This is a genomic window from Exiguobacterium aurantiacum (assembly GCF_001766415.1).
Lineage (GTDB): Bacteria > Bacillota > Bacilli > Exiguobacteriales > Exiguobacteriaceae > Exiguobacterium > Exiguobacterium aurantiacum_A.
The window spans coordinates 1032624-1090294 of the sequence record NZ_MKXO01000001.1 but is presented as its reverse complement, the minus strand read 5'-3'; the positions used below and the strand labels follow the sequence as shown (position 1 = coordinate 1090294).

At 52.8% G+C, this 57671-nt stretch carries 57 protein-coding genes and 1 pseudogene (2 of these 58 cut by a window edge); 40 read left to right on the top strand and 18 right to left on the bottom strand.

From position 1 onward, the window contains the following. Both BJU60_RS05530 and BJU60_RS05525 read left to right on the top strand, forming a co-directional pair. Window positions 1-109 carry the final stretch of a phytoene desaturase family protein gene (locus BJU60_RS05530; RefSeq protein WP_070327841.1) on the top strand. Its footprint begins 1370 nt before the window's first position, so the window shows 109 of its 1479 coding nt (coding positions 1371-1479); the start codon falls outside the window, past its left edge; the stop codon is at window positions 107-109. Continuing rightward, window positions 78-917, top strand: a complete 840-nt coding sequence (locus BJU60_RS05525) for a phytoene/squalene synthase family protein (RefSeq protein ID WP_070327840.1) — start codon at window positions 78-80, stop codon at window positions 915-917. Before BJU60_RS05530 ends, BJU60_RS05525 begins: the two co-directional genes overlap by 32 nt. A 470-nt stretch (window positions 918-1387) precedes the next feature. Here the strand turns inward: BJU60_RS05525 and BJU60_RS05520 are convergent, their stop codons facing one another. The 6 genes from BJU60_RS05520 to ybaK form a co-directional block, all read right to left on the bottom strand. Beyond that, window positions 1388-2854: a phytoene desaturase family protein gene (locus BJU60_RS05520; RefSeq protein WP_070327839.1), complete on the bottom strand. Its 1467-nt coding sequence runs from the start codon at window positions 2852-2854 to the stop codon at window positions 1388-1390. 24 nt (window positions 2855-2878) lie between these two features. Next, window positions 2879-3946, bottom strand: coding sequence for a glycosyltransferase (locus BJU60_RS05515; protein ID WP_070327838.1), 1068 nt, complete (start codon window positions 3944-3946; stop codon window positions 2879-2881). After that, window positions 3943-4641, bottom strand: a complete 699-nt coding sequence (locus BJU60_RS05510) for a lysophospholipid acyltransferase family protein (protein WP_070327837.1) — start codon at window positions 4639-4641, stop codon at window positions 3943-3945. The genes BJU60_RS05515 and BJU60_RS05510 overlap by 4 nt, the downstream gene beginning before the upstream one ends. After that, the gene (locus BJU60_RS05505) at window positions 4607-5356 is read right to left on the bottom strand and encodes a carotenoid biosynthesis protein (RefSeq protein WP_070327836.1); all 750 of its coding nucleotides are present in this window, start codon (window positions 5354-5356) and stop codon (window positions 4607-4609) included. The genes BJU60_RS05510 and BJU60_RS05505 overlap by 35 nt, the downstream gene beginning before the upstream one ends. Window positions 5357-5446: 90 nt before the next feature. After that, window positions 5447-6145 carry a CDP-diacylglycerol--serine O-phosphatidyltransferase gene (pssA, locus tag BJU60_RS05500; RefSeq protein WP_016508135.1) on the bottom strand — a complete coding sequence of 233 codons (699 nt, stop codon included), beginning with the start codon at window positions 6143-6145 and terminating at the stop codon, window positions 5447-5449. A 19-nt stretch (window positions 6146-6164) separates the two neighbouring features. Then, entirely contained in the window at window positions 6165-6629 is a 465-nt protein-coding gene (gene ybaK, locus BJU60_RS05495) for a Cys-tRNA(Pro) deacylase (protein ID WP_083273998.1), read from the bottom strand. A 153-nt stretch (window positions 6630-6782) separates the two neighbouring features. Here ybaK and BJU60_RS05490 point away from each other — a divergent pair, with 153 nt between their 5' ends. Continuing rightward, complete coding sequence (locus tag BJU60_RS05490; protein WP_070327834.1) at window positions 6783-7520, top strand: enoyl-CoA hydratase/isomerase family protein; 738 nt, start codon at window positions 6783-6785, stop codon at window positions 7518-7520. Window positions 7521-7555: 35 nt separating this feature from the next. Here the strand turns inward: BJU60_RS05490 and BJU60_RS05485 are convergent, their stop codons facing one another. Both BJU60_RS05485 and BJU60_RS05480 read right to left on the bottom strand, forming a co-directional pair. Beyond that, window positions 7556-8914, bottom strand: a complete 1359-nt coding sequence (locus BJU60_RS05485) for an MATE family efflux transporter (RefSeq protein WP_070327833.1) — start codon at window positions 8912-8914, stop codon at window positions 7556-7558. A 158-nt stretch (window positions 8915-9072) separates the two neighbouring features. Continuing rightward, complete coding sequence (locus BJU60_RS05480) at window positions 9073-10857, bottom strand: glycoside hydrolase family 13 protein (RefSeq protein WP_070327832.1); 1785 nt, start codon at window positions 10855-10857, stop codon at window positions 9073-9075. A gap of 373 nt (window positions 10858-11230) precedes the next feature. Here BJU60_RS05480 and BJU60_RS05475 point away from each other — a divergent pair, with 373 nt between their 5' ends. The 12 genes and pseudogenes from BJU60_RS05475 to BJU60_RS05420 all read left to right on the top strand — a co-directional run bounded on the left by BJU60_RS05475 (window position 11231) and on the right by BJU60_RS05420 (window position 25095). Beyond that, a complete protein-coding gene (locus BJU60_RS05475) occupies window positions 11231-12496 on the top strand; it encodes an extracellular solute-binding protein (RefSeq protein WP_083273997.1) in 1266 nt (421 codons plus the stop codon). Window positions 12497-12601: 105 nt separating this feature from the next. After that, entirely contained in the window at window positions 12602-13954 is a 1353-nt protein-coding gene (locus tag BJU60_RS05470; protein WP_070327831.1) for a carbohydrate ABC transporter permease, read from the top strand. Between the two features lies 1 nt (window position 13955). After that, window positions 13956-14789, top strand: coding sequence for a sugar ABC transporter permease (locus BJU60_RS05465; protein ID WP_070327830.1), 834 nt, complete (start codon window positions 13956-13958; stop codon window positions 14787-14789). A gap of 23 nt (window positions 14790-14812) precedes the next feature. Then, window positions 14813-16324: an alpha-amylase family glycosyl hydrolase gene (locus BJU60_RS05460; RefSeq protein ID WP_070327829.1), complete on the top strand. Its 1512-nt coding sequence runs from the start codon at window positions 14813-14815 to the stop codon at window positions 16322-16324. Window positions 16325-16373: 49 nt separating this feature from the next. Beyond that, on the top strand, window positions 16374-17417 hold the full coding sequence (locus tag BJU60_RS05455; protein ID WP_070327828.1) for a LacI family DNA-binding transcriptional regulator: 1044 nt from the start codon (window positions 16374-16376) through the stop codon (window positions 17415-17417). Window positions 17418-17651: 234 nt separating this feature from the next. After that, window positions 17652-18629, top strand: a complete 978-nt coding sequence (locus BJU60_RS05450) for a YsnF/AvaK domain-containing protein (RefSeq protein ID WP_070327827.1) — start codon at window positions 17652-17654, stop codon at window positions 18627-18629. Window positions 18630-18718: 89 nt separating this feature from the next. Beyond that, on the top strand, window positions 18719-19528 hold the full coding sequence (locus BJU60_RS05445) for a YsnF/AvaK domain-containing protein (protein ID WP_070327826.1): 810 nt from the start codon (window positions 18719-18721) through the stop codon (window positions 19526-19528). Then, a complete protein-coding gene (locus tag BJU60_RS05440) occupies window positions 19528-19935 on the top strand; it encodes a general stress protein (protein WP_233589621.1) in 408 nt (135 codons plus the stop codon). The genes BJU60_RS05445 and BJU60_RS05440 overlap by 1 nt, the downstream gene beginning before the upstream one ends. A 224-nt stretch (window positions 19936-20159) precedes the next feature. Then, window positions 20160-22457, top strand: coding sequence for a glycoside hydrolase family 65 protein (locus tag BJU60_RS05435; protein ID WP_070327824.1), 2298 nt, complete (start codon window positions 20160-20162; stop codon window positions 22455-22457). 145 nt (window positions 22458-22602) lie between these two features. Beyond that, window positions 22603-23451 carry a YitT family protein gene (locus tag BJU60_RS05430; protein WP_070327823.1) on the top strand — a complete coding sequence of 283 codons (849 nt, stop codon included), beginning with the start codon at window positions 22603-22605 and terminating at the stop codon, window positions 23449-23451. Between the two features lie 74 nt (window positions 23452-23525). Further along, window positions 23526-23795 (top strand): annotated as a pseudogene (locus BJU60_RS05425) (permease); the annotation flags it as partial. Between the two features lie 208 nt (window positions 23796-24003). Continuing rightward, a complete protein-coding gene (locus BJU60_RS05420) occupies window positions 24004-25095 on the top strand; it encodes an RNA-guided endonuclease TnpB family protein (RefSeq protein ID WP_070327822.1) in 1092 nt (363 codons plus the stop codon). 190 nt (window positions 25096-25285) lie between these two features. On the opposite strand, the gene BJU60_RS05415 is transcribed toward BJU60_RS05420, so the two are convergent. Next, complete coding sequence (locus BJU60_RS05415) at window positions 25286-26098, bottom strand: Cof-type HAD-IIB family hydrolase (RefSeq protein WP_070327821.1); 813 nt, start codon at window positions 26096-26098, stop codon at window positions 25286-25288. 164 nt (window positions 26099-26262) lie between these two features. Here BJU60_RS05415 and BJU60_RS05410 point away from each other — a divergent pair, with 164 nt between their 5' ends. The 11 genes from BJU60_RS05410 (at window position 26263) to BJU60_RS05360 (ending at window position 33019) form a co-directional block, all read left to right on the top strand. Next, entirely contained in the window at window positions 26263-26457 is a 195-nt protein-coding gene (locus tag BJU60_RS05410) for a YjzD family protein (RefSeq protein WP_070327820.1), read from the top strand. Between the two features lie 68 nt (window positions 26458-26525). Continuing rightward, the gene (locus BJU60_RS05405) at window positions 26526-26945 is read left to right on the top strand and encodes a thioredoxin family protein (protein WP_070327819.1); all 420 of its coding nucleotides are present in this window, start codon (window positions 26526-26528) and stop codon (window positions 26943-26945) included. Beyond that, window positions 26942-27727, top strand: a complete 786-nt coding sequence (locus BJU60_RS05400) for a phosphatidylserine decarboxylase (protein ID WP_083273994.1) — start codon at window positions 26942-26944, stop codon at window positions 27725-27727. The genes BJU60_RS05405 and BJU60_RS05400 overlap by 4 nt, the downstream gene beginning before the upstream one ends. Window positions 27728-27866: 139 nt before the next feature. Continuing rightward, a complete protein-coding gene (locus BJU60_RS05395) occupies window positions 27867-28493 on the top strand; it encodes a YqeG family HAD IIIA-type phosphatase (RefSeq protein ID WP_070327818.1) in 627 nt (208 codons plus the stop codon). A gap of 133 nt (window positions 28494-28626) precedes the next feature. Further along, on the top strand, window positions 28627-29739 hold the full coding sequence (gene yqeH, locus BJU60_RS05390) for a ribosome biogenesis GTPase YqeH (RefSeq protein ID WP_016508207.1): 1113 nt from the start codon (window positions 28627-28629) through the stop codon (window positions 29737-29739). Next, the gene (aroE, locus tag BJU60_RS05385) at window positions 29736-30521 is read left to right on the top strand and encodes a shikimate dehydrogenase (RefSeq protein ID WP_070327817.1); all 786 of its coding nucleotides are present in this window, start codon (window positions 29736-29738) and stop codon (window positions 30519-30521) included. Before yqeH ends, aroE begins: the two co-directional genes overlap by 4 nt. 5 nt (window positions 30522-30526) lie before the next feature. Continuing rightward, on the top strand, window positions 30527-30823 hold the full coding sequence (gene yhbY / locus BJU60_RS05380) for a ribosome assembly RNA-binding protein YhbY (RefSeq protein WP_016508126.1): 297 nt from the start codon (window positions 30527-30529) through the stop codon (window positions 30821-30823). Next, the gene (locus tag BJU60_RS05375) at window positions 30820-31389 is read left to right on the top strand and encodes a nicotinate-nucleotide adenylyltransferase (RefSeq protein WP_070327816.1); all 570 of its coding nucleotides are present in this window, start codon (window positions 30820-30822) and stop codon (window positions 31387-31389) included. The genes yhbY and BJU60_RS05375 overlap by 4 nt, the downstream gene beginning before the upstream one ends. Then, window positions 31379-31936, top strand: coding sequence for a bis(5'-nucleosyl)-tetraphosphatase (symmetrical) YqeK (gene yqeK / locus BJU60_RS05370; RefSeq protein WP_070327815.1), 558 nt, complete (start codon window positions 31379-31381; stop codon window positions 31934-31936). The genes BJU60_RS05375 and yqeK overlap by 11 nt, the downstream gene beginning before the upstream one ends. A gap of 10 nt (window positions 31937-31946) precedes the next feature. Next, window positions 31947-32294, top strand: a complete 348-nt coding sequence (gene rsfS, locus BJU60_RS05365; protein WP_070327814.1) for a ribosome silencing factor — start codon at window positions 31947-31949, stop codon at window positions 32292-32294. Beyond that, the gene (locus BJU60_RS05360) at window positions 32294-33019 is read left to right on the top strand and encodes a class I SAM-dependent DNA methyltransferase (protein ID WP_070327813.1); all 726 of its coding nucleotides are present in this window, start codon (window positions 32294-32296) and stop codon (window positions 33017-33019) included. Before rsfS ends, BJU60_RS05360 begins: the two co-directional genes overlap by 1 nt. A gap of 41 nt (window positions 33020-33060) precedes the next feature. On the opposite strand, the gene BJU60_RS05355 is transcribed toward BJU60_RS05360, so the two are convergent. Then, a complete protein-coding gene (locus BJU60_RS05355; protein WP_070327812.1) occupies window positions 33061-33474 on the bottom strand; it encodes a VOC family protein in 414 nt (137 codons plus the stop codon). A gap of 152 nt (window positions 33475-33626) precedes the next feature. Between BJU60_RS05355 and BJU60_RS05350 the strand changes: the two genes are divergently transcribed. The 4 genes from BJU60_RS05350 to BJU60_RS15460 all read left to right on the top strand — a co-directional run bounded on the left by BJU60_RS05350 (window position 33627) and on the right by BJU60_RS15460 (window position 37203). Next, complete coding sequence (locus tag BJU60_RS05350) at window positions 33627-34214, top strand: hypothetical protein (RefSeq protein WP_070327811.1); 588 nt, start codon at window positions 33627-33629, stop codon at window positions 34212-34214. 113 nt (window positions 34215-34327) lie between these two features. Continuing rightward, complete coding sequence (locus tag BJU60_RS05345) at window positions 34328-35797, top strand: catalase (protein WP_070327810.1); 1470 nt, start codon at window positions 34328-34330, stop codon at window positions 35795-35797. A 143-nt stretch (window positions 35798-35940) separates the two neighbouring features. After that, on the top strand, window positions 35941-36690 hold the full coding sequence (gene nfsA / locus BJU60_RS05340) for an oxygen-insensitive NADPH nitroreductase (RefSeq protein ID WP_070327809.1): 750 nt from the start codon (window positions 35941-35943) through the stop codon (window positions 36688-36690). A 63-nt stretch (window positions 36691-36753) separates the two neighbouring features. Beyond that, window positions 36754-37203, top strand: coding sequence for a YrvL family regulatory protein (locus BJU60_RS15460; RefSeq protein WP_083273993.1), 450 nt, complete (start codon window positions 36754-36756; stop codon window positions 37201-37203). 98 nt (window positions 37204-37301) lie between these two features. Here BJU60_RS15460 and BJU60_RS05330 read toward each other — a convergent pair whose 3' ends face one another. From BJU60_RS05330 to BJU60_RS05320, 3 genes are all read right to left on the bottom strand, one after another. Continuing rightward, on the bottom strand, window positions 37302-38426 hold the full coding sequence (locus tag BJU60_RS05330) for a TlpA family protein disulfide reductase (RefSeq protein WP_070327807.1): 1125 nt from the start codon (window positions 38424-38426) through the stop codon (window positions 37302-37304). Between the two features lie 63 nt (window positions 38427-38489). Then, entirely contained in the window at window positions 38490-39890 is a 1401-nt protein-coding gene (locus BJU60_RS05325; RefSeq protein ID WP_070327806.1) for an MBL fold metallo-hydrolase, read from the bottom strand. A 67-nt stretch (window positions 39891-39957) separates the two neighbouring features. Continuing rightward, the gene (locus BJU60_RS05320; RefSeq protein ID WP_070327805.1) at window positions 39958-40254 is read right to left on the bottom strand and encodes a rhodanese-like domain-containing protein; all 297 of its coding nucleotides are present in this window, start codon (window positions 40252-40254) and stop codon (window positions 39958-39960) included. 114 nt (window positions 40255-40368) lie between these two features. Here BJU60_RS05320 and BJU60_RS05315 point away from each other — a divergent pair, with 114 nt between their 5' ends. From BJU60_RS05315 to BJU60_RS05285, 7 genes are all read left to right on the top strand, one after another. Continuing rightward, window positions 40369-40740, top strand: a complete 372-nt coding sequence (locus BJU60_RS05315; RefSeq protein ID WP_254281645.1) for a rhodanese-like domain-containing protein — start codon at window positions 40369-40371, stop codon at window positions 40738-40740. Between the two features lie 41 nt (window positions 40741-40781). After that, on the top strand, window positions 40782-41561 hold the full coding sequence (locus tag BJU60_RS05310; RefSeq protein ID WP_070327804.1) for a sulfite exporter TauE/SafE family protein: 780 nt from the start codon (window positions 40782-40784) through the stop codon (window positions 41559-41561). Window positions 41562-41766: 205 nt separating this feature from the next. Beyond that, window positions 41767-43674, top strand: a complete 1908-nt coding sequence (locus BJU60_RS05305) for an LTA synthase family protein (protein ID WP_083273992.1) — start codon at window positions 41767-41769, stop codon at window positions 43672-43674. Between the two features lie 401 nt (window positions 43675-44075). Continuing rightward, on the top strand, window positions 44076-45557 hold the full coding sequence (locus BJU60_RS05300; RefSeq protein WP_141737219.1) for a SulP family inorganic anion transporter: 1482 nt from the start codon (window positions 44076-44078) through the stop codon (window positions 45555-45557). Window positions 45558-45572: 15 nt separating this feature from the next. After that, a complete protein-coding gene (locus BJU60_RS05295; RefSeq protein ID WP_070327803.1) occupies window positions 45573-45986 on the top strand; it encodes a universal stress protein in 414 nt (137 codons plus the stop codon). Between the two features lie 57 nt (window positions 45987-46043). After that, entirely contained in the window at window positions 46044-46658 is a 615-nt protein-coding gene (locus BJU60_RS05290; RefSeq protein WP_070327802.1) for a class I SAM-dependent methyltransferase, read from the top strand. Window positions 46659-46716: 58 nt separating this feature from the next. Further along, window positions 46717-47967 (top strand): MFS transporter, encoded by a 1251-nt coding sequence (locus BJU60_RS05285; protein ID WP_070327801.1) that lies wholly within the window; start codon window positions 46717-46719, stop codon window positions 47965-47967. On the opposite strand, the gene BJU60_RS05280 is transcribed toward BJU60_RS05285, so the two are convergent. Together BJU60_RS05280 and BJU60_RS05275 are read right to left on the bottom strand one after the other, a co-directional pair. Next, entirely contained in the window at window positions 47964-48866 is a 903-nt protein-coding gene (locus BJU60_RS05280; protein WP_083274029.1) for an arsenic resistance protein, read from the bottom strand. The two genes, BJU60_RS05285 and BJU60_RS05280, sit on opposite strands and share 4 nt — an antisense overlap. Before the next feature lie 104 nt (window positions 48867-48970). Then, a complete protein-coding gene (locus tag BJU60_RS05275; protein ID WP_254281644.1) occupies window positions 48971-49165 on the bottom strand; it encodes a hypothetical protein in 195 nt (64 codons plus the stop codon). Window positions 49166-49395: 230 nt separating this feature from the next. On the opposite strand from BJU60_RS05275, the gene BJU60_RS05270 reads away from it, so the two are divergent. Then, window positions 49396-50487, top strand: coding sequence for an RNA-guided endonuclease TnpB family protein (locus BJU60_RS05270; RefSeq protein ID WP_070327798.1), 1092 nt, complete (start codon window positions 49396-49398; stop codon window positions 50485-50487). 227 nt (window positions 50488-50714) lie between these two features. Here BJU60_RS05270 and BJU60_RS05265 read toward each other — a convergent pair whose 3' ends face one another. Continuing rightward, complete coding sequence (locus BJU60_RS05265) at window positions 50715-51452, bottom strand: ABC transporter permease subunit (RefSeq protein WP_070327797.1); 738 nt, start codon at window positions 51450-51452, stop codon at window positions 50715-50717. After that, window positions 51430-52362: an ABC transporter ATP-binding protein gene (locus BJU60_RS05260; protein WP_070327796.1), complete on the bottom strand. Its 933-nt coding sequence runs from the start codon at window positions 52360-52362 to the stop codon at window positions 51430-51432. Before BJU60_RS05260 ends, BJU60_RS05265 begins: the two co-directional genes overlap by 23 nt. A 334-nt stretch (window positions 52363-52696) precedes the next feature. On the opposite strand from BJU60_RS05260, the gene BJU60_RS05255 reads away from it, so the two are divergent. Both BJU60_RS05255 and odhB read left to right on the top strand, forming a co-directional pair. Then, entirely contained in the window at window positions 52697-55543 is a 2847-nt protein-coding gene (locus tag BJU60_RS05255; RefSeq protein ID WP_070327795.1) for a 2-oxoglutarate dehydrogenase E1 component, read from the top strand. 18 nt (window positions 55544-55561) lie between these two features. Next, window positions 55562-56833, top strand: a complete 1272-nt coding sequence (gene odhB, locus BJU60_RS05250; RefSeq protein ID WP_070327794.1) for a 2-oxoglutarate dehydrogenase complex dihydrolipoyllysine-residue succinyltransferase — start codon at window positions 55562-55564, stop codon at window positions 56831-56833. A 261-nt stretch (window positions 56834-57094) separates the two neighbouring features. Here odhB and tnpB read toward each other — a convergent pair whose 3' ends face one another. Beyond that, window positions 57095-57671: the 3' portion of an IS200/IS605 family element RNA-guided endonuclease TnpB gene (gene tnpB, locus BJU60_RS05245; RefSeq protein ID WP_070327793.1), read on the bottom strand. 596 nt of this gene lie beyond the right edge of the window; only the last 577 of its 1173 coding nucleotides appear in the window; its start codon lies beyond the right edge, outside the window; its stop codon occupies window positions 57095-57097.

Sequence of the window (57671 nt, the reverse complement as noted above, 5' to 3'; positions counted from 1 at the left end):
CGGTGGTGTCCCGATCGTGATGATCGGCTCACAGTTGTTAGTGAAAAGAATGGAAGAAGAAATGGGGGCATTGTACCATGACGAGGCAAGAAGCGTATCGTCAATGTGAAGAAGTGATGAAGAAAGGCTCGCTCACGTTTTATCGAGCCTTCTCCCTGCTGTCAAAACCGGACCGCCAGGCTGTCGCCGCGGTCTATACGTTTTGCCGGACGTTAGACGATGCTGTCGACGAGTCAGCGTATCCTGAGGAAAGTTTGACCGCATTTCTGGCGGAGTTCGACCGCTTTTTAGCCGGCAACGACCCAGACGGCGCTCTTTGGATTGCTTTACGCGACGTTTGGCAGCGCTATGACATGGACGTCGAACCGTTCTTTGAGTTAGCGGAAGGCATGAAGTGGGATTTACATAAGACACGTTACACGACACTTGAAGAGACGGAACAGTACGGTTATTATGCGGCCAGCACCGTCGGTTTGATGTTGTTACCAATCCTTGTCCCGGACGCGAATATGGAAGCGCGGCACCAACTGAAGCAAGGCGCGATCGACCTCGGTATCGCCATGCAGTTGACGAACATCCTTCGCGACGTCGGTGAGGACTTGGACCGGGACCGGATTTATGTACCGCGCACGCTCTTAGCGCAACACGAGATGTCAGAGACCGATCTGTTCGAACGAAAAGTGACGCCTCAGTTCGTTGAAGTGTGGGAGACGCTGGCCACCCGAGCGGAGACGCTATACCGCAGTGCCCGTGAGACGCATCACTTGTATCCGGCGACGAGCCGAAAGCCGGTCCAAGCAGCGGCGCTCCTCTATGAAGGCATATTAGACGCGGCCCGAAGTAACGACCATGATGTCTTTACGAAGCGCGCTTACGTATCGACACTTCAAAAAGGAAAGCTGTTAGCGAGACTTTGAAAGAGACCCGATTGCGAGAGCAATCGGGTCTTTTGCTGAACATACTCGAGCCTGTAGACACCGTCTGCAGGCTTTTAGGATACAAAAAAACCACTTTTGGCGGGGGACCAAAAGTGGCGTAAGCGTTATGTGATCCGTTCATCGGGGAAACGAACGAATCGGACGTGATGAACCCTAAAGATGTGCCTCGTTTCATGGGGAATGAAACGATGGGGCATCTTCGCTGAAGTAGGATGCTTGATGGACTAAGGGGGAACATCAGATGCATGCTATTCCAGCAACGGGAAACGAGTGGGGAAACTCGCTCATCACTTTTTTCTCGGGTGTGACAAGTTCAAAACGCGATTGGCTCGGGGAAGCCATTCGATCGCTACAGGTGTAACAAACGTTACAATACTGCTTGAACTCGATATGATGTTATCACGTCTGTGACTTGTCGACAAGTGTCGAATCCTCTGTTCACAAAATGTTCAAATTGTCAGAGGTATGTCCTCCAACATCGAACGAGCAGCGAACTGTCCTGAAAGCGTCACCATTGGGCTGCCGCCTCCAGGGTGGGTCGATCCACCCGCAAACCAGATGTTCGAGACGTCTTCCGAGCGCGAGGCCGGACGGAAAAACGCACCTTTTTTCGAGTTTGCTGACGTTCCGTACAACGAGCCGTAATACGCATAAAAATCACGCGTCAAGTCAAGCGGGGTCACGCGGCGGTGGAACATGACGTCAGCGTCGTCCCAATCGACGCCGAATGTGCGCAGCCGTCGACGGATCAAATGTTCATACGTCTCGGCATCGATGTCGGTCAAGTGGGCCGGAGCGTTGACGAGGATGAACAGATTGTCCCCGGCCTCACCCATGGACGGGTCGGTGTAGGCCGAGTTCGAGATGTAGATCGTCGGTTCGTCGGCGTAGCGTTCTTCGTCGAACAAGGCACGGAACTCAGCCTCGTAATCGTCCGAGAAGTAGACGTTATGATGGGCGAGATTTAGACGTTTGTTCAGTCCGACCATCATGACGAAAGCAGAGACGGATGGCTCGACCGTATCCCGGGTCGGTACCGGGAACGATGGACGATGGACCGCATCGACGAGCCGAGGATATTGGGTCAACAGCTCCCCGTTCAAAAGGACGGCATCGCAAGACATGACTTCTTCATGGTCGATGACGACAGCATGCGCCTTACCGTTCATGACTTCAATCTTTGTGACTTCATGGCCGAGTCGGAACTCGACACCGAGCTCGCTCGCGCGTTTGGCGAAACCTTTGGCAATCGTCCAGTTCCCACCTTTGGCAAAATAGACGCCATCGTTCAGCTCGAGATGTGAGATCAAGGCGAACGTGCCGGGTGTGACGTAAGGGCTGCTGCCGATATACGTCGCGTAACGGTCGAGTGCTTGGATGATGCGCGGGTCTTTAAAATATTTTTTATGGAGCGCGTGCAAACTCTTAAGCGGATGGACCTTCATCATATCGGCCCAAAGACCGGTGTCGATTTTTGTGTCCATTCGAGTGAAGAAACGATTGTTGGCAATCTCAAATAGCTTTTCAGCCTCGTCCAAGTACGCCGCCAATTGATTTTTGTCGGCTTTGTCACCGGTCAAGCGCCGGACTTCAGCTTCCATCTGTTCCCGTTCGGAGTGGAACGTGAACGTCGACCCGTCGGAGAAGTGATTGACCGTATGCGAGTCGAGTTTGACGAGTTCGAAATAATCCTCTGGGTTGGCCCCGCTGTTCCGGATGACGGAACGGAACACGTCCGGCATCGTGATCGTGTTTGGCCCGAAGTCGAAGCGGTGACCGTCCGTGATGATCGGCATGAGCTTACCACCGACGTGTTCATTTTTTTCGATGACGGTCACATCGTACCCGCGAGCCGCTAGTGTGACGGCGGCGCTCAGACCTCCGAGACCGGCCCCGATAATAGCGATTTGTTTCATTGCAATGCGCCTCCTAACAATTTTCTAATGATACATCCGGCCTTTCCAAGTGATCGGTTTTCGTCTCCATTTTCGGACGACCGCGTTCGTGAGTAGGACGAGGTAGGCAACCAGACTGAACGGATGGAGCCAAAAATGGCGCCCGCCCGACTTCAAGTCGATGGCTAGCCGTGCGAACAAGACGAACAGGCTCGCTCCGAGCGATATCCAGTCTGGTCGGATGAGCAGGAAGATGAACGCCGATAACTGGACGCCGTAGTAAAGGGAAAAATAAAGGGCGATGCCCACTGCTTCATTCATTCCCTTGAATACGTTTTTTGAAAACCCGTTCCAGACTTCCTCGTTTGTCGCATACATATCGCACGTGATATAAGGCGAGACGTTGACGAGCGACGTCACTTTTTTACGGCGCTTAAATTCGCGGCATAAATCGATATCATCAATCAGGGAGTCGTGGATCGAGGCGTGACCGCCGACCTCCTCGTAACTAGTCCGTTCGACCAAGACGTTCATCCCGTTCGCGGCGGCGAAGGCGGGATGTCTCACTTTTCGCCAAAACAGCGGCAAGTGTTGGGCGATCAAGACGTGTTGCATCGGAATGAGCAGTTTACCGAGCCACGTCGGCGTCGGGAAACGGGGGAAGCCGGATAAAAAGACGGCGCCTTCCCGGACGAGCGTTCCGTGCATACGGCCGACGAAGCTCGGGTCGATGGTCACATCGGCGTCGAGAAACAATAAGTAAGGTTCACGTGTCTGTATCGCCAATTGATGACAGGCGTGTACTTTTCCGGACCAACCGTCGGTGAGCGGCACACCGCGCAAAATCGTGAACCGGTCGTCCGAGGCGATTTCCCGCACGAGCGCGTCGTATGTCCCGTCCTCAGAGCGATCCTCATATAAGTAGACGTGACAGCCGGCGGTGAGGGCCGGCTTTAAACTGTTGATCAATTTCGGGACGTTCCGCTCTTCGTTGCGGAGCGGAATGCAAAGCGCGGTCGGCGGCACCGGGATTGGGGCCGTGAGCGGACGAAGAAATGCCAAGTTGACCAGCGTGAAGAGAAACATGAGTCCAGTGAGCACGAATAGGATCATCGTTGCTTCCTCCCGATGTTGAGCAAGTGCTCCGTCCAGTCGGCGAGCCCGCGTCGTGGCGGGAACAACGACATGTACCGGTCCGACTGGGCGATCACATCGTAGCGCGTGTCATCATAGAGCCGTTCGAGCGCCGCGGCGAGCTCTTGCTTTTGCTCCCGGCGTGTCGTCGAGACAACGGTATGGGTCCGGAACCGGACGTAGACGACCGGAGACGCATGCGACGCGAACGCGTAGTAGATGGCACAAAGCCGGACCTCAGGTTTTGCGAGTAGCATCGTCGCACCCGTCCCGATCTCAAGCGGCCGGTGCTCTTGCGGGTATTCGCGGCCTTGCGGGAACACCCACACCGATTTCCCGACGGACAAAAGCTGATTGGCATAGTTGAGAGAAGCGCGAATGTCGGATAGCTTGCCTTTTTTGATTGAAAAGGCGCCTAAGTGACGGAAGAACGGAAAGCGTCGCAATCCGTCCTCATCCATCAGGACGTGAACGTCGTGCCGTAAATAATACTCGTTCAACATGAGCAAGATGAGTCCGTCCCACCACGAGCTGTGCGTGCTTAAAAAGAGGCCCGGCGTCGGAACGTCATCAGCCCGAACGTTGATCGTGTGAAAGAACGGTCGGATCTGGTGTTCTTTGACGAACGTTGAAAAGATGTTACTGAACCATTTCTTTTTGTTCGCTTCGATCATGACGCAACCTCCGTTCCAAATAGATGACGCTTGCCGTTACAATACTTAGCACACCGATCCCATAAAGACCGGCGTTGACCGCGGTGACGCCGAACAAGGCGTGAAGCATGACGAACAAGTAGCGTCCGTGCATAAGTAAAGTCAGCTCTGCTTCGACTTCGAAGCGGTCGAGTAACCATGAGAAGATGAGCGACAGTCCGAACCATCCGACGAAGTTTTGCGTCGGGATGTCATAATAGAGACCATCATTTGCCCATTCCCAGTAGCCTTTCACGTTGGCTGCGACCGGATCGATCGCCATGTCTAACCAGACCGCCAAAAACGGGACGAGCCAGAGCGTCCGTCGCTTGAACGCGAACAGGCGGGCGACAGCGAAACTTGCGCCGATGACGGCGAGCCAGGCCGCGCCAATCGTGACGGGTACGCCGAACACGGTCGGACCGAACGCTTCGGCATAAATGTACTCGCTGAACGGGAACCCGGTTTTGACACCGAGCGTCTCGACAGCGATCGAGCCGAAAAAGATGAACGGCACGATGAAACGGGCGTGACGGACCCCGTCGGCAATGACCCACCCTCCGATGAGGCCGGCGAGCCATAAGAAGACCGGGTTCGCCCATTCGAGCCAACTCGGCAGTAAATCAAAGCCGACGAGAACAACGCCGACGACGTACCAGACTAAAAATAATTTCCAAATCCATGGATACACTTTCATCAAATCACCTCACCTTCTATTCTAAAGAGGTTTTCGACATCCGTCTAATGAATGCATGCACAAAAAAAGAGCCCCTGCTAGAGGGACTCATCAATTCGCCATGCGCTTCCGTTTTTTCACAAATGAGAAAGCGATGAACAAGATGTAGAACGGGATGGCGATGAACCAAAATGTCGGCCATTCTTTCCACCGGGCGAACGTCATATACGTCAAATAGACGAGACTGAACGTGATGATGAACGAGTGACGCGGCAACGGCACGTCTTTAAAACTCGGAATACGAACCCGGCTCACCATGAGCAAGGCGAGACCGGTAAAGAAGATCGGGGTGAGCAGTTCGTTGACGCGGTCGCCAAACGTCGTCACGACGGCGAGCAATCCACCGGCTGCCGTGATCGGGACACCTGAGAAATAGCTGGCCGTGACGTTCGTCGCCGACAAGTTGAACCGGGCTAGGCGATAGGCGCCGAAGAGCGGGAATAGGGCGGCGAAGAAGAGCCCGTAGTTTCCGTAATCGATAAAGAACGTATAGTAAGCGAGCAGCGCCGGGGCGACGCCGAACGTGACGACGTCAGCGAGCGAATCAAGCTCTTTTCCGAAGTCACCGTCTACCCCGAGCATACGGGCGAGACGGCCGTCGAGGCTGTCGAGCATCATCGCGATGATGATCAGGAGTGTCGCATTCGAGAAATCGCCACGCGCGGCGTAGACGATGGCGAGGACGCCACAAAATAAGTTACCGAATGTAAATGAGTTAGGAACCCACGATCGGATTCGTTCTTTCCACATAGTATTGCCTCCATCTTTGTCATTGTGTGAACCAGCGGCCGTCCGTGAAGTGGATCAAGTCGTCCGGTGTTAATTCGATTTGATAGCCACGTTTTCCGGCCGAGATGATGATCTTGTCTTTTTGTTTCGCGCTGTCATGCAAGAAGACAGGGAAGCGCTTTTTCGCTCCGATCGGTGAGACGCCGCCGCGGATATAGCCGGTCAGCGCTTCAAGCTCTTTCATCGGGACGGGCGCCGCTTTCTTCGCGCCCCACGCTTTAGCGGCCGCCTTTAAATCAATATCTAAATCTCCTGAGATGAGGAAGAAGGCGTACTTCCGTTGCTCGTTCTCGAGGCAAATCGTCTTATACAGTTGGTCGAGCGGCTTATCGAGTGATGCGGCGACATGTTTTGCGGAGACATCGGACTCATCCACTACATAAGAAAGATAAGTGAACGGGATGTTCCGTTGTTTTAATTGTCTTGCGGCATTCGTCAGTTGCACCAGTCCCACCCTTTCGTTGAACGACTCCCCTAAGAATAGCAAATAGTGGTAGCGTCGGGCAATCGAACTTGAAAAGTTTTGGTGTCAGGAAGGAAACAGAATGACCGATAGAGAAATGAACAGTGATTCATTTTTTTAAAGGGGGATTATTTCATGGAAACAATTCAAGTGGAACGGCACAACGGGGTAGGCTGGCTCAAATGGAACCGTCCGGAAAAATTGAACGCGCTGAACGAGACGTTGTTGCGCGAAGCGAGACAGGCGCTCGAACAACTTGAAGCCGACGAATCGGTCCGGGTCATCGTGCTGATCGGGGAAGGGCGCGCCTTCTCGTCCGGTCAAGATTTGACGATCGAGAGTGACGCCGATTATGGCACGTATTTAGAAGACGTCTACCATCCGCTCGTCCGGGCACTCTCGGATTGCCAGAAGCCAATCATTGCCGGCATCCACGGTGTCGTCGCTGGGGCAGGACTCAGTCTGGCGCTTGCGGCCGACGTTCGCCTCGTCGCCCGTTCGACGAAGTTCAGCTCGGCGTTCATCAAGATCGGCCTCGTCGCCGACGCCGGTGGGCCATATCATTTGCGTCGTTTGATGCGCCAAGACGTCGCGCTCGATTGGATGTGGAGCGGCAGCACGATCGACGCCGAACGGGCTGAGGCGTTCGGTCTCGTCACTGAACTGATCGAGGATGAGGCGTATCTTGCCCGTCTCACGGCCTACGCCGAGACGCTCGCGGCAAAATCACCGACGGCCGTACAAGGGATGAAGGCGCTCCTTCGCGAGTCATCGTTTGAAGACGGGCTCGCGCAAGAGATCCACTGGCAACGGGAATGCGGCAAGACCGAGGTTCATCAACGGGCGATGCAAGCATTTTTAAGTAAAAAATAAGGGAAGCGGTCGTGTTGACCGCTTCCCTTATTCGTTCAAGAGGATGGTTTGGCTTCGAACTGGAAGCCTTTTTGTTGCCACTTGCCGTACTTCCACCGTCGGAAAGCGAAGAAGCCGCGGAACCACTCGTCGAGCGAGAACGCAAGCCAAATCCCGAGCACACCGAGTCCCATTTGAATCCCGAACAAGTAACTGAAGACGACGGCGACGCCCCACATCGAGGCGATCCCAATCATGACCGGGAAGCGGACGTCTCCGACCGACTTGAGTGACCCCATCAGAACGATGTTCATGGCACGACCCGGCTCAAGAATAAGCGTCGCCCATAGGATCGGGATACCGACGGCGATGATGTCCGGGTTCGACGTGAACAAGCCGAGCAAGGATTTCCCGAACACGGCGAGGCCGAGCGAGGCGACGAGCGAAGAGAACATGGCGATTTTCAACGTCCGGACTGCCCGGGTATACGCCTCCTTGAACCGCTTCCCGCCGACGTCGCGGGCAATCAATAGCTGTGTCCCTTGGGCGATGGCGACCGTGAACAAAAATGCGAGCATCGATAAGTTCATCACGTAGACGCGAGCGGCGAGGGAGGCGTCACCCATCGTCGCGATGAAGCCGGTGATGACAATTTGTGAAAACTGGTACGATAAGTTCTCTCCTGCCGAAGGAACACCGATTTGTAAGAGTGCTTGAATATCATCGCGTTTTGGACGGATCAACTCTTTGAGCGGGAACCGCATCATGAGGCGGCGTTTGACGATCCAAAACAACAGCACCATGGCCGACAAACGAGCGATAACGATGGCCCAGGCGACACCGGCGACACCCGTCACCGGGAGACCGAACCAGCCTGTCACGGCGAGCATGGCTCCTGCTGCCGTGATGACATCGATCAAAAGCGTCGCGAGCATGGCGTGTTTCGTCATGCCGTGGCTGCGTAACACCGCGCTGAGCGCCATGATGAGCGCTTCGGTGAAGAGCGATAAGCCGACGATCTGCAAGAACAACAAGCCGTAGTCGAACAGTTCATCCGACAGACCGAACAAGCGAAGGAACGTCTCGCCGAACAAGAAGACGACGACGACCATGACGACGCCGAGCCACATGTTCAAGCTGACGGCAGAGCGGGCAAAGTCCCGGCTCTTCTTCATCCGACCGGCACCGATCGCCTGACCGATCAAGATCGTCGCGCCGACGGAGGTGACGCTAAAGACGATTAAGAAGACGTTCAACAATTGGTTGGCGACGCCGACCGCGGAAGCGGCGGCATCGGAATACTGGGCGAGCATGAGCGTGGCGATGATCCCGGTCCCCATGTGGAGCGCGAGCTCGATGAAGATCGGCCACGAGATTTTAAATAGGCTGAGCTGTTCGGTGTCTTTGGTTGGCATGAATGTTCCCCTTTTGTTCAAAAATTCTTTATATGAAATATTTATCTTTTAAAAATTACAATGGTCATGTTACTCCTTTTGAAATGAAAAAGAAAGGGGGTTTACTAAATTATTTCCAACAAAAATAACCACCCAAGCAAATGGGTGGTCAAACGCCGTCATTTTAGTTTCAGAATGGAAGTGCCATACGGTGCAAGTTCGATTTCAAGTGAGTCTACGTCCCGGTCGTTCAGTAAATCGTGGGCACCACCTGTATGCCAGAGCGGGTTGAGCGTAGACACCGTATCTGAGTTATTGAAGTAGATCAAATACGTCTCGTCTTTCGAGCTCCGTTCGACGATGAGGGCGTTGTCTTCATCGTCGACGAGGTTGAACCGGTACGATCCGCCGTTCGCGAGCACCGGGTGATCTTTGCGGAGCTGAATCAATTTCTGGACGAAGCGGAACAAGTTACGGTCTTCCTCGGCCTCGTCCCACGGCATGCAGCGGCGGCAGCCCGGATCTTGCTCGCCTTCGAGCCCGATCTCATCACCATAGTAAATACATGGGCTACCCGTATACGTGAGCATCGAAGTCATGAGGAGTTTGAACTTCCCTTTATGCCCTTTTGCCCGAGTGAGGGCCCGTGGGGTGTCATGAGAGTCGATCAAGTTGAACGTCACTTCGTTCACGTTCATCGTGTTCATCATCTCGACACGCGTCAACTCGTCCCGGAACTGTGACGCCGTCGTCCGATCGAGCGCGAAGTAGTTTAAGCTCGCGTTCGTGAACGGATAGTTCATGACCGCATCGAACTGGTCGCCTTGAAGCCACGGTTGGGCATCGTGCCAAATCTCACCGAGGATGTACGCTTCGGGGTTCGCTTCTTTTACAGTGCGACGGAAGTCACGCCAGAACGCGTGGTCGACCTCGTTCGCGACGTCTAAGCGCCAACCGTCGATGCCGAACTCTTCGACCCAATAACGGGCCACATCTAATAGATAAGCTTTCAACGCCGGGTGTTCGGTGTTGATCTTCGGCATGTTCTTCTCGAAAGCGAACGTATCGTAGTTCGGCTTCGGTGCCGTCTCGATCGGGAAGTCGCGGAGATAGAACCAGTCGCGATACTCGGAATGAGGCCCGTTCTCGACGACGTCTAAGAACCAAGGATGGTTGTAGCCGACGTGATTGAACACCGCATCGAGCATGACTTTGATCCCGTTCTCATGAAGCAAGTCGACCAATTGTTTGAACTGCTCTTTCGTCCCGAACTGCGGGTCGATTTCCATATAATCGAGCGTGTCGTATTTATGGTTCGTCGTCGCTTTGAAGATCGGGCAGAAGTAAATGCCGGTGATTCCGAGTTCGACGATGTGGTCCATATGATCGATGATGCCTTGGAAGTCGCCACCGAAGAAGTTTGTGATCGTTGGCTCAGTGCTGTTCCAGGCGAGCGTCCCTTCAGGATCGAGTGACGCGTCTCCGTTCGCGAACCGGTCAGGGAAGATTTGATACCAGACCGTGTCTTTGACCCATGACGGGGCGTGGAAGATGTCGATCGGGTTGATGAACGGGACACAGAAGTAATAACCCGTATCGTCGAGCGGTTTATCTTCGAACCAGCCTTTTTCCGTATAGACGGCCGTCTCGTTGCCGTCATGGAGCCGGAACCCGTAACGGAGGCGACGGAACGGCGGCTTGATCGCGATGAACCAGTAGTCGTATTGGTCGTCGTGGCCGATTTGTTCCATTGGTGTCTCGAACGTGCGCCAGTAGCTCGGCTTGTCCGGGTCAAAGTTCCACATCGCCGGGTCTTCTGAATGCCAGTCGTATGGGTCATTCCAAATTAAGTCAACAGATTGGATATCATTTCTTTTCGTATGAAACCGAATATGGATCGTTTCCCGGTCGTATTTATAAACGAAAGGGGACATGGCGCGATGATAAATAGCTTCTTTGATCAAGTGAAATCGTTCCTTTCTCGATTGGGGTTGTAACCATTTTACACTGTCTGTTCAGAAAAGAAACAACCGTTGCGAAAACGTTTGCTCAAGCAAAGGGTAATAAAGCGGTTACATTTTGTCAATCACTGCTCACGACAATTATTGAACAATTGAACGCATAAACGTTGAAAAAGAGATAAATGGGATACCTACGAGAAAAAATTGAAAAAAAAAGTCTTGTAAAACGCTTACACAACTGTATAATAAAAATTGAGGTGAGGATGCAAACGTTTTCACTGAATGGCTGATTTCGTAGCGGAGTTGATTAAAATCAGTCGTTCAGTACGTGTGCGCAAATCTGACCATACTAATTTCCTTGGGGAGGTTTTTCATCATGAAGATGAAAAAAATGGTAGCAGGACTTTCAACGGCAGTATTAGCTTTCGGTGCACTTGCTGCATGTGGTGGCGGTACGGATAACGGTTCTACTAACGAAGGCGGTTCTACTAGCGAGAACAAGCCAGAAAAAATCGTAATTTGGGAAGATATTGAAAAGTCGGAAACGACGAAAGAAGTTGCGAAAGCGTTTGAAGAAGAACACGGCGTCGCAGTAGAAGTCGTCGAAGTTCAAATGACGGACCAAAAAGACAAGTTGGCGCTTGACGGCCCGGCTGGTAAAGGTCCAGATATCGTTCTCGTACCGCACGACCAAATCGGCACGATCGCTGACCAAGGTCACTTGAATCCGCTCGCTGACGAAGGCGCGCTCGAAGCGTTCACAGATGCTTCGAAATCGGCTGTCATGTTCGACGGACAAGCTTACGGCTATCCTAAATCAGTTGAGACACCAGTCCTCATGTACAACAAGGATTTGGTTTCAGAAGCTCCTGCTTCAATGGACGACCTTTACAAGCTGTCTACAGATCTTAAAGACAAAGGCGAGTACGGTTTCCTCGGTCTTTGGGATAACTTCTACTTCGCTCACGGTGTAGTTGCAGGCTTCGGCGGTTACGTCTTCAAAGAAGACGGCGGCGCGCTCGACCCAACCGACATCGGCTTGAACAATGAAGGCGCAGTCGAAGGATTCGACTACATCGGCAAATGGTACCAAGAAGGCCTCTTCCCTAAAGGGTTGATCGGCGAGTCTGGCGGCCAAGCGATGGACCAACTCTTCACTGAGAAGAAAGCACACACAGTTATGAACGGACCTTGGGCTGTTGCTGGTTACCAAGATGCTGGCGTCAACCTCGGAGCAGCGGCAATGCCAACACTTCCGAACGGTGAGCCAATCAAGACGTTCATGGGTGTGAAAACATATGCACTCTCTGCGTACACTGAGAACCAAGAGTGGGCTGAAATGTTCCTCGCAGAACTTACAAACGAAGAGAACGCATTGAAAATGTTTGAAGCATACAACGAGATCCCACCGGTAGCAGCACTCGAGTCGAATGAGACAATCACGGCGAACGAAGTTGCGAAAGCGGTATTCGATCAAGCGACAAATGCAATCCCAATGCCTAACATTCCTGAAATGGGACAAGTTTGGGAGCCAATGGCACAAGCGCTTCAGCTCGTAGCGACTGGCAAGCAAGATGCACAAAAATCAGCTGACGATGCTGTTAAAGTCATCGAGCAACAAATCCAAGCAAACAACCAATAAGGATGTGAAATGACGGGGTACGCCAAATGGCGTTCCCCCTCATTTTCTGAAATTGAGCAAACGCTTGCTCGATTGATTTGCTCAAATTGAAAGGAGAAATTGAGGATGGCTTCAATTCCGAACCCAAAAACACCGGAACAACGACCGGACAAACCGACCAATCATGCTCGGAACGCCGCATTACTCTCGATCATTCCGGGAGCTGGGCAGTTCTATAACAACCAACGTGCGAAGGCGATCGCATTCTTTATCGTCATCATGTCTTATTTTGCAGTAAACTACGATCTGTTTTTCAAAGGGGCGGGCGCCGGACCTGGTGACCGTGGTGGCCTTTGGGGATTGATCACGCTTGGCGAAGTAGCAGGACCTCGTAACGACCACTCCATCTTCTTGATGGTAGAAGGTATTGTCGCAATAATCTTACTGTTCTTCGGTATCGCGTTCTACATTTGGAACATTCGTGACGCTTACCGAGTCGGTCGCATTCGTGATCAGCACCTAAACGTGCCAACGTTCCAAGTGCAACTTCGCAACTTGCGCGACCATGGATTCCCATACTTGATGTTGATCCCGTCGCTTATCTTGCTCGTCTTCACAGTCGTGTTGCCGCTGATCTTTACGTTCTTGATCGCGTTCACGAACTATCGTTACAACAACGCGCCACCGGCAAAACTCGTCGAGTGGATCGGGTTCGAAAACTTTACGCGCATCTTTGAAATCGACATTTGGCGCGACACGTTCGTCGGCGTTCTCGGTTGGACGCTCGTCTGGACGGTAGCTTCAACGGTCGGTGTCATCGCGATCGGGATTTTCCTTGCCGTTCTGTTGAACCAAGAAGGACTTCGGTTCCGTCGCTTGTTCCGTTCAATCTTGATCTTGTCATGGGCCGTACCAGCGTTCATCACGATCTTGATTTTCCGCTCGATGTTCAACGAGTCGTTCGGTGTGTTCAATACGACAATCCTGCCGGCCTTCGGTCTCGATCCGATTAGCTGGATGACCGACCCGACAGCGACACGTAGTGCGCTCATCTTGATTCAATGGTGGCTCGGTTTCCCGTTCATCATGACGCTCATGACCGGTGTCTTGCAGTCGATCCCGGGTGACTTGTATGAAGCTGCGACGATTGACGGCGCGAACATCTTTGATAAGTTCCGTCTGATCACATTGCCGATGCTCTTGTTCGCAACAGCACCGATTCTCATCACGCAGTTCACGTTCAACTTTAACAACTTTAACATCATCTATCTCTTCAACGGTGGTGGGCCGGCTGTCCCAGGACAAACTGCCGGTGGTACCGACATCTTGATTTCATGGATTTACAAATTGTCGCTCGGGGCCAACCCGCAATACGGACTTGCGGCTGCGATCACGCTCATCTTGTCATTCTTCATCATGACACTAGCCGTCATCCAGTTCCGTCGGACAAAATCTTTCAAAGACGAGGATATGATCTGATATGAAAAAACAAAAACGAATCAATTTGGCGTTCTCTTATGTCATCTTGACGCTTGCGTCGATCATTATTCTCTATCCGATGCTTTGGGTAATGGGAACGTCATTTAACCCGGGTCGTACGATCACGTCGACGATCATCCCATCAAACCCGACGCTCATTCACTACAAAAACTTGTTTGATCTAACAATTTCGGATTATAGTTTATGGTATGTGAATACGTTGAAGATCGCTTTCATCACGATGGCGCTCGCTGTAATTTTAGTTACGATTACTGGTTATGTGTTCTCGCGTTACCGTTTCGTCGGACGGAAGAACTCGCTCATCTTGTTCCTCGTCTTGCAGATGGTCCCGCAATTCGTTGCCATCATCGCGATTTTTGTGTTACTCAACATGCTCGGCCTTCTCGATACGCATACAGCGCTGATCTTGCTGTACGCCGGTGGGGCGATTCCGATGAACACGTACCTGGCGAAAGGTTACTTCGATACGATTCCGAAAGAGCTCGATGAGGCTGCTCGGATGGATGGTGCCGGTCACCTTCGTATTTTTTGGCAAATCATTTTGCCGCTCGCGAAGCCAATTGTCGCAACGATCGCCTTGTTCAACTTTATGGGCCCGTTCAACGACTTTATCTTGGCATCGCTCGTCCTGCGTACACCTGAGAAGCAGACGCTAGCGGTTGGACTTTACAATATGATCTCGCGACAATTCGACAACAACTTTACGTTGTTCGCGGCAGGAGCCGTCCTTTCGGCCCTCCCGATCGTCCTCTTGTTCTTCATATTCCAACGTTACTTCGTCTCCGGTCTCACTGCGGGTGGTACGAAAGGTTAATACTCAAAAAAGGGGGAAGCGATATGAGGCGAGGCGTCGTGCTCGTTCTCCTGTCGCTTCTTTTGTTTCCTACAATCGTCGGAGCGAAAGAAGCAGCAACATGGGAACAAGAACGCATGTACTTTATTATGGTCGACCGGTTCGTTGACGGGAATCCTGACAACAACGACCAAGTCGACAAGGATGATCCAAAAGCGTTTCACGGAGGCGACATTCAAGGTGTGATCGAGAAGCTCGACTACATCGAATCGCTCGGATTTACGTCGATTTGGTTGACGCCGGTGTTTCAGAACATGCCGAACGGTTACCACGGCTACTGGATCAAAGATTTTTATGACATCGATCCCCAGTTTGGGACGAAAGAAGATTTGCAAGAACTCGTCGATGAGGCGCATAAGCGCGATATAAAAGTCATTCTTGACTTCGTCGTCAACCATGTCGGTCCGAAACATCCGTGGGTCGAGGAACGACCGGACTGGTTCCATGACGAGTTGCCGATCGTGCTTTGGCAAGACCAAGAGCAAGTCGAGACGCACTGGTTGTTCGACTTGCCGGACTTTAAAACGGAAGACCCGGAAGTGAAAGACTATTTGATCGACGCCGCTACTTATTGGATTGAAGAGACCGGCATCGATGGCTATCGACTCGATACGGTCCGCCACGTCGACAAGCCGTTTTGGAAAGATTTTGTCGAAGCGGTGCGGGCGGTCGATCCTGACTTTTACTTGTTGGCCGAAGTGTTCGACCCGAATCCACAATACGTCGCTGAGTACGACAATTTAGGATTTAACAGCGTCACAAACTTTACGTTCTATGATCGCGTCTCGAAGACGATGACGCAAAAGCACGCCAACGTTGACGAGATCGACGTGGCGGCAAGCTACGCCGAGACGTTTTTCAACGATCCGAACCAAATGGCGACGTTCCTGGACAACCATGATGTCGAGCGGTTCATGCACGTCGCTGGACTTGGGGGAGCCGAGTCGGCAGAACGGCGACTTCGCCTAGCGCTGTTCACGCTCTATGCGTCGCCTGGTATGCCGATTTTATTCCAGGGGACAGAAAACGCGCAAACCGGTGGGGCCGATCCGGCCAACCGGGTGATGACGGATTTCCCAGGGAATGAAGAGTTACATGAATACGTCGCGACGATGAACCGGATGCGGGAAGACTATCCCGTCTTCGCCACTGGAGAGCAACGAATGATTGCCTCGAAAGACGGCATGGCCGTGTTCGAGCGTCGCGACGGCGATGAGGTCGCCTTGTACGCCATCAATATGAACGATGAGGATACAGAGATTGAATTCGAGGTAAGCGAAGTCGGTGAAGATCAACGGCTCCGCGGTCTCTTGTTCTCACAACTTGTCACGGAAAAACGTGGCACGTTCACTATCAAGCTCGCTGGCGAAAGCGCCAACGCCTATGTCGTCGAAGAATCGGAAGTGAACATGTGGACGATTGGTCTGCTCGTCGTCGCGATTCCGCTGTTCTTGACGGGTCTGGTCATGTGGAAGCGCCGCAAGAGCGTGAGCTGAATACCCTGTCGCAGGGAACAATGAATTAACGGAAGCAAGGGGGAGCACCATGCAAATCACGATCAAAGATGTCGCCAAACACGCCAACGTCGCACCGTCGACAGTGTCCCGCGTCATCGCCAACAGTCCGCGAATTAGCCAGAAAACGAAAGAACGTGTTCGTAGTTCGATGGAAGAACTCGGGTACCATCCGAACATCCATGCAAGAAGTCTCGCCAACCGCTCGACACAATCGATTGGTCTTGTCATGCCGAGCGCGGCGACGAAAATACTCCAAAATCCGTTCTTCCCGGAAGTGTTGCGCGGAATCAGTACGAAAGCCCATCAAAACGGTTATTCGTTGTACATGACGACCGGTGTGACCGAAGAAGAAGTGCTGTCGGGTGTCATCGAGATGGTCCAAGGTCGCCGGGTCGACGGTGTCATCGTCTTGTATTCACGCGAAGACGATAAAGTCGTCCAATATTTGCGCCAGACGAAGTTCCCGTTCGTCGTCGTCGGGAAGCCGTTCGGGGACGCCTCGTCGATCACGTACGTCGATACGGACAACTACTTGGCTGGCCGTGAAGTGACGAAGCACTTGTACAACCTCGGTCACCGCCGCATCGCCTTCATTGGCGGATCGGATAAATTGGCCGTCACGCAAGACCGTCGCAACGGGTACGCGACGGCGCTTATGGAAGCCGGGATCCCGGTACGGGAAGACTACATCGCTCGTGCCGAGTTCATGACGAAAGGCGGCGCTAAAGCGGTCCGGGAGTTGCTTCACGTCGATGAGCCACCGACGGCTGTCGTCGTCAGTGATGATATGATGGCGCTCGGTGTCATCAGCACGCTCAGTGAGATGGGTCTAAAAATCCCTGAAGACGTCGCTGTCGTCAGTTTCAATAACGTCTATATCGCCGAACATTCGAATCCGCCGCTCACGTCAGTCGAGATCAACATCTTCGGTCTCGGTTTCGAGGCGACGAACTGCCTGATCGAACAAATCGGCGATAGTGCACCACCGTACGGGAAACGTGTCATCGTCCCGCACTATTTAGTCGTCCGCCAGTCGTGTGGTCAAAAAAAGAATAGCCATGCGGCTGAATGAGTTGAAACCTTCCGTTTTCGTGCGGAAGGTTTTTTTGTGCGGATTCTGATTCATATAAAGGAAGAACGTTCAATCCGACAAAAGTCCTGGCGTTACAAACAGATTACAGTTGTGCGAGAAGCGGTTGAAAACAATGCGCGAGGGAACACTTATACTACCGGCAAAATAGCAATTCACGACAGAGTAGCCCGGCCAATAACCAAAAAATATAGAATTTGAAAGGGAGATACAATCATGGATAACAAACGTTACGTAGGGACTTACTATCAAGAAGCAGAGCTTGTTTCAAAAATTGATGAACTTCGCGCGGCGGGACACCGCGAGGACGACCTGTACGTTGTTGTAAAAGATAAATCGAACCTTTCGATGGTTCGCGGCGAAACGGATGCAGAAGTAAAAGAAACGAAAGCATCGTGGCTCGATCGCTTCTTCGGAGTCGCAGACGGCGGCGATGAAGTGCGCCACACGTTTGATAAACTCGGCTTCTCAGAAGAGGAGACGGCACGCCACCATCAAGATATCGAAAAAGGCGGCTTCGTCTTGTTATTAGATACAGACGACGGCGTCTTGGACAACGGTCGCAACGACACGTTCGAAGGCGGTCGCACGTCAGCGGGCTATGGTTCTGAAGGGAACGAGGCTGGAAACATGACGGCACGTGACCCGCTAACAGCGGCAGGAACGGGTGTCGGAGCAGCTGGCACTGGGCTTGACGCCACGGGAACGAATCATGATTCGACGCGTCACCATGACATGGACGAGGACATTCGTAACCGTACCGACTTGACGGACGAGCAAAAGCTTGAGCTTCACGAAGAGCGCCTCCAAATCAATAAAGAACGCGTTCAGACAGGTGAAGTCCGAGTCGAAAAAGAAGTCGTCGAGCACGAAGAGCGGGTCGACGTCGAAGTCGAGCGTGACGAAGTACACGTCGAACGACGTCAAGTCGACGGGGACCGTGAAGCGACGGGCCATTCGTTCGATGCGACGACAGATCGCGACGAGATTCGTGTGCCAGTCACAGAAGAGCGCGTCGATGTAACGAAGAAAGACGTCGTGGCCGAAGAAATTGTCGTCGGCACAGACAAAGTGAAAGATACAGAGACGGTACGCGAGACGCTTCGTAAAGAAGAAGCCCATATCGAAGGCGAAAACAGCCATCAGAAACATGACGCTGACCATAAGCGCCGTGATGAGCGCGACCGGATCTAATTAGATGACCAAGCACCTCGACAAGGATGGCTCTCTCTGAGGGACCATCCTTTTTTTCGCCAATTCATCTTACAGGAGGAACGAATGTTATGAAACATGCCATCATCTCTGAAGTATTTGACCAGCCCGAGGTGTTGCTAAAGCGGACGGTCGATTTGAAGCAAGAAGGATATAAAGAAGAAGACATGTTCGTCTTCGTCAAACGGACTGAAACGGCTGACGCCATCCGACGCCATTCAAAACTATACGTACTCGTCGCGGATGAGCCGGATACGGTGGCGTCTCTCGTCACGTCAAGCGAACGCCCAATCGAGCGCTGGCTCGGCAGTATGCGGTTGACGCGCGAGCAGCGGGAACGATTCGTGGGTGAAGTAGAGCGAGGGCGGTTGTTCCTTTATGTCGATGCGGATCAAAACGAGGAGATGGCGGACATTAAACGATCGCCGCGCGCCTCTTCCAAGGAGCACGAAGAACAGACGCTTGAACTGCACGAGGAGCGACTCGCGGTTGAAAAAGAAACGGTGCAGACGGGGGAACTCGTCATCGACAAGCATGTAACCGAGACTGAACAGACGATTGAAGTACCGGTTCGGAGGGAACACCTACATGTAGAGCGCCTTGCTGGTTCTGAAGATGTGATTGAAGACTACGACTTCGACAAACCTGGCATCCGGACGATCGACGAAGGGGACCAACTACGTATCCAAGTCATCGAAGAGCGCGCCTTCATCGTCAAGCGTCCGGTCGTCGTCGAAGAGATTATCGTCCGCAAGCAAGTGGATGAAGATACGAAGACGGTCACCGAGACGCTCCGTAAAGAAGAGATCGATATTAGGCAAGTGGGACAAGGCAAGATCACGATCGAGGACAATCCAACATCTAGAAAGGATGATAAATGATGAGTAACAAACGATTTGTTGATACGTACAAAGACGAGGCGGCACTCGTCTCAAAAATTGATCAACTGAGCCAAGATGGGTACGACGAGAAAGACCTTTACGTCGTCGCGAGAGACGAGGATAACGTGTCGCTCGTCAAACGGAACACTGACGCCAAAGTCGAGGAAGCGAGCGCTTCTTGGATGCAGAAATTCGCGGGCGTCGCCGAAGGAGAGCAGGAAGTGAAACGGGCGCTCCTCGATCTCGGTTTGGCCGATGACGACGTCAACAAAGCGTACGGGGACATTATGGACGGTGGGTATGCCCTCATTCTCGATGAGCCCGATACCGGATTCAACGATGGCGACAACCCGGCCTTTGAAGGTCATGAAGCGAACGCCGCCTTCGGTCGCGATTCAGACGTGTGATATAGACATACCTACTTTGGCCCAATGCGCCAGAGTAGGTTTTTTTCGTTCCAAAAGTGACAAAAAAAAGAATGAAAAACTTTTATGCAAACGATTGCATTCTCGGTATAGTCGTGTAAAATGAGAGGTGAGATTAAAAATATAGCGCTTTCATAGACAAGCGGTTGCACGATTCGGTTGTCTACTGACAAGTAGCCTTGTAGAGAAAAAGGAGTGGCAGACAGATGAAACGATTGTTTGCAGTCGACGAATGGAAAGTAACGGAAGAAGGGCTTCACTCGAACGAGAACCGTCTCGCAGAATCGATCACCTCGCTCGGTAACGGGCACATGGGGATGCGCGGGAACTTTGAAGAAGATTATTCAAACGATACGCACCAAGGATTTTACGTGGCGGGCGTCTACTATCCCGACAAGACGCGTGTCGGTTGGTGGAAGAACGGATATCCGGAATACTTCGCCAAAGTATTGAACGCGACGAACGTGGCCGGCCTGCGTGTCGCCATCAACGGGACGCCTGTCGACTTGGCGAAGTGGGAAGTCAAAGGCTTCACACGCGAACTCGATATGCAGCGCGGTGTCCTCACGCGGACGTTCACGCTCGTGAACGGATCCGAGGAGACGAACGTCGAAGTCGTCCGCTTCTTCTCGATCGTCGACAAAGAGATTTTGGCGATTCGCTACAACGTCACGCCTGTGAACTATGAAGCGGAAATCGAATTCACTCCTTATCTAGACGGGGACGTCGTCAACGAAGACTCGAACTACGATGAGAAGTTCTGGTTGCCGGTCGAACACGGCGTCGAAGAACGGTTCGGTTTCGTCACGACAAAAACGAAGAAACTTGATTGGCACGTCACGGCTTCGATGATCGCCGACGTCGAAGACGCACGCTGTGAAGTGCTCGATGCGACCGACCTCTACGTCGCTAACCGTTTCACGGTCAAAGCGGCAGCGGGTGAGACGGCAACGGCGTACAAGTACGTCTCGGTCGTCACGAACCGTGACCATGAAATTGACAATTTGCAAGGAGTCGGCATGCAGCGCGTCGAAGCCGCGTTCGAGAAAGGGTTCGAGACGCTCTTGGCGGAACAGACGGAAGCTTGGCTCGCCCGTTGGGAAAACGCGGACGTCCGCATCGACGGCGACGCGGAAGCGCAACAAGGCATCCGTTTCAACATCTTCAACATGTATCAAACGTATACGGGTGAAGACTCACGTCTCAACATCGGACCGAAAGGGTTCACGGGCGAGAAGTACGGTGGCGCCACGTATTGGGACACGGAAGCGTATTGCCTCCACTTCTACTTGGCGACGACGAAGCCGGAAGTGTCGTGGAACTTGCTCAAATATCGTCATAATCAATTGCCGCAAGCGAAAGAGAACTCGGTCAAAAACGTCGGGATGAAGGGCGCCTTGTATCCGATGGTGACGATGAACGGGGAAGAGTGCCACAACGAGTGGGAGATCACCCATGAAGAGATTCACCGTAACGGTGCGATCGCCCATGCGATCTTTAACTACACGAACTTCACGGGCGACAAGTCGTACCTAGGTCAATACGGACTTGAAGTATTGGTCGAGATCTCGCGTTACTGGGCTAGCCGCGTCAACTTTGTACCACACAAAGACGTGTACATGATCCTAGGCGTCACAGGTCCGAACGAATACGACAACAACGTCAACAACAACTGGTACACGAACTTGATCGCCGCTTGGACGCTCGAGTACACGCAAGAAGTGTACAACTACTTGAAAGAAGCAGAACCGGCACGACTCGACGAGTTGACAGCAACGCTCAACTTGACGGATGCGGAACTCGCGAAGTGGGCCGATATCCAAACGAAGATGTACTATCCGAAAGACGACCTCGTCCCGGACGTGTTTATGCAGCAAGACGGGTTCATGGATAAAGAACAGATCTTAGTGAAAGACCTCGATCCGAAACACTTGCCACTTAACCAAAATTGGTCGTGGGACCGCATCCTCCGCTCGAACTTTATCAAGCAGGCGGACGTGCTCCAAGGCCTGTACACGTTCAGCGACCGCTTCACGCTCGAGCAAAAACGTGCGAACTTCGACTTCTATGAGCCGCGCACGGTGCATGAGTCGAGCTTGTCGCCTTGTGTCTACTCGATCGTGGCAGCTGAAGTCGGTTATGAAGACAAAGCGGTCGAGCTGTACCAACGCTCAGCCCGACTCGACCTTGATAACTACAACAACGATACAGAAGACGGTCTTCACATCACATCGATGGTTGGTTCGTGGATGGCGATCGTCCACGGCTTCGCAGGAATGCGTGCCCTCGAGACCGAACTCACGTTCAGCCCGATGATCCCGAAAGATTGGGACGGTTACTCGTTCAACGTGCTCTGGCGCGGCCATCACTTGACGGTCACATCGACGCGTGAACAAGTGACGATCAAACAGACAAATGGAACGGACGTTACGATTCGTGTGTACGGAAACGCGGTAACGGTTCCAGCGAATGATTCAGTGACGATCGAGACAGTGAAAGCGTGACCAAACGTATCAGGTCAACAAGTCGGCTTCGGCCGGCTTGTTTTTTTGTGATACAGGCGGGCACATCGCAGTATTTTTGTTGTAGGCATGGCTTTGAATGTATGTTATCTTGATGCTTAGCTAATTTTGAAAGGGGAGACAGAACTTGACGGAATCCGTTAAAGAACACGCGCGCATCGGGATCGTTTCGATCATCGGGGGAGTGTTCGTTGCATTATCCATGACATTATTCTTAATCCCAGCGGGGGTTTACTCGACTGGGTTTACGGGCTTGGCCCAAATTTTCACGACCTTATTTGCCGGTACGCCGTTTGAGCTCGGTGAAGGCATTTGGTTCTTCATCTTGAACGTACCGCTCTTGATCGTCAGTTATTTTATGCTCGGAAAGAACATGATGATCCATACGTTGATCAGCGTCGCCTCGGTCACCTTGTTCATTCGCGTGCTTCCGCAAACACCTCTCCTCTCGGACGATCCGCTGTTGAACGCCGTATTCGGCGGGGTATTGCTCGCCATCGGGTCAGGCATCACGATTCGGTTCGGTGCCTCGACCGGAGGGTTTGATATCGTCGCCCTCATCCTAGCGAAGTTCACGAACAACTCGGTCGGCGTCTACTTGTTCCTCATGAACATGATGATCGCGCTTGGGGCCGGTGCTTTGTTCGGATGGCCGACGGCGCTGTATACGATCGTCTTCTTGTACGTGACGTCGAAAGTCATCGATGAGATTTACACGAATACGCAGCGGCAGACGCTCTTCATCGTCACGAATCATCCGGACGAAGTGACGCAAGAGTTGCACCAACACGTGTTCCGCGGCATCACACTCATGCCGGCGATCGGTACGTATTCGAAAGTCGAGAAAGCGACGCTCATGATGGTCGCCCAACGCCACGAAGTCCGTGAGATCACACGTATCTGCAAAGATGCCGATTCACACGTCTTTATTAACGTCGTTCCGACTGAAGACGTTGAAGGGGCGTTCCGACGCTAAACAAAACCCCGCTGAACACTCAGCGGGGTTTATTATATAAGGGAGCAACAAACTAGATTACGGAGATGATTATTATCGCCACCGCTGATCGAGCAGTCGTGATGTGGAAGGACTATGTAGAGCTTAAGGAGCATGAAATCACCATTGCGGATACGGAAGCGGGTGCAATCGCATATATCTGCAAGAAAAATGACGTCGAATGTATCATTATCAAAGGAATCTCTGACTTTCCGACAGATGAGGGACATTATGATCCAGTTGCTTCGAATGCTCAACAAATCAATGTGTATTTAGCAAACACACCGAAAGTCATGGTCAAGATTTTTGACGAATATTTAACATAATTAAGCGAGAATTCTCCCACCTCTAAGCGTCTGGGGCGAGGCCCAGCGTAGGTGGGAGATGAATCGCCCGTACATAAACCTCTTGGCCACCCCTGTGACAGATATGACGAACATAAGTTCGTGATTCCGTCAGATTTCCCTTCCCCCGCCGCGGGTATCGGATGAGGAAGGCGTTCATCACGATCATCGGCCGGGAGGAGGCGGAGACATGCTGAAGGGCTACAAATACAGGCTCCACCCGACCGCGGAACAGGCCGATTTCCTGGTCAGGACGATCGGCTGTGCCCGGTTCGTCTACAACAAGCTGCTCGAGGACCGCATCGCTATCCACGAGGAGACGAAGGCGAACGGCGGGCCGAAGCGGAAGCCGCCGACGCCGGCCTCCTACAAGCCGCTGTTCCCGTTCCTCGCCGAGGCGGACAGCCTCGCGCTCGCGAACGCGAAGCTGCACCTCGACACTGCGTTCGCGAAGTTCTTCGCCGGGACGGCCGGCTTCCCGGTGTTCAAGTCGAGACGGAAGGCGCGCGCGTCCTACACGACGAACAACCAGTACGGCACGATCCGCATCGAAGGGGGCCATGTCCGGCTCCCGAAGGTCGGGTTCATCCGCTTCACACAGCACCGAATCTTCGACGGCGAGATCCGGTCGGCGACCGTGTCGATGACGAAGACGGGCAAGTTCTTCGTGTCGCTCCTCGTCGAGCAGCCCGACGAGCCGTGGGTCCCCGCCGAGCACAAGATCGGGATCGACCTCGGCCTCGGGCACTTCGCCGTCATGACGAACGACGCGATGGTGACGGAGAAGATCCCGAACCCGCGCAACCTGCGCGAGGCCGAGTCGCGGCTGAGACGGGCGCAGCGCTCCCTCTCCCGCAAGAAGCCCGGCAGCCGGAACCGCGAGAAGGCGCGGCTCCTATTGGCCAAGAAGCATGAAAAGGTACGGAACCGCCGGCACGACTTCCTCCACAAGCTGTCACGACGCATCGTCGACGAGAACCAAGTCGTCGTCGTCGAGACGCTGAAGCCGAGGGAGATGATGCGGGTCCGCCGCCTGGCAAAGTCGATCGGGGACGCCGGATGGGGCGAGTTCGTCCGCCAGCTGGAATATAAGGCGAGATTCTATGGACGGACGTTCATCAAGGCCGACCCGTGGTTCGCCTCGACCCAGGTCTGTTCGGCCTGCGGCGAGAACGGCGGCAGGAAGGAGCTAGACGTCCGCGAGTGGACATGCGCCGCTTGCGGCGCGCACCACGACCGCGACGTCAACGCGAGCCTCAACCTGTTGCGCCTCGCGGACTGAAACACCCCAGGGCAGGGACTGCCCGACGAGCTTGGTCCACAACCGTGGCTGGTCAAAGCACGGTCTTCCCAAGAAGCTCCCACTTCAAGTTGCGAAGCAAACAAGTGGTGAGTAGTTCACTGCGCTTTATTTAACTAGGTGCAGTGATCGAACACAAAAAACACCGACTGTGGATCAGTCGGTGCTTTGGTTATGACTTGATGCCAAATTTCTCTTCGAGGTAGATGGCAATCCCGTCATCCATGTTCGAAGCGGTCACTTCGTTGGCGACGACTTTGAGCTGGCTGATGGCGTTGCCCATCGCGACGCCCGTGCCGACGTAGTCGAGCATTTCGAGGTCGTTCTCTTCATCGCCGAACGCGATGATGTTCTCACGGCTAATGTTCAAGTGCTTCGATACTTCGCGAAGGCCGAGCGCCTTCGATGTATTTTGGCTCATGACTTCGATCATGTGCTCGGGCATGCGCCATTGACGGTTCAAGACGGCTTCGGCGTGCACTTTGTTCAAGCTGGCCCGGACGTTGTCGACGTGTTCTTTCGTCGCGTGGATCAAAAGCGACGTCGGCTCGTCTTGCAAGTGCTTGAGCAAGTCACCCGATGTGACACTGAGTGCCCGTTCGGCGTAAGGACCGTAAAATTCTTGCGGATCTTTATGGAAATAGACGTGGTCGGTCACTTCGACGACGATGTTGTGTGCTTTCGTCTCCGATACTTCTTCGATGATGTCGTGTGCTGTTTTAAGTGGGATCGGACGGTGTGTGACCGCGTAGGACGTATCTTTCGGGTGATGGACGAGCGCTCCGTTGAAATTGATCAAAGGCGTCGTCAAGCCGAGTTGTTCATAATACATGATCGAGTGGCGATGGGGCCGTCCTGTTGCGATCATGACTTCATGGCCGGCATCACGAGCCGCTTGAAGAGCGCGGATGTTCCGTTCGCTGATCGTCTTGTCATCTCGTAACAACGTACCGTCTAAATCGACTGCGATTAAATAACGTGACATAAGTCATCCTCTTTTCTACATTGTGTACTATTTCTCTGACCGTACCATATTTCACGTTTCGACGGAAAGAATATACAATCGAGGTCGCATATTGTGCAGCAACAATGATATACTATTGCCGTATGGAATTTTATGAATCATCTGTGAGATGGAGGGGACTTTCGATGCGTTACTTAGTCACATTGTTCTGGGCGATCTTGCTTTCGAATACAGCGGTCTTTATCATTTCAGCTGTCGATGGCGTGACGTTCAATGCGGTGCTCGCAACAGCCTTTGGCGTGGTCATCACAATCTTTATCGCGCTCTTGGATACACTTAACCAAGACATGGGAATCAACGACGTCGCCCAAGAAAAGTAAGACGTCCACAACCAAACTGGCTCATATCCGAGTCAGTTCTTTTTATACACATTTAGGAGGGATCGACCATGAAAAACAGTGCCAAACGCGCCAACTTCATTACGTTCGCCATCATCGGTGCCATCATCGTGATCGGGATCGCGCTCTTATTCTTCTTGAATAATGCGAATGAAGAGACCGGCGTCAACGCCGTGTCAGCGGACGAGCTCGAACAGAAGATTGACGAAGAAGAAGAGGTCGTCGTCTACTTCTGGCAGACGGGTTGCGAATATTGTGAGCAAGTCAAACCGTATGTCGAACCACTCATCGAGGAGTATGACGCGGTCTCGATCAACTTGGCCGATCATAACGTCTGGACGACTTATGGCATTAACGGAACACCAACGATGATTCGTTTTAAAGACGGTCAAGAAACAGGTCGTGTCGAAGGGGCCGTCTCGGAACAACAATACGAAACGTTCTTTAAAAACGAGGAGGCCGCACAGTGATCAAAAGCCGCTTGTATCAGACGTTGTTTGAATTGAATGCGACACCGTTCATCGCCAAGCGGCTCCGTCAGTTCGCCGAGTCGAAGGCGAGCCGCGCGTTCATCCCGTCGTTCGCAAAAACGTATCAAATCGATATCGCTGAAGCGGCAGAGCCGATCGACGCCTATCCGAGTCTGCACGCCTTTTTCACGCGCCACTTGAAAGACGGGGCGCGCCCGATCGATGCAAACACGGACACGGTCGTATCACCGTGCGACGGACAATTGTCGATCGTGTCCGCCATAACAGACGAGAGTCGGTTTGAAGTGAAGGGGCAGTCGTATACGCTCGCCGAGATGCTCGGTTCACAGTCAGAGGCGAGACGGTATGCCGGCGGGACGGTTTGCGTGCTCTACTTGAGCCCGCGTGACTACCACCGTGTCCATGTCCCGCTCGCAGGCCGAGTGCTCAGCCATTACGAGCTCGGCGACCGTTCGGCGCCGGTGAATGAACTCGGTTTGACGGAGACGGTCCGCCCGTTGTCACGTAACTATCGCCGTGTCACACGCTTTGAGAGCGTGGCCGGACGTTACGAGCACATCATGGTCGGCGCTTTGAACGTCAATACAATCGAATGGACCCATGACGGCGAACGTGTCGATAAAGGGGCCGAGGTCGGTTACTTCTCGTTCGGCTCGACCGTCATCCTCTGTTTTGAGAAAGATCGTGTCGTCATCGACCCGGCGAAAATTGGTCCGGTCCGGCTCGGTGAAGTCATCGGTTCGATTCAATCGAACGCTTGACTGGTAAGTGAATAGACAACAATTTTCTGGCCGGTCAAACGAGACACTAGTCGTTTGGCCGGTTTTCGTATAACATAGAAGGGATATCAATACTTGTATAAGCTGTTGAATCGCTTTAGCTAATTGGAGGAATACAAACGTGTTTAATCGACTTTATCCGAAACAGTTCGTCGCGTCAGTATTTGACATCGACCTTGAAGACTTGAAAGACCGTGGTGTCCGCGTCATTTTGACGGACCTTGATAATACACTCGTGGCCTGGGACGTCCCGCACGCACCTGAGCTTCTTTTGCTATGGCTCGAGAAAGTGAAATCACATGGACTCGATGTCATCGTCGTCTCGAATAATAACGAGAACCGCGTGCGCACGTTTACGGAACCGCTCGGTCTTCATTATGTGGCGCGTGCGAAAAAACCGTTGCCGTCTGGGTTCAAGCAAGCACTTGCCAAGTACGGCTATTCAACCAAAGAAGCGATTTTCTTAGGCGATCAAATCTTCACTGACGTGCTCGGCGCCAATATGGCAGGCATTCACGTCGTTCACGTGCAGCCCGTCGTCAAGACGGACGGTCTCGTCACGAAGTTCAATCGCATGCTGGAGAAAGTCGTATTCGCGCATATGAAGCGTCGCGGGAAGTACGTGTTGATCACGAAAAAAGTGGAGGAAATCGCAGTCGATGCGAAGCGGGCCAAAGTGGCCGTCGCTGAAAAGATCGGCGAGGCGATGCACTCACGTTCAGAAGATTCACATAAAAAAGATAAATAAGGGCCTCGAACGCATAGGAAGAAGGAGGCTGTCTTGTACGGCGCGTAAGACGTCGGAATTAACGCTTCAGGAGTAGCGGCGAGGCGCTACGAAGAATGAAGAAGAGGAAACTTAAAGGACAGCACATACGAATATGGAAGAAACGAAACGTTATTGCGCCGGTTGCGGCGTTCTCATTCAAACAGAAGACCCGACAGCAGTCGGTTATGCACCAAAATCGGCACTGGATCGCGAGATCGTCATTTGCCAACGCTGCTTCAAATTGAAGCATTACAACCAGATCCAAGACGTCGAATTGACGGACGATGACTTCTTGCGCATCTTGAACGGGATCAGCGCCAAAGAAGCGCTCGTCATCAAAATCGTCGATATTTTTGATTTCAACGGAAGCTGGCTCCCGGGACTTCAACGTTCGGTCGGATCGAACGATGTCTTGTTAGTCGGGAACAAAGTCGATCTACTGCCGAAGTCGGTCAACCCGAACCGTATGGCCAACTGGATGAAGACCGAGGCGAAAGAACTTGGCTTGACGCCGGTCGATGTCCATTTGATCAGCGCTAAAAAAGGTCACGGCATCGACGAATTAGCAGAGAAGATCGAGTACTATCGCAAAGGGAAAGACGTCTACGTCGTCGGTTGTACGAACGTCGGGAAATCGACACTCATCAACCAAATCATCAAGCGCTTCGGTGCTGAAGATGAAGCGATCATCACCGTCAGTCATTTCCCGGGAACGACGCTCGACTTGATCGACGTCCCGCTCGACGATGATGCGAACCTGTACGATACGCCAGGGATCATCAACCGCCATCAAATGGCGCATTACGTCGACGCGCGCGATTTGAAGACGATCACACCTAAAAAAGAGATCAAGCCGCACGTGTTCCAATTGAACCCGCAGCAAACACTCTTCTTTGGTGGTCTGGCTCGTCTCGATTATCTGGAAGGCAATAAACGTTCATTCGTCGTCTACATGTCGAACGAGTTGAAGACACACCGGACGAAGCTCGACAAAGCAGATGAGCTTTATGAAAACCATATCGGCAAAATGCTTAACCCGCCGAACGAGAAGACGTTGCAATTGTTGCCGCCGCTCGTGCGTCATGAATTTAGTCTCCGTGACGGCGTCAAGACGGATATCGTCTTTAGCGGACTCGGTTGGGTCGCCATCCACGGAAAAGGTGGACGGATTGCCGCTTGGGCACCAAAAGGAGTCGTCGTCACATTACGCGAGGCGCTCGTATGAGACTGGCCGTCATCGGTCACCCAATCGCTCATTCGCTCTCTCCCTCCCTGCACGAGCAGTGGCTGAGAGCGTCTGGGCTTTTCGGGCGGTATGACGCGCTCGACGTCACAGCGGACGAGCTCGCCCCATTGTTTCAGTCGATGCGGGACGGGGACTATGACGGGTTCAACGTCACGATCCCGTACAAGGAAGCGGTCATCCCGTTGTTAGACGACTTGGAGGACTCAGCCAAGTCGGCCGGTGCCGTCAACACCGTCTATAAGCGGGACGGCCGTTTGATCGGCGCGAATACGGATGGCGTCGGTCTTGTGACCGCACTCGACCCGTACACCGACTGGTCTGGTCGTGTGCTCGTCATCGGGGCGGGTGGAGCGGCACGCGGGATCATCAGCGCGTTGCCGACCCGAAACGTCACGGTCACGAACCGGACGATCGACCGGGCCGAGCGTCTCGCGAAGACGTTCGGCATCGAGTCACAACCGCTCGGTGATGTCGACGTCGCCTGCTACGACGTCATCATCCAAACGACATCGGTCGGCATGGATGGGGTACAATCACCGCTTCCGTTAAATGGATTACGACAAAACACCGTCATTTGTGATATCATATATCGTCCACTCGTCACACCGTTTTTAAGCGACGCCACAATCCGAGGCGGTAAAACCGTGAACGGGACTGCCATGTTCGTCGGGCAGGGAGCGTTGGCGTTCGAACGCTGGACAGGTGTGAAACCGGATCAAATTGTCGGAATGAAGTTAATTGAAAGCTTATTGGAGGAATAAAAATAATGTTATCAGGTAAACAGAAGCGATTTTTACGCGCCGAGGCACACAACCTCTCGGCCATCTACCAAGTCGGAAAAAACGGCGTCAGTGAAGCGATGTGCAAAGACATCGGCGATGCGCTCGAAAAGCGTGAACTGTTAAAAGTCCAAGTTCTTCAAAACTGTCTCGACACGCCGAAAGACGTGGCTGGAGAGTTGGCTGAAGGAACGAAGGCAGAAGTCGTTCAAGTCATTGGAAAAGTCATCGTCTTGTACAAACAGGCGAAAGAGAAAGAGAATCGCCAAATCAAGCTTCCATGAGTCGCATCGGGCTGATGGGGGGCACGTTCGACCCGCCGCATCTCGGTCATCTGTTGATTGCCGAGCAGGCGAGAGAACAACTCGAGCTCGACGAGGTCTGGTTCTTACCGGCAGCGATTCCGCCCCATAAGGCCGGGTTCAGCCGGGCGGACGACCGGATTGAGATGACGCGGCGGGCCATCTCCGGTCACCCGGATTTCAAGCTCAACTTGATCGAGTTCGAACGAGCTGAACCGTCCTACACGGTCGAGACGATGAAACGGTTGCGGGAGCAGTATCCGGCTGACACGTTCTTCTTCTTGATCGGGGCCGATTCACTCGACGCGCTCGAGAAGTGGCATGATTATGAGACGCTGACTACGCTCGTGACGTTCGGTGCGGTCGCACGGCCCGGAAGTCGTTACCGGATCCCGAGCCGAGCTGACGTCCGTACGATCGACATGCCGCAGCTTGAGATCTCGTCGACCGACATTCGGGAACGTGCGAAGCGGAACAAGTCGATCACGTATCTCGTCCCATGTGAAGTCGAAACTTATATCAAGGAGCACGATTTGTATGACGTATGAACAAGCACAGGCATTGATTGAACGAACGTTGCCTGAGAAACGGTACATCCATACGCTCGGTGTCGTCGAGACGGCAGAACGTCTCGCCCGAACGTACGGAGAAGACGTGGACCAGGCCCGGCTCGCGGCAATGTTGCACGATTATGCGAAGTACCATGACCGTGACGAGATGCGTCAAATCGTCTTAGACGAGCATCTCGACCCGTTGTTGCTCGAGTTTGATGACGAACTGCTTCATGCGCCGGTCGGAGCGGTCTTGTTAGACCGCGCCTACGACCTCGACGCTGAAGTCATATCGGCCATCAAAAACCACACGACCGGCGAACCCGGCATGTCGCGCCTCGATCAAATTTTATTTGTCGCGGATGCGATTGAACCGAATCGTCGGTATCCCGGTGTCGACGTGTTGCGCGATTTGGCAGACGTTTCACTTGAAGCGGCCGTCGTCGCGACACTGCGCCATACGATTAACTATTTATTGAAGAAGTCGGTGCGGATTTTCCCGCAGACGATTACGACATATAACTATTATTTGAACACACCTTAGGAGGGTCTATATGACTGTAAAAGAAGAACTTGAATTGATTGTAAAAGCTGTTGACGATAAACGTGGGGAAGACATCGTCGTCCTCGACATGGAAGGTATCTCACCGATCGCCGATTATTTCGTCATCTGCCACGGTAACTCAGAGAAGCAAGTCGAAGCGATCGCACGTGAAATCAAAGACGTGGCGGGCGAGAACGATTTGCCGCTTAAAAAATTCGAAGGTATGGACTCGGCACGTTGGGTGCTCGCTGACCTCGAAAACGTCGTCGTCCACATCTTCCACCGTGACGACCGTGACTACTACAACCTTGAAAAATTATGGGCTGACGCGCCGCACGTCGACGTGGAAGTCGGCTAATGACGTACGAAGGGTTCGCCTACGTATACGATGAGTTGATGAAAGATGCCCCGTACGCGGATTGGGTCGCGTTCGTGCGGCGCCACGTCGCGGACGGTGCATCGCTTGCCGACGTCGGATGCGGGACGGGCTCAGCGACGATCCGGCTGGCCGAGCATTACGACACGATCGGTCTCGACTTATCTGAGTCAATGCTCGAAGTCGCCCAAGAGAAAGCGCTCGAAGCGGGCGTCACGCTGCCGCTCTGGCAACAAGACATGCGTGAGCTCGAACTGCCGGCTCCGGTCGATGCCGTGACGATCCTTTGTGACTCGCTTTGCTACCTTGCAGACGAGGCCGACGTTGTCGACACGTTCGAGGCGGTATATGAGCAGCTGAAGCCGGGCGGGACGTTCATCTTTGACGTCCATTCACCGAACAAGATGGAGACGCTCTTCAACCAGAAGACGTACGCGTCGAACGGGGAAGACTGTTCTTACATCTGGTTCGCTGACCCGGGTGAGAAGCCGCTCTCGGTCATCCACGATTTGACGTTTTTCGTCGCGCTCGAGGATGGCACGTATGAACGCGTCGAAGAGACGCACGAACAGCGGACGTATGAGCCAGGGCAGTATATGCAATGGCTCATCGGTGCCGGCTTCCACGTGAAATCGGTCACGGCCGACTTCACGGATCGAGCTCCGGGCCAAAACGCCGAACGGATTTTCTTCGTCGCCCAGAAATAAACGAGACCCTATCGCGTGAAGCGATAGGGTCTTTGTCATGATTAAACCTCGTGACTGAACTGCCACTGGACGCCAAACCGATCCTCGACCGAACCGTAAGCTCTGCTCCAAAACGTTTCCTGAAGCGGCATGAGAATACGACCACTGACAGATAGAGCAGAAAACTCACGAGTGATTGCGTCCAAATCATCCGTCACGACGGCAAGCGTGATGTTTTGACCGAACGTGACCGGACCATCCGGCATCGCATCGGAAAACATGAGCGATGTTCCATGGACATTGAGCCGAGCGTGAAGGACGAGATGGGCCATGTCTTGAGGTACGGCCTCTCCGTCCGAACCAGTCTGATCACCGAACGCCATGATATCAGGCGTGGGTTGTCCGAACACTTGTGCATAAAACTCGAGGGCATCGCGACAGTTCCCATTGAAGTTCAAGTACGGATGGATGGGCATACAAGTTCCTCCTTGAATCATTTTCTTAATTATAGAACATATGTTCGTTTTTTTCAAGTCGATAAAGGATGGCTGCCTCCGCTCGATTGTTCAATCTGATAGGGAAACGGGAATAAGTGAAGAGAGAGTTTCTGAGAAAGAGGGTGCGGAAGATGAAGCTGACACGAGGAAGTATGCTAGAATTCGGATTCGTCTTGTTCATGGGGATTATTCTCATCACGTCAATCATTCAAGGGGAGTGGTTTAACGCGAGTGTCGCCGGGGCGGGAATCGTCTCGGGACTGATTCCGTTCATGTTAGAGAAAATATTTAAAACCGAGTTCGATGCCAAGATGAAAATCGCCTATATTATTTTCTTGTTCGCCTCGCAATATTTGGGTTCGATTGTCGGGTTATACAGCAACGGATGGTGGGACACGTTTTTGCACGTGTTGAGCGGGGTGTTTTTGGCGTTTCTTGGCTTTGATTTCTTTAGTCGTCTCGATGAAGACATCCGGCTCGAGATGCCGAAGCGCTTCCTCTTCGTCTACATCGTCGTCTTCTCGATGGCGGGCGCGGCGCTATGGGAGATGTATGAGTTCACGTCCGACATTGTGTTACGGACGACGATGCAAGGGAACGGGAACGATGACACGATGGTCGATATAATTGCCGGATCGCTCGGTGGGGTCATCGCTGCCTTATTGGTGACAGAAATCCATCGGAAAGAGCAGATTAAAAAGAAGAATGGAACCACCTAAAAATAATAGCGCTTACAAAACGTTCGAGACGTCTCGAGCGTTTTGTTTGTAATAATTATTATCTTTTAATATTATTAACTTAGTAATAATGATTATTAAGAGGAGGCAACAATATGGATCAACATCGTCATCTAACTACTAACCAAGGCGTTCCAATCGGGGACAACGCCAACTCCATCACAGCCGGCCGCCGCGGCCCAACGCTTCTCGAAGATTATCAGCTAATTGAGAAACTCGCCCACTTTGACCGTGAGCGCGTGCCGGAGCGGGTCGTTCATGCCCGTGGTGCCGGAGCACACGGTGTCTTCAAAGTTAAAAATAGCATGAAACGATATACGAAAGCCAAATTCTTGCAAGAAGTTGGTCAAGAAACACCAATTTTTGCCCGCTTCTCGACGGTCATCCACGGTCTCGGTTCACCGGAAACGCTTCGTGACCCGCGTGGATTCTCAGTCAAGTTCTACACCGAAGAAGGGAACTACGACTTCGTCGGAAACAACTTGCCGGTCTTCTTCATCCGTGATGCGATCAAGTTCCCAGACGTGATCCACTCGCTCAAACCGGACCCACGGACGAACCTTCAAGACCCGGACCGTTTCTTCGACTTCATGTCGCTCACACCGGAATCGACGAGCATGCTCGTTCACTTGTTCAGTGATGAAGGCATCCCGGCGTCGTACCGTCACATGCGCGGTTCATCGGTCCATTCGTTCAAATGGGTAAACGAATTTGGGAACACGGTGTACATAAAGCTCCGTTGGGTTCCGAAGCAAGGCATCAAAAACTTATCGATGGACGAAGCGGCCAAAGTGCAAGCGGAAGACTTCAACCATGCGACGCGCGACTTGTTCAACTCAATCGAAGAAGGCGACTTCCCGGAGTGGGACCTTTACGTCCAAATCCTCGACCCGGCCGACATGGACAACTTCGACTTCGACCCGCTTGATGCGACGAAAGACTGGTTCGAAGACGTCATCCCGTACCAACTCGTCGGTACGATGACGCTCAATAAAAACGTCGACAACTACTTTGCGGAGACGGAATCGGTCGGTTTCAACCCGGGTGTGCTCGTCCCTGGTATTCAACCATCTGAAGACAAGATGCTCCAAGGTCGCTTGTTCTCGTACTCGGATACGCAACGCTACCGGATTGGGGCGAACTATCTCCAACTCCCGATCAACTGCCCGTTCGCGCAAGTAGCGAACAACCAACGTGACGGCGCGATGCCGTTCAAACAACAGACGAGCCCGGTCAACTACGAGCCGAACCGTTATGAGGACACACCGAAACCGGATGCGGCTTATATCGAAACCGAGCAACCGATTTCAGGAGTAACGGGTCGTCAGAAAATCGAGAAGACGAACGACTTCGGGCAAGCGGGTGAAGTGTACCGCCGCTACTCGCAAGACGAGAAAGATGGTCTCGTACGTAACTTGGTCGCCCACATTAAAGAAGTCCGTCATGAGAAGACGGTCCTTCTCTTGATCTGCAACTTCTATCGTGCTGACCGTGACCTCGGGGAACGCCTCTCGAAAGAATTGAACGTCGATATCACGCCGTTCTTGAGTCAAGTGACGGAATAAATCATCAGCAACAGAGATACCTAACCGTATCTCTGTTTTTTTGTTTACCGTGGATACTCTACGAAGTGCAAACGTGAGTGAAAGCCTCCAAAATTGTCGGGAGTCTTCCCGTATGCCAAGATAAGAAAAAAGGGGGAAGCTGCATGAATCAAATCATTGAAACATTACTGAACCACCGCTCCGTCCGCTCGTTCACGGACGAGACGCTGACCGACGAACAGATCCGTCTCATCGTCGAGAGTGCCCAGCGCGCTTCGACGTCGAGCTTCATCCAGGCGTATTCGATTATCGGCGTGACCGACCCGGAGAAGAAGGCACGCCTCGCCGAGATCGCCGGCAATCAGCAGTACGTCGTCGACAACGGTCATTTCTTCGTCTTTTGTGCTGACCTATACCGGCACGAACTGATCGGAGAACTGCAAGAAGCCGCCGTCAATCCGACGCTCGAGACCGATGAGAAACTGCTCGTCGCCGTCATCGACGCCACGCTCGCGTCACAGAACGCCGTCGTCGCTGCCGAATCGATGGGGTTAGGCATTTGTTACATAGGCGGGATCCGCAACGATATGTCGGCGGTCAAAGCGTTGCTCGGTTTGCCGGAGCGGGTGTTGCCGCTGTTCGGGCTCGCAGTCGGTGTCCCGGCGCACGTCGAGGATCAAAAACCGCGGCTTCCGCTCGAGCATATCTATCATGAGAACACGTACGACGCTGATCCGATTCAACTGAAGCAAGAACTCACAGCGTACGATCAGACGATTCACGACTACTATGCGGCACGCGGATCGAACCAACGCAGCGATACATGGACGGGCCAGATGGGACGGATGTTGTCGAAGCCGACTCGGCTCGATGTGAAAGACTTCTTGAAGACACAAGGCTATTTGAAGCAATAAGAAAACCGCCGGGAGGCGGTTTTCAGTTTGGGGGATACGTCGTCTTAAAAACGAAGGGAGACAATCACAATTAAAGGAACTAAATCTCTATTAATCTGTATATTGATCGTTTCAAACATACTGGTTGTCTTTACATCTTTGGAATTTCTAATTTTGAAGATACTTGGTCTACAGTATGAGTCGTTGTGGAGTCTGCTACTCTTCTTCATCGTATATGGAATTTCTGAAATCCCGACCAACTTGTTTCTATCTGCATGCTTGCAGGCGTTGACTACTCTCGATATCATCCCATCCCATACAGGGGTGTTAGCCCTGTTTCTGCACATCGCGAGTACATATATCATACTGCACATCATCGACCGATTGATGGCGTCGGTGTCGATTTCTCAACTCGGGATTCTTGTTTTTTCCCTTGTTATCGGTCTAGTAGGTTGGCTATCCATTCAAAATGATCCTGGACCTCCAAAGAGAGGATCGAAAGAATTTGAAGACTACAAAAAAAGAATCAATTGAGTTTCAGACGAGAGAAGCATAGTGCCCGTCATAGGAAACAATTCGAGACGAACAAAGGAGCGGCTAATCTCAATCGAGAGAAAGCCGCTCCTTCGTTTTCAATTTGTATGGGCATTGAGCCAAGCGTGGTCAATCGCCCCGAACTGTTTGGCTGTGATGACACCATTTTCATCGAGCACATACGTCGTCGGCATCGCTTGGATCCGGTAGGCGTTCCCGACGGCACCGTCCTCATCGTAGACGACTTGGAACGCGTCTTCATAAGGCGCGACGAACGACCGCGCCTCGTCGACGTCACGTTCACTCGTCGTCGTGTTGACGGCGACAATCGTCACGTCATCTTGCTCGCGGGCAAACTTGGCCATATCGGGCATTTCGGCCCGGCACGGTGGGCACCATGACGCCCAAAAGTTGACGACGACACGCTGCCCGCGTAAGTCTTTCAAGTTGAACGTCGTCCCGTCCGTTCGTTTCAATTCGAAATTCGGCGGAACTTGGCCGATGTTCAGCCCGGCTGCTTGAGACGAGTCGGCAACGAGCATTGGTGTCTCGTCCGGTAAGCTCGCGTTGATGACGGCGAGCAGGACGACGAGCCCGAGCCCATATTGGATCGCTTTTTGAGACGGTCGCGCCACGTATATGGCGATGGCGACGAGCACGAAGAGCAGGATTAGCCCCCACCATTCGAACGTGCCGGTCACATAAGTTCCGATCGACCAAATCGCCAACGCCCCGACTAAGGTCCAGAGTTGTGCCCCGAGCGTGGGTGTCCGCATCCAGCGCCACGTTGCGACGAGTAATAAGGCGATGAGGAAAGCCAGGTATAAATGGAGCGGCTGCGGCGATGAAAGCAATGGGAGCGTTCCGTACTTCGGCACGACGATCGTCACACCAAACCATAAAAGTAGGGCTGAAAATAGCCAATAGCCCCGAAGCCCGGGAGCAAGCCGGAAGACAAAAAATCCGATTGTTGCAATGGCGATCAGGATCGACCAGATACCGCCCGTCGCGTACAGTGATAGCGCCAAACTACCGGTCGAGGCGAGGCCGATGATGATGGCGCTCAGTTTCCAGGCGAGAAACCCGGCGAACCACGTCCCGAGGACGGCGTCGCGGTCTTTTTCCGTTAACCCGATTTTTTTGAAGACGATGTAGAGACCGAGCAGACTGACCATGAAGACGAGCAGGTCGAGTCGGACGTTCAGTGGACCGATTGCAATCACGATATCCCTCCTAGAGAAAAAGCGCCCAAACGAGTGGGCGCTTTCTTTGTTTTTAGTATAGCATTAGCCGATTTGTTCTGCGTTGAGGACGGTCTTCATCGCAGCATAGCCACCGAGGATGTTTTGAATATCCTTGTAGCCGAGCGATTGAAGGACGCTCGCGGCCATACGTGAACGGACGCCTGACGCACAGTGGACGGCGATCGTCTTGTCTGTCGGTAGACCGTCGTGGTCACGCATGAGTTTACCGAGCAAGATGCGCTCTGCTTTCTCATAGTGACTCGCGTTCCATTCTGTCGCGTTGCGGACGTCAAGGACGAACACGTCGTTCTTCTCAGCTGATTCGATCGCTTGTTCAGCCGTCACGTCCGTGTACGTTTCTGTCAATAGTTCTTGACCGAGCTCTTCGACAGGGACGATGAAGCGGAGACGGTCAAGACCGATTGATTGAAGGTCTGTCTGCACTTCTTCGACGTCTTCCGCGCTCGCGATGAGCGTGATGTCTTTGTCGAAGTTAACGAGCCAGCCGGCCCATGAGACGAATTTCGTGTTGTAAGGGATGTTGATCGTCCCAGGGACGTGACCTTGCGCGAAGTCTTCGCCTCTACGTGTGTCGACGACTTGCGTCGCTTCGACGAGTGTGTCGAGACGGTCCGTGCCGACGACTTCTGGACGAGCGATCTCGTTCGTCACTTGGATGCCTTCTTTGTTCACTTTTTTCATCATCGCGAAGTAGTTCGGCGGTTCTGGTTGGTCTGTCGTCAACTCTTTGATGAATGCGTCTTTGTCCGTCATTTGGAGCGCCCAGTTCGTCGCTTTCTCATAACCGACCGTTGACGTTGGGATCGCGCCAAGCGCTTTCCCGCAAGCGCTGCCGGCACCATGGCCAGGCCAGACTTGAACGAAGTCAGGGAGAGCCTTGAACTTGTTAAGCGAGTGGAACATTTGCTCGGCACCGATGGCCGTCGTTCCTTTCACGCCGGCCGCTTCTTCGAGCAGGTCAGGGCGTCCGATATCGCCGACGAAGACGAAGTCGCCTGTGAAAATACCCATCGGTTGCGTTTGGTTGCGGTCATAGAGCAAGAACGAGATGTGTTCCGGTGTGTGGCCTGGTGTGTGCATGACTTCGAGCGTGACGTTACCGACTTTGAACGTATCGCCGTCTTTGACGAGTTTCGAGTCGATGTCTTTCGCGAACGCATATTTCCATGACGCGTCACCTTCATCTGACAAGTAGGCTGTCGAGCCAGTGCGTTTCGCAAGTTCGAGCGAACCTGAGACGAAGTCGGCGTGGATGTGTGTCTCAGCCGTCGCGACGATCGTCATGCCTTCTTTTTCAGCTTCTTGCAAGTACGGTGTGATGTTGCGAGCCGGGTCGATGACGACCGCTTCGCCGGTCATTTGGCAACCGACCATGTAAGATGCCTGTGCTAATTTTTGATCATAGAAATAACGTAATAACATATGATATACCCCCTAGAATAGTTGACTGTAAACGTTAGTTGTTGTGCTGCTTTATATTAAGAAGTGATTAAACCGTTTCGCCTGTCCAGCTCATCATGCCGCCGTCGACGTTGATGACGTCAAAGCCGAGTGAGTCGAGGTAAGCTGACGCGTTCATGCTGCGTCCGCCTGCCGCACAGATGACATGAATCGGTTTCGTGCGGTCGAGCTCATCGACTTTCGCACTGAAGTCAGACAACGGTACGTTTTTCGCTTGTTTGATGTGTCCGCCTGCAAATTCATCCGTTTCACGAACGTCGATCAAGTTGAGTGTTTCATCCGTGCTTAGCAATGTTTCTAATTCAGTCGTCGTAATCGTCTTCATGTGGTATTAATCCCCTTTTCTAATCAAGTTATGTTTAAAGTGAGTAACTTTCGTTGTTTTTAATATACCCCCTAAGGTATACTCAATGCAAGGAAAAGAATTGGAGGTCAAAAATTGCGTAAATTAACGATCATCTTATCGATTTTAGTGATTGTGACTGTCGGAATCGTAGTTTTCACTTCGAAAGAGGATGGGATCACCCAAATCGACGTCGAAACACTACAAAACAGATTGGAAAACGAAGAAATAACCTTGTTGGACGTCCGTGAACTAGATGAATACGAGGGGGGGCATATCGAAGGAGCGGTGAACGCACCACTTTCTTCATTAAATGAAACCGAATTACCTTATGCGAAAGATGAACCGATCTATATCATTTGCCGCAGTGGCAATCGAAGCGCCCAGGCGGCCGAGTTGTTGCAGGATCGAGGTTATACGGAAATTTATGACGTTTCAGGCGGTATGATCGCTTGGGAACAGAGATAAAACTTACTTATCTAATAGGGTAGGAAACTGGAGGAGCTAGTATGGAGTTAGAGTTTATCATCACAATCTTTTTGATTGGCTTTATCGGATCATTCATCTCAGGGATGGTCGGGATCGGCGGATCAATCATTAAATATCCAATGTTGTTGTACATTCCGCCGCTTCTTGGCTTCGCGGCGTTCAGCGCCCACGAAGTATCGGGGATTAGCGCGATTCAAGTGTTCTTCGCGACGATCGGTGGGATTTACGCATATCGTAAAGGCGGCTATTTGAATAAACAACTCATCCTGTATATGGGTGTCGCCGTCTTGATCGGAAGTTTCATCGGGGGCTACGGCTCGACGCTGTTGTCGGAGAACTTGATCAACGTCGTCTATGCGGTCCTCGCGACGATTGCGACGATCATGATGTTCTTGCCGAAAGCGAACGTCGAAGATTTGCCGCTCGACCAAGTCACGTTCAATAAACTGATCGCGGCCAGTTCGGCGTTTATCGTCGGGATCGCAGCCGGGATCGTCGGAGCGGCCGGAGCGTTCATCTTGATGCCAATCATGCTCGTCGTGCTCCGTATCCCGACGAAGATGGCGATCGCGAGTTCGCTTGCGATCACGTTCATCTCATCGATCGGGTTGACAGCCGGTAAGATCATCACCGACCAAATCGTTTGGGAACCGGCTTTCGTCATGATTATCGCGAGTTTGATTGCGGCACCGATCGGGGCGAATATCGGGAAAAACATGAAGACGAAGTCGCTCCAGATGATTTTGGCATTGCTCATTTTAGCGAGTACGGTCAAGATCTGGATGGACATCATCGGCTAATTGAATCGTGTTTAAAGGCTATCGAGTTCACTCGATAGCCTTTTTTAGATGAAGATTGCAATAAAATTGTTAAGTTTATGTAGCATTTTAAGCGTCAAAAAGTTGAATTAAGTTCAAAAGAACGTTAAAATACTCTTTATACGTCTGTACGTTTGTTAGTCGACGCACTAACTTACCATATGAAAATGACCTAAGGAGTGTTTGAATGAATCACACGAATCAATCGAACGGGAAATTAGAGCGGTTCCGTCACGCGGCAAGCGACTCGTTCCGGACGCATCGCCTGTTTTGGATATTTACGATCCTGTTATGGACGAAGTCACTGATCGCGTATCAGTTCTTCTTTAACATGCCACCTGAGAACGCGGTCCAAGCGTTCATTCTGTTCATCAACCCGTTAAGTTTCACGTTGTTCTTGTTTGCCTTTAGTTTCTTCTTCGGAGGCAATAAACGGAAGTGGGCGCTATACGGTCTTTACACGGTGTCCTCGCTCATCTTGTTTGCGGATACAACCTACTACCGTGAGTTCACTGACTTCTTGACTGTGCCGTTATTGTTCCAATCGTCGAACCTAGAGACGTTATCGTCGTCATTCCTGTCGTTGCTTGAATGGAAAGACTTGCTTCTGTTAGGAGATCTCGTCGTGCTTCCGTTCTTGCTCTGGAAAATAAAAGAGACAGGCAAAGCGTCACAACGCCGCGTGTTGCTCACGTTCGGTGCAGCTGCCGCCGTGTTCGGCTTTAACCTTGTCCTCGCAGAGACGGAGCGCCCAGAACTGTTGACGCGTTCGTTCGACCGTGAACTGCTTGTTAAAAACTTAGGCACGTTCAACTTCCACGTCTATGACGCGATGCTTCAAACGAAGACATCGGCGCAAAAAGCGCTCGCGGACGGTTCTGAGCTCGATGAAGTCGAGAACTACACGCGTCAGAACTATGCGGCGCCGGACCCGGACATGTTCGGGAAGTATAAAGGCAAGAACGTCATCGCCATCTCGCTCGAATCGACACAGAGCTTTACACACAATATGAAAGCTTCGAACGGCGAGTACATCACGCCGAACTTGAACAAGTTGATCGACGAGTCTCACTTCTGGCCGAACTATTACCATACGACCGGTCAAGGGAAGACGTCGGACTCTGAGTTCGCGCTCGACAACTCGCTGTACGGATTGTCGCGTGGCGGCGTCTACTTCACGAACGCCGACAACGAATATGATGCGCTTCCTGGTGTCATCAAAGAAGACAACTACTATTCGGCGGTGTTCCACGCCAACAACAAATCGTTCTGGAACCGCGACCAGATGTATCAAAACATCGGAGTCGATGAGTTCTTTGATGAGAAGAGCTACGATTTAGGCGACCCGGCCAACATGACGGAATGGGGTCTCCTCGACGATGAGTTCTTCTTACAGTCGGTACCGATGCTTGAAGAACTGCCGGAACCTTACTTTGCGAAGTTCATCACGCTGACGAACCATTTCCCGTTCACGATGCCGAGTGCGGACCATGAACTCGTTCCGAAATTCGAGACGAACTCGACGACGCTCAATAACTTCCCGCAAGCGCTCGCATATCAAGACTATGCCCTCGGGTTGTTCATTGATGAGTTGAAAAAGAACGGAACATGGGACGATACGATCTTCGTCGTTTACGGTGACCATAACGGCATCTCGACGAACCATAACGCTGCCATGGCCGACTTGCTCGGAAAAGACGAGTTGACGCCATATGACGTGGCAAAACTTCAGTCAGTCCCGTTCGCGATTCACTTGCCTGGTCAAGACAAAGGTGAAGTCCACGAGACGATTGGGAGCCACGTCGATATGAACCCGACGATTCAGCATTTGCTCGGGTTCGATACGTCTGATCAAATCGGGTTCGGGAACGACTTGTTCGCGCCCGAGCGCAACGATCGCGCCATCTTCCGTGACGGTACAATCGTGACAAGCGACTATTTGTTCACCCAGTCAACGTGTTATGACGCCGAGACAGGAGAAGTCGTCGATGACGCGAAAGTATGTACGCCACTTGAAGACAAGGCGAACAAAGTACTTGAGATGAACGATAAGATCATCTATTCGGACTTGCTCCGCTTTAAAGAAAATAACTAAACACGCGAGAGAAAAGATTTTAAAAATCTTTTCTCTCTTTTTTTGTTGTCTGAAAAATAAATCGGCGGCAAAATCGGATCGACTATGGTGGAAATCAGGGTAGGCGAGGTAAGCGATTACATGATTGGTGTACAGGGGAATACGAAGTCGAAACAGCGAGGGAAAGTGAAGAGAGAGAACGAAGTGTGTCGTTATATCCTTATAAAAATGAACGAATCCGCATGCGGACATCTAGGAAAAAGTTGAGGCTCATCGGTTGTCATCGTGCTCATTCTCGGGTAACATCTGAGTTGTTGTGAAGTTATGAACGAACTGTGAATACGGCTTCTATAATTTGATTAAGTTGATTTCTGTGAGAGTCAGAAATCAATTTAAAAATTTTTATAGAGAGGTGTGTTCATTTGGAAAAATTGAATACGGTAAAACAAGAATGGCTCGGGAATCCCCGTGCTGAAGTGATGGCAGGGATCGTTGTGGCCCTTGCACTCATTCCGGAGGCAATCGCCTTCTCACTGATCGCTGGATTAAATCCGATGGTAGGACTATATGCGTCCTTTATCATCGCGATGGTCATTTCGATTACAGGAGGACGCCCCGCGATGATTTCGGCCGCGACGGGCGCGATGGTACTCCTTGTCGTCGATCTCGTAAAAGATTATGGACTTCAGTACTTGCTCGCTGCAGGGATACTAGCTGGTGTGATCCAGATCGTGCTTGGTTTTCTTGGTATAGCTCGTTTAATGAAGTTCATCCCGCGTGCGGTTATGGTCGGCTTCGTTAACGCCCTTGCCATTTTGATCTTCCAAGCCCAGCTTCCGCAATTTGGAGGCGAGACGTGGATCATGTGGGCCATCGTTGCAGCATCGCTTGCGATCATCCTTGTTTTCCCGCGCATCACGTCAGCAATCCCGGCGCCGCTTGTCGCCATCGTGGCGATGACGTTGCTCGTGTTCTTTATGGGACTTGAGACGAAAACGATCGGAGATATGGGGACGATCACGGCAACGCTGCCGATGTTCCTCTTGCCGGACCTCCCGCTCACACTCGAGACACTTATGATCATCTTGCCTTATTCGTTCTCGCTCGCCTTTGTCGGTTTGATTGAGTCGCTATTGACGGCTCAAATCGTCGATGACATGACGGGTACAGATTCGAATAAGAACCGTGAATCAAAAGGTCAAGGGATCGCCAACATCATCGCTGGTTTCTTCGGTGCGATGCCAGGATGTGCGATGATCGGACAATCGGTCATCAACGTCTCGTCTGGAGCACGGGGTCGCTTGTCGACGTTCTCGGCAGGACTTGCGCTCCTCATCATGATCATGACGATGAGTAACATTTTAATGCTGATTCCAGTCGGGGCGCTCGTCGGTGTCATGTTCTTCGTCGCCTATGCGACGTTCGACTGGGGCTCACTCAAAACGCTCAAGACAGGTCAAAAGACCGATTCGCTCGTCATGGTCACGACGGTACTCGCGACCGTGCTCACGCACGACTTGTCGATCGGTGTCATCACCGGAATCGTGACGGCCGCCGTCATCTTCGCCGCGAAAATTTCGCGTGTCGAGCTGAAGCGCCACCAAGACGGACAACGTGCACACTATGAAGTGAACGGACAGCTGTTCTTCGCGTCTACGTCTGACTTTGTCAACCAGTTCGATGTCGAAGCAGATGTCGAAGCAGACGTGAAACAAGTCAGTATCGACTTCGCCAACACCCATCTTTGGGACGATTCGGCCATCGGGGCCATCGATAAAGTCGTCTTCAAATATCGGACGGTTGGAATCGAACCAAAACTGTTAAACTTAAACAAAGATTCAGAGAAGCTGTTGAACACGCTGGCGCTCCATCTTCGTCAACAAGATGCGAACGTCGGCCACTAAAAGGGGGAACTTACAATGAGTAAAATCTTTCTAGCGATTGATGGTTCAGATCATTCGATGCGTGCCACCCAAAAAGCGGTCGAACTCGCCAAAGTGACATCATCTTCAATCGATGTCGTCCATGTCGTGTCACCGAAAGAATCAAAAGAAAGCGCCCTTCAATCGACGGGTAAAATCGATCTTGAAGTGAGACGGAAACAACGTCTTCAAGTGTTTTTCGATGCGATCACCGAAGCGGGCGTTTCGTACGAGTATATCGAACTCCGCGGCGAACCTGACGTTGAACTCGTCAACTACGCCAACCATGAACCGTATGAATTCGTGGTCGTCGGCTCGCGCGGCCTCAATACGTTCCAAGAGTTCGTATTGGGCAGTGTCAGCCACAAGCTTGCTAAACGTTCGTTGTCACCTGTGATCATCGTTCGTTAACAGACAGCGCCACGAGACTTTCGTGGCGCTTTTGCTGTATAGAAAAAGGAGGAGCTTATGACATTGAATTATACGGGAGAACGGGTCATCCCAGATCAAATGGACCCGCTGAACGGTATGTTACTTGAACATATTGCCCGTTATCATTTTTCATTGTTGTACATGGACGGGCGCGTGCTCGACTTTGCGAGCGGTGTCGGATATGGCAGTCAGTTGATTGCGAAAAATTTGAAGGGGCAAGTCGATGAGGTCGTCGCCCTCGATTTATCAGAAGAGACGACACGTTATGCACGAGGCCGATATTATCATCCGAACGTGACCTATGTCGTCGGGGATGTGCTCGATCGAACCTTACCCGAACAACTCGGCACGTTCGACTGTATCGTCAGTTTTGAGACAATCGAGCATGTGGACGATTTTGAAAGGTTCATGGCGAACGTTTGGGAGTTGCTTAAACCGGGTGGTACGCTCGTCTTGTCGACGCCGTTCGGTCAAGGAGTCGGTAAACCGACGAACGAGCCGTTTCACGTCCATCAATTTACAGAACAAGAGTTTACAGCGTTGTTCGATCGGTTCGCCTCGACCGAGTTCTATTACCAACGGGGCGTGCTCGTCGAACCGAAACGACCTGAGCGTCATTATCCGATCGGGATTGCTGTCGCTACAAAATAATAATTGAAAAGGCGATGGAAGTAAAAATCGTCTTACATAACAGAGGAAAAGGAGCAAGATGATGCGAAGACTTCGAAAACCATCCTACTACGGATGGTATATGGTCATGATCGCGGGCCTCGGTGTATTTTTCTCGGGTCCCGGTCAGACGTACTTTATCTCAGTTTTTATCGACCAATACATAACCGATTTTGGCTGGTCGCGCTCTGAAGTATCGAGCGTTTATTCGGCCGCGACGCTCGCCTCGGCAGCCTGTTTATTTTTCGTCGGTCGATTGATCGACCGCTTTGGGCAACGGGCGATGATGGTCATCGCCTCGATATTGCTGGCGGTCGCTTGTCTGTTCAACAGTTACGTCACGAACTTGACGATGCTCTTCTTCGGCATCTGGATGCTCCGCCTGTTCGGGCAAGGGTCGATGACGCTCATCCCGAACACGCTCGTCCCGCAGTGGTTCATCACGAAGCGTGGCCAAGCGCTCAGCTATATGGCAATCGGAGGGTTCTTGAGCTCGGCCGTCTTTCCGCCGCTCAACGTCTGGCTCGTCGGTTTGATCGGTTGGCAAACGACGTGGCAAGTGTGGGGACTGCTCGTGCTCGTCTTGTTCACACCGCTCGCTTATCGTTTCGTCCGCAACCGCCCAGAAGACATCGGACTTTTGCCGGACGGAGGGACGAATCCTCATCCGAGCAATAAATCGACGACGACACCGATTCATATCGACGTCGATTTCACGTTCCAAGAAGCGCTCAAGACACGTGCTTTTTGGCTGATCTTGTCGTGCATCGGCATCCCGGCGCTCGTCAACACAGCGATCACGTTCCACTTGATCTCAATTTTTGAAGAGCAGAGCCTACCACCGGTGACGGCCGCGATCGTCTTGAGCTTGATGGCGATCCTCGGCTTCCCGGTGACGTTCATCGCGGGACGGCTCATCGATGTCGTGAAAATCAATTATGTATTGATCGGTATTTTTGTGACCGAGATCATCTTTATGATCATCCTGCAATATACGTCGACGTTCTCAATCGCGATGCTGTTCGGGGTGATCTGGGGCATCAGTAACGGCTTTGAGCGCATCGCTTTAAACTATGTTTGGCCGTACTACTTCGGTCGGGCCGCGCTCGGCAGCATCAGCGGCCTGGCGACGTCGGTCATGGTACTTGGCTCGGCGGTGGGACCGTTGCCGTTCGGGATCGCCTACGACTTGTTCGGCAACTACGAGTCGATCATTTGGTATTCGCTCGTCTTCCCGGTCATCGGCATCCTCGCCGCCTCATTCGCGGTCAAACCGACGCTCGTGCGCTAATCGAGTCGACGTTCGGCTCGGTTTAGTCGCCGGATCACGAAGGAAGCGGCGACGAGCACCGGCAATTCGATCAACGGCCCGATAACCAAGACGAGGGCGATGAGCGGCTCGTTCGGGAATGCGGTCGTCGCGATGGCGAGCGCGATCGGTGAATTCCGCGCTAGCGTCGTCATTTGCAGACTCGTCACGGCCGCGTCTTCACGCAACAGCTTCTTGCCGACACGGCGGCTTATGGCAAAATTGACGATGAAAAATAACAGCAACGGTGCAATTAACAATCCGAGGATCGAGACGTGCTCGATCAAAAGCCGTCCTTGTGAGGCAAAGATCGACATGACGGCGAGACTTAACAAGATGATTGGCCATAAGCTGACGCGCGCGAGCCGCTGCAACTGGTTCGACTTGGCGAGAAAGTACCTCAGTCCAATCGCTGAGCCGAGCGGGATCGCTAAAACGGATAGACTATGTAGTAACACCGAAACTGAGATCACGCTCGACGTCCCTGTCAAAACATAAAGATAGACCGGTAACAGCGCGAGTTGAAGTATAAGGTTGAGCGGCAAGATGCTGAGCGAGGCGACGACGTCGCCTTTCGCGAGACCGGTGAAGACGATATACCAATCGGTGCATGGCGTGACCATGAGCATGATGAACCCGATCCAAAGCGCCGGGTGGTCGGACAAGAAGACGCTCGCGAGTGCAAATGCGAAGACGGGTGTCCAGACGAAGTTGAGGACGAGACTCGTGATCGTGAACGTGCGGTTTGAAAACGAATGCCGGATTTGGGCGAACGGGATTTGAATGAACGTAAAGAATAGCATCGCCATAAGCAATGGAACGATCGCACCGTCCGCGATTCGACGCAGCGTCTCGATCGTCCCGAACGCGAGACCAGTCACAACAGATAGAAGTATGAATATGGGGTATAATTTCTCGAATCGACTCAAAGGGCCACCTCTTTTCCATTAGCAAAAACGTACCACAAAAAAACCCGATGAACGAGTCATCGAGTGATGAAATAGTATAGCAGTCCGAGCGCCACGAATGAGACCGGGAATAGGACGATATACGTCCAAGACACGAGCGACCAGCTTTTCTTTTGGTTATAGTCTGATTTGTCTTTTCCGAGACCGACCATGATCGTGAAGACGAGGGCGATCAAGCAGACGACTAGCGATAATCCGATTGTGAGATACATCATACCACTTCCTTTAACATAATTAAGCGAGAATTCTCCCACCTCTAAGCGTCTGGGGCGAAGCCCAGCGTAGGTGGGAGATGAATCGCCCGTACATAAACTTCTTGGCCACCCCTGTGACAGATATGACGAACATAAGTTCGTGATTCCGTCAGATTTCCCTTCCCCCGTCGCGGGTATCGGATGAGGAAGGCGTTCATCACGATCATCGGCCGAGAGGAGGGGGAGACATGCTGAAGGGCTACAAATACAGGCTCCACCCGACGTCGGAACAGGCCGATTTCCTCGTCAGGACGATCGGCTGTGCCCGCTTCGTCTACAACAAGCTGCTCGAGGACCGCATCACCATCCACGAGGAGGCGAAGGCTGGGACCGGCCCGAAGCGAAAACTGCCGACACCCGCCTCGTACAAGCCCCTGTTCCCGTTCCTCGCCGAGGCGGACAGCCTCGCGCTCGCGAACGCGAAGCTTCACCTCGACGCGGCGTTCGCGAAGTTCTTCGCCGGGACGGCCGGCTTCCCGGTGTTCAAGTCGAGACGGAAAGCGCGCGCGTCCTACACGACGAACAACCAGCACGGCACGATCCGCATCGAGGGGGACCGGGTCCGGCTGCCGAAGGTCGGGTTCATCCGCTTCACACAGCACCGAATCTTCGACGGCGAGATCCGGTCGGCGACCGTGTCGATGACGAAAGCGGGCAAGTTCTTCGTGTCGCTCCTCGTCGAACAGGACGACGAGCCATGGGTCCCGGCCGAGCACAAGATCGGGATTGATCTCGGCCTCGGGCACTTCGCCGTCATGACGAACGACGCGCTCGTGACGGAGAAGGTCCCGAACCCGCGCAACCTACGCGAGGCCGAGGAACGGCTGAGACGGGCGCAGCGCGCGCTCTCCCGCAAGAAGCCCGGCAGCCGGAACCGCGAGAAGGCGCGGCTCCTATTGGCCAAGAAGCATGAAAAGGTACGGAACCGCCGACATGACTTCCTCCACAAGCTGTCACGACGCATCGTCGACGAGAACCAAGTCGTCGTCGTCGAGACGCTGAAACCGAGGGAGATGATGCAGGACCGCCGCCTGGCAAAATCGATCGGGGACGCCGGGTGGGGCGAGTTCGTCCGCCAGCTCACCTACAAATGCAGGTTCCACGGCCGCACACTGATCCAGGCCGACCCGTGGTTCGCCTCGACCCAGGTCTGTTCGGCCTGTGGCGAGAACGGCGGCAAGAAGGACCTGCACGTCCGCGAGTGGACATGCGCCGTATGCGGCACGCACCACGACCGCGACGTCAACGCGAGCCTCAACCTGTTGAGTCTCGCAGACTAAAACACTCCAGGGCAGGGACTGCCCGACGAGCTTGGTCCACAACCGTGGCTGGTCAAAGCACGGTCTTCCCAAGAAGCTCCCACTTCAGGTTGCGAAGCAAATAAGTGGTGAGTGGTTCACCGTTTCTATACCTAGAATACCGTATCATCAAACAAAAAAACCTCTGAAATGTTGGGATTGTGTGTCCGACAGTCAGAGGTTTTGTCACGTTCATAGAGAGGGGCAGGTCATTCCGCGAATGTCTTGCTGCGGAACATGAACGCCGTGATGATATAGAAGGCGATGATGTGGATCAACACGTAAAACGCTGAGAACCAAATCGTCACGTCCATCGTCTCCATGAAGCCTGGACTTTGATAATAAATGGACAAGTCCGTGTGCAAAAAGACGATCCACTTAGCAATGGCCGGCTTCCATGCGATGAGGAGGCCGCCAATCATCGTCGAGACGAAGTTCGCGAGCACGGTAAAACCGATGACGACACCGACCGATTTGAAGACAACCGAGAACATGAGCGTCAAGAAGATGACGAACACGCCGCTCGACACGCTGAGTAGGACGTTACGGAACTGCTCGAACGTCAAGTTCCCGTCAAGCGTCAAAGCGAAGCCATACGTCACGGCAAGGATGAACACGAACTGGGCGAGCATGATCAGGATTGCGGCAACGAGTTTCGACAGCAAGATCCGGTCACGGGAGTACGGACTCATGAGCAAGTGTTTCAACGTGTCGAACTTCAGTTCATTCCCGATCATCTCAGCGGTGAACACGATCGTGAAAATGCCGAGGAATGTCATCGCGGCCATCGTGGCATAGTTGACGAACGTTGTCGCATCTCCCGACTCGTTTCCACTCGTGACGATGACGTACGTTAAAATGATAATCCCGGTATACATGCCGAGGGCAATCAGCGGCTTGATCGTGCGCCGCCATTTCATAAACTCATTGGCTAGTAATGAACGCATTGTTCATTCCTCCTTCTTTCTTCGTCACTTTGAGGAATTGATCCTCGAGCGTCTCGTACTTCATCCCGATTTGGAAGACGTTGATGTCTTGATTGATGAGTCGTTTCAATAGAACCGGGATATCCGTCTCAGGGCGGGGGACGAGGAACGTCTCAGCCGATTGCTGAACGATTTTCACATCGTCAAACAGCATGGCGGCCGCGTCGAGCGCCTCGTTCATTTGCTCGCGTGATACTTTACATAGAATGACGCCTTCTTCACGCGTCGTCCCGTCTTGGACCGATTTGATTTGACCGTGGTCGATGATTGCGAACCGGTCCGTGATCAGTTCCATCTCACTAAGTAAGTGGCTCGAGATCAAGATGGCGATGCCGCGGTGCTCGGCGAGGTGCCGTAAGTAGTTGCGCAGGTCGGCGATGCCGGCCGGGTCGAGCCCGTTCGTCGGCTCATCGAGAATGAGCACTTTCGGATTGTGGAGGAGCGCACGGGCGATCCCGAGCCGCTGCTTCATTCCGAGCGAGTACTGTTTGACTTTCATGTCGAGCTTCGATTCGAGCCCGACGAGTGCCCCAAGGGCGTTCAAGTCGACTTTTTTCAAATTGGGGATCAAATTCTTGGCGTGGATCAAGTTTTCTCGACCAGTCAAGTAAGGGTAGAACGCCGGGTTTTCGACGATGGCACCGATGCGACTGAGCGCCTCTTGGCGGTCGGTTGATACGTCGAACCCGTCGACGGTAACGGAGCCGTGCGTTGCCGGCATTAGACCGGTGATGATACGGATCGTCGTCGTCTTTCCGGCACCGTTCGGACCGAGGAAGCCGAAGATTTCGCCGGGCGTGACTTCGAAGCTGACGTTGGTCAGAACGTTCGTCTGGCCCAGTTTTTTGTGGACATTTTGGACGGATAACATATTGTCACCTTGCTTTCGTTGAGATTTATTTCCAAGCTTGCTAACATTGTATACGACAAGACTGAAAGAAGGTTTCACCTTTTTTTGAAACAATTGAATCAAACGACAACTTTCACAATTAGTCGATAAGTAAAACTTATTGAATTAGTATGGACGAATTGTGAATTTGAAAGGGTCTTTCGACCTGGAAAGGTGTAGTATGAAGAAGAGAGTAAGAGGCAAGATTTGGCTCTTTTCACGGCCTGAATCAGATGGATGAACTGATTCGTGCGGCCTTAAAAAATGAAAGCGTTCACACATCGGGCGCATAGGAACGGACAGGGGGATTTATTCAATGGGAGAGTCGTCGAACGGTCGCGAGCAATCGCAAACATTTTATGGTCCAAACTTAGGCTACATCGTTGAATTGTACGAGCAATATTTGGAAGACAGAGAATCGGTCGATGCGGAGACGCGTCGTTACTTTGATGAGAACGGTTCACCCGAACAAGCGGTACCGGTCGCACCGGTCGCTTCATTTGATTTGGAGAAAATCGTGGCGGCGACTCGGCTCGTCAATGATATCCGGGCGCTCGGTCATAAAGCGGCTGATATTTATCCGCTCAAGGACCATCCGCGTGAGCACGGGTTGTTTGTGTTCGACCGTTACGGGTTGAACGAGTCAGACCTCGAGCAGATCCCGGCACACTTGCTGTCAGAAGACGTACCGAAGCCCGGCGCGAACGCACTTGAACTCGTCCGTCATTTACTCGACGTCTATACAGGGACGGTCGCCATCGAGTTGCGCCACTTGGATGATATGGAAGAGAAGCGCTGGATTCGCCGCCGCATCGAGCAAGGCGCATTGAAAGCCGCGTACTCGAAAGAAGAGAAGCTTGAGTTGTTCGAGCGTTTAGCCGAGACGGAACTGTTCGAATCGTTCCTTCATAAGACGTACGTCGGACAAAAACGTTTCTCGATCGAAGGACTCGACAGCATGGTCCCGCTCCTTGACGCGATGGTCGGACGGCTCATCTCGAGCGGTTCGGAACACATCAACATCGGGATGGCACACCGTGGACGTTTGAACGTCCTCGCCCATGTGCTCGGTAAACCGTACGAAATGATCTTTGCCGAGTTCCAGCACGCACCGAACAAAGAACTCATTCCGTCAGAAGGTTCGATCGGCATCAACTTCGGCTGGTCGGGCGACGTGAAATACCATCTTGGACTCGATCGCCGCGTGTTAGATGAGAAGAAAGAAGTCCGCTTGAACCTCGCCAACAACCCGAGCCACCTTGAATTCGTCGGCTCGATCGTCGAAGGTTACACGCGTGCCGCGCAAGACGACCGCTCTGCAAAAGGGATGCCGGTCCAACACGATGACAAGGCTGCTTCGATCTTGATCCACGGGGACGCCGCGTTCCCAGGCCAAGGCATCGTCGCCGAGACGCTCAACATGACGAACTTGACGGGCTACCGGACAGGCGGCACCGTTCACGTCATCGCCAACAATACGATCGGCTTCACGACGGACCCGAGCGACTCGCGCTCGACACGTTATGCGAGTGATATCGCCAAAGGCTACGAGATCCCGGTCTTCCACGTCAACGCCGACGACCCGGAAGCGTGTGTCGCCGTCGCGAAATTGTGCAGCGAATACCGTGCCAAGTTCCATAAAGACATCCTTGTCGACTTGGTCGGCTACCGCCGCTATGGACACAACGAGATGGATGAGCCGATGAACACGAACCCGGTTCTATACAAAGCGATCAAAGAACATCAATCGGTCCGTCACGTCTATGCCGATCTTCTCGAAGCAGAAGGCGTCATGACGAAAGAAGACAAAGCGACGATCGAACAATCGATTGAAGATCGCTTGAAGTCAGCGCGCGACCTCGTCCCGGCTGAGGAAGAAGATGCGGACATCGTCTTGCCGGAAGCAGTCTATAAAGGATTCCCTTACGTCGATACGGCAGTCGAACGCGACTTGTTGCAACAGTTGAACGATGAGCTGCTCGTCTGGCCTGAAGGGTTCGGCTTGTTCCATAAGCTTCAAAAAGTACTCGACCGTCGTCGTGACGCGTTCGGGGACAATGGGAAGATCGACTGGGGCCATGCCGAGACGCTCGCCTACGCCTCGATCATCTCGGACGGGACACCGATCCGTTTGAGCGGTCAAGATTCAGAGCGCGGGACGTTCGCGCAACGTAACATCATGTTGAACGACGTCGAGACCGGCAAGAAATTCTCGCCACTCCACGAGTTGTCGACGGCGAAAGCCTCGTTCACGGTGCACAACAGCCCGCTCTCGGAAGGCTCGGTGCTCGGCTTTGAATACGGCTATAACGTGTTCGCACAAGATACGCTCGTGTTGTGGGAAGCGCAGTACGGTGACTTTGCCAACTCGGCCCAAGTCATGTTCGACCAGTTCATCTCGGCTGGTCGTGCGAAATGGGGTCAAAAATCGGGTCTCGTCATGCTATTGCCGCACGGTTACGAAGGACAAGGTCCGGAGCACTCGAGCGCGCGGATGGAACGTTATTTGACGCTCGCCGGTGAAAAGAACTGGACGGTCGCTAATTTGTCGACGGCTGCCCAATACTTCCACATCTTGCGTCGTCAGGCGAAGATGCTTGGTACTGAGCAAATCCGACCGATGATCATCATGACACCGAAGAGCCTGCTTCGTCATCCACTTGCAGCCTCAACGGTCGAAGAGTTGTCAGATGGCAGCTTCTGCCCGATCGTCGAACAAACAGGTCTTGGCGAACAGCCGGACAAAGTCGAACGCCTCGTCTTCTGTTCAGGGAAGATGGCGATCGATCTGCAAGAAGCGACGATGAAATCAGAGGAGTCACTCGACTTCCTCCACATCATCCGCGTCGAAGAAATCTATCCGTTCCCGGTCCGTGAGATTCGCGACGTCATTAGTCGCTACCCGAACGCCAAAGAGATCGTCTGGGTACAAGAAGAACCGAAAAACATGGGAGCTTGGACATACATCGAGCCGCGTCTTGAAGCGGTGACATCGAACCGTCTGAACGTCCGTTACATCGGGCGCCGTCGCCGGTCAAGCCCGGCTGAAGGAAATCCGACAGCACACAAACAAGAACAAGCACGCATCATCCGTGAAGCCTTATCCCGTGACGCCGTCTCAAGTGCGGCTGGAGCGAGCACATACCAAAAAGATCGTAAATAAGTTAAGGGGGAACTCATTGTGATCGAAATTAAAGTACCGGAATTAGCAGAGTCCATTACGGAAGGAACGGTCGCGTCTTGGCTCAAGCAGCCAGGCGACCATGTTGAAAAAGGGGAGGCCATCGTCGAGCTCGAGACAGACAAAGTCAACATCGAAGTGCCGTCCGATGAGTCGGGAACGTTAGAAGAACAACTCGCCGGGGAAGGCGACACGGTCCAAGTCGGTCAAGTCATCGCCCGCTTAAGTTCAGGTTCAGCCGGCGGCACGGCCGTCGCGACGAAGACGAAGACGGAAGCAGCGACAGAAGCTGCTCCGGCTCCAGCCGAGACGAAAACAGAAAAAGTCGGCGAAGCGAAAAAAGTCGAGCGTCGTGAAGAGCACGTGGCAAGCCCAGGTAAAGGCCCGATCGCTACACCGGCGGCACGCAAGCTCGCTCGTGAGCGCGGGATCGACCTCTCGGCCGTTCAGACGAACGACCCGATCGGCCGCATCAACGTCCATGACGTGTCGAACCACAACGCAACACCGACTCCAAAGCCAGAAGCACCGAAAGCACCGGCTGCGGCACCACAACCGGTCGCGAGCGGCAAAGACGAAGAGCGCATCAAGATGACGCGTCGTCGTCAAACGATCGCGAGCCGTCTCGTCGAAGTCCAACAGACGGCGGCGATGCTCACGACGTTCAACGAGATCGACATGACGGCGGTCATGGCGCTCCGGAAACGTCGCCAAGAGAAGTTCATTAAAGATAACGACGTCAAACTCGGCTTCATGTCGTTCTTCACGAAAGCGGCCGTCGCGGCTCTGAAACGGATGCCGTATTTGAACGCTGAGATTCAAGGCAACGAGATCGTCTTGAAGAAATATTACGACATCGGCATCGCCGTATCGGCACCGGACGGACTCGTCGTCCCGGTCGTCCGGGAAGCGGACCGTAAAAACTTTGGCGAGATCGAGAAGGATATCATCCATCTTGCCGACAAGGCGCGCAACAATAAGCTCGGGCTTAGCGACCTGACTGGCGGCACGTTCACGATCACGAACGGCGGCGTGTTCGGTTCACTCTTATCGACACCGATCTTGAACGGACCGCAAGTCGCTATCCTCGGAATGCACACGATCCAACTTCGTCCGATCGCGATCGACGCCGAGACGATGGAGAACCGTCCGATGATGTACGTCGCGCTCTCATACGACCACCGCATCGTCGACGGTCGTGAGGCCGTGACGTTCCTCAAACACATCAAAGATATGATTGAAGATCCAGAACAGTTGTTGTTCGAAGCGTAAAAAACAGGTCCATGTCGCAAGTGACATGGACCTTTCTTATGCAAGCAGCGTCTCATCGAGCGTGATCTCCATGAGAAGGCGGGGCTGTTCGTCTGGACCTGGTCGAGCAAGGCCCGACTCGAGTCTCGATCATTTAATGCATTGAGTCCTTGGAGCAATTGTACTTCTTGATAGCGCGACCACATTTGAACTCCCCCCCACCTACGCTACGCTTAGAGGTGAGGGATTCCTGAGTTATCCGACCCAGCGGCCGAAACCTGATCAGGCTAGCCCCGTCGTCCCGACGGTTGAAGAGGCCAGGATGCGTTCGGCCTCTCGTTTGAGGTTCAGTCCTGCGTTGACATCGCGGTCGTGGTGGACGCCGCAGTTCGGGCACGTCCACTTACGTAAGGCGAGATGTTTCACGTCTTTGTGTTGATGGCCGCAACCTGAGCAGAGCTGGCTCGAGGCGAACGTCTTCCCGACCTTGACGACGGTCTTTCCGTACCAGTCGGCCTTGTATTCGAGCATGCGGTGGAACTCCGACCAGCCGACGTCGGAGATGGCCTTGCTCAATTGGCGGTTCTGCTGCATGTCCTTCACCTGCAGCGTCTCGATCCCGATGACGTCGTGGTTTTTGACGATCTCGGTCGACACCTTGTGCAGGAGGTCGTTGCGTTTGTTTGCAATCTTCTCGTGGATGCGCGCGACCTTGCGCTTTTGCTTCTGGTAGTTCTTCGCCTCGGATAATTTTACGTTCTTGTTCAGGGCGATGAGCCGACGCCGGGACAGCTTGCGCTGCTCGCGGGCGAGCTTCTCCTCTAACGTGCGGAAGTAACGGTCGTTTTTGTACACCGTG

Excerpts from the sequence above, each read along its gene's own strand:
- BJU60_RS05525 (WP_070327840.1), top strand. The coding sequence starts at position 78 with ATGACGAGGCAAGAAGCGTATCGTCAATGTGAAGAAGTGATGAAGAAA.
- BJU60_RS05520 (WP_070327839.1), bottom strand. The coding sequence starts at position 2,854 with ATGAAACAAATCGCTATTATCGGGGCCGGTCTCGGAGGTCTGAGCGCC.
- BJU60_RS05515 (WP_070327838.1), bottom strand. The coding sequence starts at position 3,946 with ATGATCCTATTCGTGCTCACTGGACTCATGTTTCTCTTCACGCTGGTC.
- BJU60_RS05510 (WP_070327837.1), bottom strand. The coding sequence starts at position 4,641 with ATGATCGAAGCGAACAAAAAGAAATGGTTCAGTAACATCTTTTCAACG.
- BJU60_RS05505 (WP_070327836.1), bottom strand. The coding sequence starts at position 5,356 with ATGAAAGTGTATCCATGGATTTGGAAATTATTTTTAGTCTGGTACGTC.
- pssA (WP_016508135.1), bottom strand. The coding sequence starts at position 6,145 with ATGTGGAAAGAACGAATCCGATCGTGGGTTCCTAACTCATTTACATTC.
- BJU60_RS05490 (WP_070327834.1), top strand. The coding sequence starts at position 6,783 with ATGGAAACAATTCAAGTGGAACGGCACAACGGGGTAGGCTGGCTCAAA.
- BJU60_RS05485 (WP_070327833.1), bottom strand. The coding sequence starts at position 8,914 with ATGCCAACCAAAGACACCGAACAGCTCAGCCTATTTAAAATCTCGTGG.
- BJU60_RS05475 (WP_083273997.1), top strand. The coding sequence starts at position 11,231 with ATGAAGATGAAAAAAATGGTAGCAGGACTTTCAACGGCAGTATTAGCT.
- BJU60_RS05470 (WP_070327831.1), top strand. The coding sequence starts at position 12,602 with ATGGCTTCAATTCCGAACCCAAAAACACCGGAACAACGACCGGACAAA.
- BJU60_RS05465 (WP_070327830.1), top strand. The coding sequence starts at position 13,956 with ATGAAAAAACAAAAACGAATCAATTTGGCGTTCTCTTATGTCATCTTG.
- BJU60_RS05460 (WP_070327829.1), top strand. The coding sequence starts at position 14,813 with ATGAGGCGAGGCGTCGTGCTCGTTCTCCTGTCGCTTCTTTTGTTTCCT.
- BJU60_RS05455 (WP_070327828.1), top strand. The coding sequence starts at position 16,374 with ATGCAAATCACGATCAAAGATGTCGCCAAACACGCCAACGTCGCACCG.
- BJU60_RS05450 (WP_070327827.1), top strand. The coding sequence starts at position 17,652 with ATGGATAACAAACGTTACGTAGGGACTTACTATCAAGAAGCAGAGCTT.
- BJU60_RS05445 (WP_070327826.1), top strand. The coding sequence starts at position 18,719 with ATGAAACATGCCATCATCTCTGAAGTATTTGACCAGCCCGAGGTGTTG.
- BJU60_RS05440 (WP_233589621.1), top strand. The coding sequence starts at position 19,528 with ATGAGTAACAAACGATTTGTTGATACGTACAAAGACGAGGCGGCACTC.
- BJU60_RS05435 (WP_070327824.1), top strand. The coding sequence starts at position 20,160 with ATGAAACGATTGTTTGCAGTCGACGAATGGAAAGTAACGGAAGAAGGG.
- BJU60_RS05420 (WP_070327822.1), top strand. The coding sequence starts at position 24,004 with ATGCTGAAGGGCTACAAATACAGGCTCCACCCGACCGCGGAACAGGCC.
- BJU60_RS05415 (WP_070327821.1), bottom strand. The coding sequence starts at position 26,098 with ATGTCACGTTATTTAATCGCAGTCGATTTAGACGGTACGTTGTTACGA.
- BJU60_RS05410 (WP_070327820.1), top strand. The coding sequence starts at position 26,263 with ATGCGTTACTTAGTCACATTGTTCTGGGCGATCTTGCTTTCGAATACA.
- BJU60_RS05405 (WP_070327819.1), top strand. The coding sequence starts at position 26,526 with ATGAAAAACAGTGCCAAACGCGCCAACTTCATTACGTTCGCCATCATC.
- yqeH (WP_016508207.1), top strand. The coding sequence starts at position 28,627 with ATGGAAGAAACGAAACGTTATTGCGCCGGTTGCGGCGTTCTCATTCAA.
- aroE (WP_070327817.1), top strand. The coding sequence starts at position 29,736 with ATGAGACTGGCCGTCATCGGTCACCCAATCGCTCATTCGCTCTCTCCC.
- yhbY (WP_016508126.1), top strand. The coding sequence starts at position 30,527 with ATGTTATCAGGTAAACAGAAGCGATTTTTACGCGCCGAGGCACACAAC.
- BJU60_RS05375 (WP_070327816.1), top strand. The coding sequence starts at position 30,820 with ATGAGTCGCATCGGGCTGATGGGGGGCACGTTCGACCCGCCGCATCTC.
- yqeK (WP_070327815.1), top strand. The coding sequence starts at position 31,379 with ATGACGTATGAACAAGCACAGGCATTGATTGAACGAACGTTGCCTGAG.
- rsfS (WP_070327814.1), top strand. The coding sequence starts at position 31,947 with ATGACTGTAAAAGAAGAACTTGAATTGATTGTAAAAGCTGTTGACGAT.
- BJU60_RS05360 (WP_070327813.1), top strand. The coding sequence starts at position 32,294 with ATGACGTACGAAGGGTTCGCCTACGTATACGATGAGTTGATGAAAGAT.
- BJU60_RS05355 (WP_070327812.1), bottom strand. The coding sequence starts at position 33,474 with ATGCCCATCCATCCGTACTTGAACTTCAATGGGAACTGTCGCGATGCC.
- BJU60_RS05350 (WP_070327811.1), top strand. The coding sequence starts at position 33,627 with ATGAAGCTGACACGAGGAAGTATGCTAGAATTCGGATTCGTCTTGTTC.
- BJU60_RS05345 (WP_070327810.1), top strand. The coding sequence starts at position 34,328 with ATGGATCAACATCGTCATCTAACTACTAACCAAGGCGTTCCAATCGGG.
- nfsA (WP_070327809.1), top strand. The coding sequence starts at position 35,941 with ATGAATCAAATCATTGAAACATTACTGAACCACCGCTCCGTCCGCTCG.
- BJU60_RS05325 (WP_070327806.1), bottom strand. The coding sequence starts at position 39,890 with ATGTTATTACGTTATTTCTATGATCAAAAATTAGCACAGGCATCTTAC.
- BJU60_RS05320 (WP_070327805.1), bottom strand. The coding sequence starts at position 40,254 with ATGAAGACGATTACGACGACTGAATTAGAAACATTGCTAAGCACGGAT.
- BJU60_RS05310 (WP_070327804.1), top strand. The coding sequence starts at position 40,782 with ATGGAGTTAGAGTTTATCATCACAATCTTTTTGATTGGCTTTATCGGA.
- BJU60_RS05305 (WP_083273992.1), top strand. The coding sequence starts at position 41,767 with ATGAATCACACGAATCAATCGAACGGGAAATTAGAGCGGTTCCGTCAC.
- BJU60_RS05295 (WP_070327803.1), top strand. The coding sequence starts at position 45,573 with ATGAGTAAAATCTTTCTAGCGATTGATGGTTCAGATCATTCGATGCGT.
- BJU60_RS05290 (WP_070327802.1), top strand. The coding sequence starts at position 46,044 with ATGACATTGAATTATACGGGAGAACGGGTCATCCCAGATCAAATGGAC.
- BJU60_RS05285 (WP_070327801.1), top strand. The coding sequence starts at position 46,717 with ATGATGCGAAGACTTCGAAAACCATCCTACTACGGATGGTATATGGTC.
- BJU60_RS05275 (WP_254281644.1), bottom strand. The coding sequence starts at position 49,165 with ATGTATCTCACAATCGGATTATCGCTAGTCGTCTGCTTGATCGCCCTC.
- BJU60_RS05270 (WP_070327798.1), top strand. The coding sequence starts at position 49,396 with ATGCTGAAGGGCTACAAATACAGGCTCCACCCGACGTCGGAACAGGCC.
- BJU60_RS05265 (WP_070327797.1), bottom strand. The coding sequence starts at position 51,452 with ATGCGTTCATTACTAGCCAATGAGTTTATGAAATGGCGGCGCACGATC.
- BJU60_RS05260 (WP_070327796.1), bottom strand. The coding sequence starts at position 52,362 with ATGTTATCCGTCCAAAATGTCCACAAAAAACTGGGCCAGACGAACGTT.
- BJU60_RS05255 (WP_070327795.1), top strand. The coding sequence starts at position 52,697 with ATGGGAGAGTCGTCGAACGGTCGCGAGCAATCGCAAACATTTTATGGT.